The 57,671-nt window shown below is 55.8% G+C and carries 48 protein-coding genes and 1 tRNA gene (2 of these 49 cut by a window edge); 24 read left to right on the top strand and 25 right to left on the bottom strand.

Going from position 1 to position 57,671, the window contains the following annotated elements:
• Positions 1-1,227 carry the end of a DNA topoisomerase (ATP-hydrolyzing) subunit A gene (gyrA, locus tag HMPREF1144_RS22400; RefSeq protein WP_004852752.1) on the top strand. The gene continues 1,407 nt to the left of window position 1, outside the view, so the window shows 1,227 of its 2,634 coding nt (coding positions 1,408-2,634); the start codon falls outside the window, past its left edge; its stop codon occupies positions 1,225-1,227.
• A 130-nt stretch (positions 1,228-1,357) separates the two neighbouring features.
• Positions 1,358-4,204, top strand: coding sequence for a two-component system sensor histidine kinase RcsC (rcsC, locus tag HMPREF1144_RS22395; protein WP_004852751.1), 2,847 nt, complete (start codon positions 1,358-1,360; stop codon positions 4,202-4,204).
• Positions 4,205-4,248: 44 nt separating this feature from the next.
• Here rcsC and rcsB read toward each other — a convergent pair whose 3' ends face one another.
• The gene (rcsB, locus tag HMPREF1144_RS22390; RefSeq protein WP_004103995.1) at positions 4,249-4,899 is read right to left on the bottom strand and encodes a response regulator transcription factor RcsB; all 651 of its coding nucleotides are present in this window, start codon (positions 4,897-4,899) and stop codon (positions 4,249-4,251) included.
• A gap of 16 nt (positions 4,900-4,915) precedes the next feature.
• Positions 4,916-7,576: a phosphotransferase RcsD gene (gene rcsD, locus HMPREF1144_RS22385; RefSeq protein WP_009653999.1), complete on the bottom strand. Its 2,661-nt coding sequence runs from the start codon at positions 7,574-7,576 to the stop codon at positions 4,916-4,918.
• Between the two features lie 773 nt (positions 7,577-8,349).
• Between rcsD and HMPREF1144_RS22380 the strand changes: the two genes are divergently transcribed.
• The 6 genes from HMPREF1144_RS22380 to mgtE all read left to right on the top strand — a co-directional run bounded on the left by HMPREF1144_RS22380 (position 8,350) and on the right by mgtE (position 15,717).
• Positions 8,350-9,450 (top strand): porin OmpC, encoded by a 1,101-nt coding sequence (locus tag HMPREF1144_RS22380; RefSeq protein ID WP_009653961.1) that lies wholly within the window; start codon positions 8,350-8,352, stop codon positions 9,448-9,450.
• Between the two features lie 102 nt (positions 9,451-9,552).
• Positions 9,553-10,605 (top strand): FAD:protein FMN transferase ApbE, encoded by a 1,053-nt coding sequence (gene apbE, locus HMPREF1144_RS22375; protein WP_009653998.1) that lies wholly within the window; start codon positions 9,553-9,555, stop codon positions 10,603-10,605.
• 72 nt (positions 10,606-10,677) lie between these two features.
• Positions 10,678-11,742 carry a bifunctional DNA-binding transcriptional regulator/O6-methylguanine-DNA methyltransferase Ada gene (gene ada, locus HMPREF1144_RS22370; RefSeq protein WP_009653991.1) on the top strand — a complete coding sequence of 355 codons (1,065 nt, stop codon included), beginning with the start codon at positions 10,678-10,680 and terminating at the stop codon, positions 11,740-11,742.
• Positions 11,742-12,392, top strand: coding sequence for a DNA oxidative demethylase AlkB (gene alkB, locus HMPREF1144_RS22365; RefSeq protein WP_004852743.1), 651 nt, complete (start codon positions 11,742-11,744; stop codon positions 12,390-12,392). Before ada ends, alkB begins: the two co-directional genes overlap by 1 nt.
• 76 nt (positions 12,393-12,468) lie before the next feature.
• Entirely contained in the window at positions 12,469-14,112 is a 1,644-nt protein-coding gene (locus HMPREF1144_RS22360) for a multidrug ABC transporter permease/ATP-binding protein (RefSeq protein WP_009654027.1), read from the top strand.
• 168 nt (positions 14,113-14,280) lie between these two features.
• Entirely contained in the window at positions 14,281-15,717 is a 1,437-nt protein-coding gene (gene mgtE / locus HMPREF1144_RS22355; protein ID WP_004852738.1) for a magnesium transporter, read from the top strand.
• Here the strand turns inward: mgtE and HMPREF1144_RS22350 are convergent.
• Positions 15,680-16,927, bottom strand: coding sequence for a SulP family inorganic anion transporter (locus tag HMPREF1144_RS22350; RefSeq protein WP_009653943.1), 1,248 nt, complete (start codon positions 16,925-16,927; stop codon positions 15,680-15,682). The two genes, mgtE and HMPREF1144_RS22350, sit on opposite strands and share 38 nt — an antisense overlap.
• Positions 16,928-17,206: 279 nt before the next feature.
• Here HMPREF1144_RS22350 and mqo point away from each other — a divergent pair, with 279 nt between their 5' ends.
• Positions 17,207-18,841 carry a malate dehydrogenase (quinone) gene (gene mqo, locus HMPREF1144_RS22345; RefSeq protein ID WP_004852735.1) on the top strand — a complete coding sequence of 545 codons (1,635 nt, stop codon included), beginning with the start codon at positions 17,207-17,209 and terminating at the stop codon, positions 18,839-18,841.
• Positions 18,842-18,884: 43 nt separating this feature from the next.
• Here the strand turns inward: mqo and eco are convergent, their stop codons facing one another.
• Positions 18,885-19,376 carry a serine protease inhibitor ecotin gene (eco, locus tag HMPREF1144_RS22340; RefSeq protein ID WP_004852733.1) on the bottom strand — a complete coding sequence of 164 codons (492 nt, stop codon included), beginning with the start codon at positions 19,374-19,376 and terminating at the stop codon, positions 18,885-18,887.
• Positions 19,377-19,714: 338 nt separating this feature from the next.
• Here eco and HMPREF1144_RS22335 point away from each other — a divergent pair, with 338 nt between their 5' ends.
• On the top strand, positions 19,715-20,137 hold the full coding sequence (locus HMPREF1144_RS22335) for a hypothetical protein (protein ID WP_004852731.1): 423 nt from the start codon (positions 19,715-19,717) through the stop codon (positions 20,135-20,137).
• Between the two features lie 65 nt (positions 20,138-20,202).
• On the opposite strand, the gene HMPREF1144_RS22330 is transcribed toward HMPREF1144_RS22335, so the two are convergent.
• The 4 genes from HMPREF1144_RS22330 to HMPREF1144_RS22315 all read right to left on the bottom strand — a co-directional run bounded on the left by HMPREF1144_RS22330 (position 20,203) and on the right by HMPREF1144_RS22315 (position 23,649).
• Positions 20,203-21,309: an AI-2E family transporter gene (locus HMPREF1144_RS22330; RefSeq protein ID WP_009653963.1), complete on the bottom strand. Its 1,107-nt coding sequence runs from the start codon at positions 21,307-21,309 to the stop codon at positions 20,203-20,205.
• Positions 21,310-21,487: 178 nt separating this feature from the next.
• Positions 21,488-21,564: transfer RNA gene (locus HMPREF1144_RS22325), tRNA-Pro, on the bottom strand.
• A gap of 77 nt (positions 21,565-21,641) precedes the next feature.
• Positions 21,642-23,402 carry an LPS biosynthesis-modulating metalloenzyme YejM gene (gene yejM / locus HMPREF1144_RS22320; protein WP_042928251.1) on the bottom strand — a complete coding sequence of 587 codons (1,761 nt, stop codon included), beginning with the start codon at positions 23,400-23,402 and terminating at the stop codon, positions 21,642-21,644.
• 19 nt (positions 23,403-23,421) lie between these two features.
• A complete protein-coding gene (locus tag HMPREF1144_RS22315) occupies positions 23,422-23,649 on the bottom strand; it encodes a YejL family protein (RefSeq protein ID WP_004133900.1) in 228 nt (75 codons plus the stop codon).
• Positions 23,650-23,827: 178 nt separating this feature from the next.
• Here HMPREF1144_RS22315 and yejK point away from each other — a divergent pair, with 178 nt between their 5' ends.
• Entirely contained in the window at positions 23,828-24,835 is a 1,008-nt protein-coding gene (yejK, locus tag HMPREF1144_RS22310; RefSeq protein ID WP_009653953.1) for a nucleoid-associated protein YejK, read from the top strand.
• 48 nt (positions 24,836-24,883) lie between these two features.
• Here the strand turns inward: yejK and HMPREF1144_RS22305 are convergent, their stop codons facing one another.
• Positions 24,884-25,642 carry a DeoR/GlpR family DNA-binding transcription regulator gene (locus HMPREF1144_RS22305; protein WP_009653992.1) on the bottom strand — a complete coding sequence of 253 codons (759 nt, stop codon included), beginning with the start codon at positions 25,640-25,642 and terminating at the stop codon, positions 24,884-24,886.
• 80 nt (positions 25,643-25,722) lie between these two features.
• Between HMPREF1144_RS22305 and HMPREF1144_RS22300 the strand changes: the two genes are divergently transcribed.
• Positions 25,723-26,316 carry an NUDIX domain-containing protein gene (locus HMPREF1144_RS22300; protein WP_009654037.1) on the top strand — a complete coding sequence of 198 codons (594 nt, stop codon included), beginning with the start codon at positions 25,723-25,725 and terminating at the stop codon, positions 26,314-26,316.
• A 61-nt stretch (positions 26,317-26,377) separates the two neighbouring features.
• Here HMPREF1144_RS22300 and rplY read toward each other — a convergent pair whose 3' ends face one another.
• On the bottom strand, positions 26,378-26,662 hold the full coding sequence (gene rplY / locus HMPREF1144_RS22295; protein ID WP_004103955.1) for a 50S ribosomal protein L25: 285 nt from the start codon (positions 26,660-26,662) through the stop codon (positions 26,378-26,380).
• A gap of 137 nt (positions 26,663-26,799) precedes the next feature.
• A complete protein-coding gene (locus tag HMPREF1144_RS22290; RefSeq protein WP_009654039.1) occupies positions 26,800-28,557 on the bottom strand; it encodes a DEAD/DEAH box helicase in 1,758 nt (585 codons plus the stop codon).
• Between the two features lie 148 nt (positions 28,558-28,705).
• Between HMPREF1144_RS22290 and rsuA the strand changes: the two genes are divergently transcribed.
• The 3 genes from rsuA to HMPREF1144_RS22275 all read left to right on the top strand — a co-directional run bounded on the left by rsuA (position 28,706) and on the right by HMPREF1144_RS22275 (position 31,292).
• The gene (gene rsuA / locus HMPREF1144_RS22285) at positions 28,706-29,425 is read left to right on the top strand and encodes a 16S rRNA pseudouridine(516) synthase RsuA (RefSeq protein ID WP_004852719.1); all 720 of its coding nucleotides are present in this window, start codon (positions 28,706-28,708) and stop codon (positions 29,423-29,425) included.
• Positions 29,422-30,618 carry a Bcr/CflA family multidrug efflux MFS transporter gene (locus HMPREF1144_RS22280; RefSeq protein WP_004852717.1) on the top strand — a complete coding sequence of 399 codons (1,197 nt, stop codon included), beginning with the start codon at positions 29,422-29,424 and terminating at the stop codon, positions 30,616-30,618. The genes rsuA and HMPREF1144_RS22280 overlap by 4 nt, the downstream gene beginning before the upstream one ends.
• A 329-nt stretch (positions 30,619-30,947) precedes the next feature.
• Positions 30,948-31,292: a YejG family protein gene (locus tag HMPREF1144_RS22275; protein ID WP_004122937.1), complete on the top strand. Its 345-nt coding sequence runs from the start codon at positions 30,948-30,950 to the stop codon at positions 31,290-31,292.
• Between the two features lie 3 nt (positions 31,293-31,295).
• Here the strand turns inward: HMPREF1144_RS22275 and yejF are convergent, their stop codons facing one another.
• From yejF to yeiP, 10 genes are all read right to left on the bottom strand, one after another.
• Positions 31,296-32,885, bottom strand: a complete 1,590-nt coding sequence (yejF, locus tag HMPREF1144_RS22270) for a microcin C ABC transporter ATP-binding protein YejF (RefSeq protein ID WP_009654021.1) — start codon at positions 32,883-32,885, stop codon at positions 31,296-31,298.
• Position 32,886: 1 nt separating this feature from the next.
• Entirely contained in the window at positions 32,887-33,912 is a 1,026-nt protein-coding gene (locus HMPREF1144_RS22265) for an ABC transporter permease (protein ID WP_009653993.1), read from the bottom strand.
• Positions 33,912-35,006, bottom strand: a complete 1,095-nt coding sequence (locus HMPREF1144_RS22260; RefSeq protein WP_004122930.1) for a microcin C ABC transporter permease YejB — start codon at positions 35,004-35,006, stop codon at positions 33,912-33,914. The genes HMPREF1144_RS22265 and HMPREF1144_RS22260 overlap by 1 nt, the downstream gene beginning before the upstream one ends.
• A 9-nt stretch (positions 35,007-35,015) precedes the next feature.
• Entirely contained in the window at positions 35,016-36,821 is a 1,806-nt protein-coding gene (locus HMPREF1144_RS22255; RefSeq protein WP_042928260.1) for an extracellular solute-binding protein, read from the bottom strand.
• A gap of 70 nt (positions 36,822-36,891) precedes the next feature.
• Positions 36,892-38,454 (bottom strand): cyclic di-GMP phosphodiesterase, encoded by a 1,563-nt coding sequence (locus tag HMPREF1144_RS22250; protein WP_009654023.1) that lies wholly within the window; start codon positions 38,452-38,454, stop codon positions 36,892-36,894.
• A gap of 188 nt (positions 38,455-38,642) precedes the next feature.
• Positions 38,643-39,212: a bifunctional murein DD-endopeptidase/murein LD-carboxypeptidase gene (gene mepS, locus HMPREF1144_RS22245; RefSeq protein ID WP_004122922.1), complete on the bottom strand. Its 570-nt coding sequence runs from the start codon at positions 39,210-39,212 to the stop codon at positions 38,643-38,645.
• Positions 39,213-39,638: 426 nt separating this feature from the next.
• Positions 39,639-40,352: a phosphatase PAP2 family protein gene (locus HMPREF1144_RS22240; protein WP_162933708.1), complete on the bottom strand. Its 714-nt coding sequence runs from the start codon at positions 40,350-40,352 to the stop codon at positions 39,639-39,641.
• A gap of 35 nt (positions 40,353-40,387) precedes the next feature.
• Positions 40,388-41,365: a CobW family GTP-binding protein gene (locus tag HMPREF1144_RS22235; protein WP_009653970.1), complete on the bottom strand. Its 978-nt coding sequence runs from the start codon at positions 41,363-41,365 to the stop codon at positions 40,388-40,390.
• A 118-nt stretch (positions 41,366-41,483) separates the two neighbouring features.
• The gene (locus HMPREF1144_RS22230; RefSeq protein ID WP_009653940.1) at positions 41,484-42,950 is read right to left on the bottom strand and encodes a mannitol dehydrogenase family protein; all 1,467 of its coding nucleotides are present in this window, start codon (positions 42,948-42,950) and stop codon (positions 41,484-41,486) included.
• A 278-nt stretch (positions 42,951-43,228) separates the two neighbouring features.
• A complete protein-coding gene (gene yeiP, locus HMPREF1144_RS22225; protein ID WP_004122911.1) occupies positions 43,229-43,801 on the bottom strand; it encodes an elongation factor P-like protein YeiP in 573 nt (190 codons plus the stop codon).
• A gap of 148 nt (positions 43,802-43,949) precedes the next feature.
• Between yeiP and HMPREF1144_RS22220 the strand changes: the two genes are divergently transcribed.
• A complete protein-coding gene (locus HMPREF1144_RS22220) occupies positions 43,950-44,201 on the top strand; it encodes a YkgJ family cysteine cluster protein (RefSeq protein WP_004852701.1) in 252 nt (83 codons plus the stop codon).
• A 24-nt stretch (positions 44,202-44,225) separates the two neighbouring features.
• Here the strand turns inward: HMPREF1144_RS22220 and setB are convergent, their stop codons facing one another.
• Positions 44,226-45,407, bottom strand: a complete 1,182-nt coding sequence (gene setB / locus HMPREF1144_RS22215) for a sugar efflux transporter SetB (RefSeq protein WP_032721873.1) — start codon at positions 45,405-45,407, stop codon at positions 44,226-44,228.
• A gap of 331 nt (positions 45,408-45,738) precedes the next feature.
• On the opposite strand from setB, the gene fruB reads away from it, so the two are divergent.
• From fruB to HMPREF1144_RS22185, 6 genes are all read left to right on the top strand, one after another.
• Positions 45,739-46,869 carry a fused PTS fructose transporter subunit IIA/HPr protein gene (fruB, locus tag HMPREF1144_RS22210; RefSeq protein ID WP_004852698.1) on the top strand — a complete coding sequence of 377 codons (1,131 nt, stop codon included), beginning with the start codon at positions 45,739-45,741 and terminating at the stop codon, positions 46,867-46,869.
• Positions 46,870-47,808, top strand: coding sequence for a 1-phosphofructokinase (gene fruK, locus HMPREF1144_RS22205; protein WP_004103928.1), 939 nt, complete (start codon positions 46,870-46,872; stop codon positions 47,806-47,808).
• Positions 47,809-47,824: 16 nt separating this feature from the next.
• Entirely contained in the window at positions 47,825-49,513 is a 1,689-nt protein-coding gene (gene fruA / locus HMPREF1144_RS22200) for a PTS fructose transporter subunit IIBC (protein WP_004852694.1), read from the top strand.
• A 323-nt stretch (positions 49,514-49,836) separates the two neighbouring features.
• Positions 49,837-50,772, top strand: coding sequence for a pseudouridine kinase (locus HMPREF1144_RS22195; protein WP_042928247.1), 936 nt, complete (start codon positions 49,837-49,839; stop codon positions 50,770-50,772).
• Complete coding sequence (locus HMPREF1144_RS22190; protein WP_009653983.1) at positions 50,765-51,700, top strand: pseudouridine-5'-phosphate glycosidase; 936 nt, start codon at positions 50,765-50,767, stop codon at positions 51,698-51,700. The genes HMPREF1144_RS22195 and HMPREF1144_RS22190 overlap by 8 nt, the downstream gene beginning before the upstream one ends.
• A 95-nt stretch (positions 51,701-51,795) precedes the next feature.
• Positions 51,796-53,046 (top strand): NupC/NupG family nucleoside CNT transporter, encoded by a 1,251-nt coding sequence (locus tag HMPREF1144_RS22185; protein WP_009654022.1) that lies wholly within the window; start codon positions 51,796-51,798, stop codon positions 53,044-53,046.
• 31 nt (positions 53,047-53,077) lie between these two features.
• On the opposite strand, the gene HMPREF1144_RS22180 is transcribed toward HMPREF1144_RS22185, so the two are convergent.
• The 3 genes from HMPREF1144_RS22180 to HMPREF1144_RS22170 form a co-directional block, all read right to left on the bottom strand.
• Entirely contained in the window at positions 53,078-54,169 is a 1,092-nt protein-coding gene (locus tag HMPREF1144_RS22180; RefSeq protein ID WP_004852688.1) for a sugar kinase, read from the bottom strand.
• A gap of 1 nt (position 54,170) precedes the next feature.
• Positions 54,171-55,028, bottom strand: coding sequence for a deoxyribonuclease IV (gene nfo / locus HMPREF1144_RS22175; protein ID WP_004852686.1), 858 nt, complete (start codon positions 55,026-55,028; stop codon positions 54,171-54,173).
• 96 nt (positions 55,029-55,124) lie between these two features.
• Positions 55,125-56,174 carry a YeiH family protein gene (locus HMPREF1144_RS22170; protein ID WP_009654038.1) on the bottom strand — a complete coding sequence of 350 codons (1,050 nt, stop codon included), beginning with the start codon at positions 56,172-56,174 and terminating at the stop codon, positions 55,125-55,127.
• Positions 56,175-56,347: 173 nt separating this feature from the next.
• On the opposite strand from HMPREF1144_RS22170, the gene yieE reads away from it, so the two are divergent.
• Entirely contained in the window at positions 56,348-57,214 is an 867-nt protein-coding gene (yieE, locus tag HMPREF1144_RS22165; protein WP_009653952.1) for a DNA-binding transcriptional regulator YeiE, read from the top strand.
• 159 nt (positions 57,215-57,373) lie between these two features.
• Positions 57,374-57,671: the beginning of an amino acid permease gene (locus HMPREF1144_RS22160; protein ID WP_004852681.1), read on the top strand. Its footprint extends 1,172 nt past the window's final position; the window shows 298 of its 1,470 coding nt (coding positions 1-298); the start codon lies at positions 57,374-57,376; the stop codon falls past the right edge of the window.

Here is a 57,671-nt window from a genome sequence, read left to right as displayed (position 1 = left end):
GAGCATGAAAAACTGCTCGACGAATACAAAGAGCTGCTGGAACAGATTGCGGAACTGCTGCACATTCTGGGCAGCGCCGATCGCCTGATGGAAGTTATCCGCGAAGAGCTGGAGCTGGTCCGTGAACAGTTCGGCGACGCGCGCCGTACCGAGATCACCGCGAACAGCGCGGATATCAACATTGAAGACCTGATCAACCAGGAAGATGTTGTCGTGACCCTTTCGCATCAGGGCTACGTGAAGTATCAGCCGCTGACCGACTACGAAGCCCAGCGTCGTGGCGGTAAAGGTAAATCTGCGGCGCGTATCAAAGAAGAAGACTTTATCGACCGCCTGCTGGTGGCCAACACCCACGACACGATCCTCTGCTTTTCCAGCCGCGGTCGTCTCTACTGGATGAAGGTTTATCAGCTGCCGGAAGCCAGCCGCGGCGCGCGCGGTCGTCCGATCGTCAACCTGCTGCCGCTGGAAGCCAACGAGCGCATCACCGCGATCCTGCCGGTCCGCGAGTATGAAGAGGGCGTGAACGTCTTTATGGCGACCGCCAGCGGTACCGTGAAGAAAACGGCGCTGACTGAATTCAGCCGTCCGCGTTCCGCCGGTATTATCGCGGTTAACCTCAACGAAGGCGACGAGCTGATTGGCGTCGATCTGACCTCCGGTCAGGACGAAGTCATGCTGTTCTCCGCCGCCGGTAAAGTGGTGCGCTTTAAAGAGGACGCCGTCCGCGCGATGGGCCGTACCGCCACAGGCGTGCGCGGCATCAAGCTGGCCGGCGAGGACAAAGTGGTTTCTCTGATCGTTCCGCGCGGTGAAGGTGCCATCCTGACCGTCACGCAGAATGGCTACGGTAAACGCACCGCAGCTGAAGAGTATCCCACTAAGTCGCGTGCGACCCAGGGCGTTATCTCAATCAAAGTGACCGAACGCAACGGTTCCGTTGTGGGCGCGGTGCAGGTTGATGACTGCGACCAGATTATGATGATCACCGACGCGGGCACGCTGGTACGAACCCGCGTATCTGAAGTGAGCATTGTCGGTCGTAACACTCAGGGCGTGATCCTGATTCGTACTGCGGAAGATGAAAACGTGGTCGGCCTGCAGCGCGTGGCTGAGCCGGTTGATGACGAAGAGCTGGATGCCATCGACGGCAGCGCGGCGGAAGGCGACGAAGATATCGCGCCGGAAGCGGATACTGACGATGACATCGCCGAAGACGAAGAGTAATTCTCTGCGGTAATTGTCTGAAAGGGTCGGGGCTCTCCCCGGCCCTTTTTGTTTTCCCGTTGCGGGACCGTTGTTTTATCGTTACCTTAACGCCATTCTGTTGAGCCCCTGACGGCCGAGCATCGCCACATTGAAATATCTAGCTTCTTTCCATAACACGTTAAAGGTTTCACGCTATCTGTTCAGAGCGCTGGCGATACTGCTGTGGGTGCTGGTCGCTTTTGTTTCGGTGTTTTACATCGTCAATGCGTTGCACGATCGCGAATCGGAAATTCGCCAGGAATTTAACCTCAATGCCGATCAGGCGCAGCGCTACATACAGCGTACGGCCGATGTGATCAAAGAGCTGAAATACGTTGCCGGCAACCGGCCAATGGACGGCAGCGAAGGCGGCGATACGCCGGTGCAGCGCGGCGATATTACGATCCCTAATTTTGAACCGCTCTACCCGGATTCCGACTGCGCGCTGATGAGTACGACCTGGCGTAACTCGCTGCAGTCACTGGCGTGGTTTATGCGCTACTGGCGCGACAATTTCTCAACGGCCTACGACCTCAATCGTATTTTTATGATTGGCAGCGACAATCTGTGTATGGCCAACTTCGGCCTGCGCGATATTCCGCTGGAGCGGGACCAGGCGTTAAAAGTGCTGCATCAGCGTATTGAGCAGTATCGCGACGCGCCGCAAAACGAGCGCGGTAACAATCTGTTCTGGATAAGCCAGGGCGTGCGTCCGGGCGTTGGCTATTTCTATGCGCTGACCCCAATCTATGTGGCGAATCGCCTGCAGGCCATGCTCGGCGTAGAGCAAACCATCCGCATGGAAAGTTTCTTTACCCCAGGTAGTCTGCCGATGAACGTGACGATTCTCGACGATAACGGACAGACGCTAATCTCGCTTGCCGGGTCGGACAGCAATATTAAACCGGATGCGAAGTGGATGCAGGAGCGTCTGTGGTTTGGCTATACCGCCGGTTTTCGCGAGCTGGCGATGAAAAAAAGCCTGCCGCCGTCATCGTTGAGCATTGTCTATTCGGTGCCGGTGGATCAGGTGCTGGAACGCATCCGGATGCTGATACTGAACGCCGTGGTGCTCAATCTGCTTACCGGCGGGCTCCTTTTTGCGCTTGCCCGCATGTATGAACGGCGGATTTTTATTCCGGCTGAAAACGACGCCCAGCGCCTCGAAGAGCACGAGCAGTTCAACCGAAAAATCGTTGCCTCCGCGCCGGTGGGGATCTGTATTTTACGTACGATCGACGGCACCAATATCCTGAGTAACGAGCTGGCGCATAACTATCTCAATATGCTAACCCATGAGGATCGGCAGCGGCTGACGCAAATTATCTGCGGCCAGCAGGTGAACTTTGTCGATGTGCTGACCAGCAACAATACCAATCTGCAAATCAGCTTTGTCCACTCGCGTTACCGTAACGAGAACGTAGCGATTTGCGTGCTGGTGGATGTCTCGGCGCGCGTCAAAATGGAGGAGTCGCTGCAGGAGATGGCCCAGGCCGCCGAGCAGGCCAGCCAGTCGAAATCGATGTTCCTTGCCACCGTCAGCCACGAACTGCGAACGCCGCTGTACGGGATTATCGGTAACCTCGATTTATTGCAGACCAAAGAGCTACCGAAGGGCGTCGATCGTCTGGTGACGGCGATGAACAACTCTTCCAGCCTGCTGCTGAAAATTATTAGCGACATCCTCGATTTCTCGAAAATTGAGTCCGAACAGCTCAAAATTGAGCCGCGGGAGTTTTCACCGCGCGAGGTCATGAACCATATTTCCGCCAACTATCTGCCGCTGGTGGTGCGGAAACATCTCGGGCTGTACTGCTTTATTGAACCTGACGTACCGCAGCTGATGTCCGGCGATCCGATGCGCCTGCAGCAGGTTATTTCAAACCTGCTGAGTAACGCGATTAAGTTTACCGATACCGGCTGCATTATCCTGCACGTAGAGCGGGCGGAGGATTATCTGCGCATCAGCGTGCGCGATACCGGGGAAGGGATCCCGGCGAAAGAGGTCGTACGCCTGTTTGACCCGTTCTTCCAGGTGGGGACCGGCGTGCAGCGCAATTTCCAGGGGACCGGACTCGGTCTGGCGATTTGTGAAAAGCTTATCAGCATGATGGACGGCGATATTGCCGTTGAAACCGAGCCAGGTATGGGCAGCCGCTTCACTATTCGTATCCCGCTTTATGGCGTACAAAATACGCCGTCACCGAATATTGATGGCCTGGCGGAAAAATGCTGTTGGCTGGCGATTGATAACAGCTCGCTGGCGCTGTTCGTCGAGCAGTTGCTGAAATACCACGGTATTCCGGTCCGTCATTTTGAGGGACAAGCGCCGGACGCGGAGGATATTCTGCTGACCGATAGCGAGACGCATGATGCCTGGGACGGCGGCGCGATGGTGATCTTCTCTCGTCGGCATATCGGTATTCCACAGGAGCGGGCGCCCGGCGAGTGGCTGCATAGCGTGGCCACGCCGCACGAGCTGCTGCCGCTGCTGGCCCGCATCTTCCATATTGCCATGGCCAGTACGGAAAACGGCCCTGCACTATCCGCGGCGGATGCGCAAACCGCCAGCAATGATGACATGATGATTCTGGTGGTGGACGATCATCCGATTAACCGACGTCTGCTGGCCGATCAGCTGGGATCGCTGGGCTATCAGTGCGTGACGGCAAATGACGGGGTCGATGCGCTGAATGTCCTGAGCAAGCAGCATATTGATATCGTGCTCAGCGACGTCAACATGCCGAATATGGATGGTTATCGCCTGACCCAGCGCATTCGCCAGCTAGGGCTTACGCTGCCGGTTATTGGGGTGACCGCCAACGCGCTGGCGGAGGAGAAGCAGCGCTGCCTGGAGTCCGGTATGGACAGCTGCCTTTCAAAACCGGTCACTCTGGATATTATCAAGCAGACGCTGACGGTCTACGCCGCGCGGGTACGTAAGGGCAGGGAATAAAAGACGTTTCCCGGATAGCGCCGCGCTATCCGGGAAGAGAGACGTTAGTCTTTGTCCGTTGAGCTCAGGGAAACGGAAGAGAGGTAGTTGAGCAGGGCGATATCGTTTTCCACGCCGAGCTTCATCATCGCCGATTTTTTCTGGCTGCTGATGGTTTTAATACTGCGGTTGAGCTTTTTGGCTATCTCGGTGACCAGGAAGCCTTCGGCGAACAGACGCAGCACTTCACTCTCTTTGGGCGACAAACGTTTGTCACCGTAACCGCCGGCGCTGATTTTTTCCAGCAGGCGCGAAACGCTTTCCGGGGTGAATTTTTTGCCTTTTTGCAGCGCGGCGAGCGCCTTAGGCAGGTCGGTCGGCGCACCCTGTTTCAGGACGATCCCTTCGATGTCCAGATCCAGAACCGCGCTCAGGATCGCCGGGTTGTTGTTCATTGTCAGTACAATGATTGACAGGTCCGGGAAATGACGCTTGATGTATTTAATAAGCGTAATGCCATCGCCGTATTTATCACCGGGCATCGATAAATCGGTAATCAGGACGTGTGCGTCCAGTTTAGGCAGATTGTTGATTAATGCGGTGGAGTCTTCAAACTCGCCAACAACGTTCACCCACTCAATTTGTTCAAGTGACTTACGAATACCGAACAGTACGATCGGATGGTCATCGGCAATAATTACGTTCATATTGTTCATGTATTAGGCTACCTTGCTACAGCAAGCTCTTGACGTAAACGTCAATGTCGCTGATATATTTTTCTATGCCTTGCGCATCTTTTTCACGAATCAGATGCTCAAGCGTTTCACATAACTGCTTGCCGGGTACCAGATTTAGCATAGCAAATGCCCCTTTGAGGCGGTGGGCGGTTTGCGCCAGCGCGGCGAAATCGCCCGTCGCCAGTTCATTATACAGCCTCTTAACATCATCTGGTACCGTGTCAGCAAACAGCGTGTAATAGCCGCTGGCATGCAGTTCGGCGTTACTTTCTTTCCCGGGAGAGGATGGCTGCTCCTCTTCCTCAGCAAGCTGCTGCTCAATCAATTGCAGGATAGCTTCCTGCAGCGCAGCGCTGATATTAAAGTTTACGCGGAGCTGACCAGGACCAATCTTATGAACCCGGGCTTCATCATCGCTTAAAAGTAAGCCCGAAGCAGTAAGATTAGACGGATTATCCGTTAAAAAGAGATCATATTGTTGACTTGTGATTCTGTCATCCGGGGTGATGCAGGTCGCTCCCCAGCTCTCCAGCTGACGGGTCACGATACGGCGGACTTCATTGGCGGTCACATCAAGCATGATCACCACTTCATCCAGCAGATGTTCACCCGAATCACTCTCCTCCGCGCTGGCGGCCATTTTTAAATGCAGGGAGTAGCGGGTACCCAGCGACTCGCGTGCTTTGATATTGAGCTGCCCGCCGAGCTTGCGCGTCAGGCGATCGCAGAGCCAGAAGGTGAGGGCGTTGGCTTTGCCGTAAAGGTCTGCCTGCGTCTCGTTGAGGAACGGAAAGTGCATATTGTCGATTTCGTTCGCCGAAACGCCGTTGCCGGTATCCAGAATACGGAAGGTCAGACGATCGTCCGCGGACTCATCTTTACTGACTTCCAGGGTTATTTTGCCAATAGGCGTGGTGGTCACCGAGTACTGAATCAGCAGTAAAAGGGTGCGGCGCAGGGCGTCGCGATCGCCGTAGCGCTGCTCATTGGCCGGTAGCGAGTTGTTAATCAGCAGCTGCAGACCTTTGCGTTTGATGATGGGCAGGACATCAGGTACCACTTCATCGATCAATTCCTGAATTGAGAACAGGTCCTGAACGCTCTTCCAGCTATCGCTCTCCAGCAGATTTGCCAGCTCTATCTCATCAACCAGTTGTACCAGTTCATCGGCATGCTGGGCCAGCCTGCGGCTTTCGGCCATACCGAGCGCTGCGGCTTCTTCCGCCAGCGTTTGCGCCGGCTGTTTCAGCGCCGTGCCGATATGCTGCATAAACGCCGTACGGCCCTGCTGGTTTTTCTCATACAGGCGCTGGGCCTGCTTGAGTTTCTTATTCACCAGCACCTCGCGGTCCTGATCGCGAATAATAAAGATTTGCGTGCGCGGCGACACCTGGCTGCGGAACTGACGGATTTCATACAGTTCATTGTTCACCGTCGCCTGAATCACGCCCTGGTGCTGATCGGCCATGTTGATGATGTTTTGCAGATTCAGATGCGGCAGCAGATGATCGGCAATCGGATTGCTGATCACCGTCCGGTTAGCTTCTTGATCGTGCACCAGCAGCCCCAGCGGCAGCAGAGAAACAATCTCTTCGTGAATGGCGCGCTGGGCGCGTAATTCACTATTGGCGGCCGAGGAAACGGCCGTTCCCACGATGCTTTTGCGGCCGCTGTAGTGGCGGAAGGTGGTAAATCCGAACAGCGCCAGCGCCAGCAGACCAATATTCAGCAACAGCGGCAGTAAGATACTCTGCAAGGACTCCAGAATCAGCTCGCTAAAGGGCACCATCCAGACCAGACGCATACCGGTGGTATTAATGGTGGTGAGAATTTCAATCTGCGGGCCGTTAAAGTTAATGCTGACGATGTCGGCGGCTTCTTTATCCGGATTGCTGTTGACGCTTTGCGACGGATCGGGCTCCAGGCGGAAACTCTCCAGCGACATGCTGGGAGGGATGAGATCGTTAATGGGCAGATCGAAGGCCACAACGGTCGCCAGGTGGCCCGGCTGGTTAAAGGTGGTGCGTAACGTAAAGTAGAAGCCGTTTTGCCAGGCGAGGTGGCGCAGCGACGAAAACGTCTCGCGTTCATCTAGCGTGTTGGCCTGCAGCAGCATTTCTGCCCGTCGTGATTCAACGACGCTGCTGATGGTCGACTCTTTGAAGCTGGAGGAGAGATCTTTTAACGGCAGCGTTGAAACCAGAATCAGGCTGTTATCCAGGCCGTTAAGGTAATACATCGACCAGGGAATGGTCTCGGCTCCCCACAGGATATCGAGATAGTTGGAGATTTTTTGCGTCATTTCCAGCGTTGAGCCGTCATGCGAGCCAAAAATCAGCGCTTCAGTTTTGCGCCGGGGTTTCTCCAGGTAGTAAACATCCTGTTTTAAACGCGTTTCCTGGAGCCCTGTCTCTGAGGCTGAACTGGACGAGGTCGCGGCAATGTTGTCATAGATTTGCCAGGTGGCGTAGCGCCAGGTATCAATGCGTTTATGTAAGTCGTAGCTGACATCGACCACCTGGTAGCTTTTATCTTTTAGCCAGGTGTTAACGGCGCTTTGGATCATGACCCCCATCGTCGCCAGCAGGACGATGACCATAAGAATAAAGAAGCGGGTAATGTTGCCGGGTATCAGGGAAAATTTTTTCGGGGTCATCGTGTGAGAGTACGACTCATCAGTATGTGTAAACGGACTGTTGCACCAAGTTAACCGGGGGCAGCGCAGATGCGATGAACAGTATAAAGGTTAACGCCCAAAATCCATACATCTGAATACCATACAACGACTTTTTTACCTTGAGTTTCATCTCAGACCCGCGCGGCGAGTAAAGATGTACTGTCCGAATAGTTTTGTACAATTATTGACGGATTGACTAACGTAAATAGCACTAAATAACAAGAAATTATATAAACAGCCTTAAGTTTATTCGCAAGTTGTTTGATTAATAACCGTTATTTTTTTTCACCGGTAGCATGGAATAATTAAAGATGTGTAAAGAAGAGTAAAAAAAAACCGGATGCGAGGCATCCGGTTGAAATAGGGGTAAACAGACATTCAGAACTGAATGACGGTAATAAATAAAGTTAATGATGATAGCGGGATTAATTTTAGTCTCAGATGAGGATTTTGTTTTACCATTCAGTGCTATAGGTGTGTAACTGTGTAACTCATTGACATTGATTGATAATTTTTATTTTTTGATTATTAGTGCTTATTTTTATGAGCTTTTTGTGCGGTAAAAAAGTTCCCTTGCATTTACAAATTGAAACATCTTGTGGGTATTTTGAAACATCTTAGAAGTTTTAGTATCATATTCTTGTTGGATTATTCTGCATTTTGCAGCACAATGAAATAGCCGACTGATTAGAAGGGTAATCAGTAAGCAGTGGCAATAATAAAAGGCATATAACAAACAGAGGGTTAATAACATGAAAGTTAAAGTACTGTCCCTCCTGGTACCGGCTCTGCTGGTAGCAGGCGCAGCGAATGCGGCTGAAGTCTATAACAAAGATGGCAACAAATTAGACCTGTACGGTAAAATCGACGGTCTGCACTATTTCTCTGACGACAAATCTTCCGATGGCGACCAGACCTACATGCGTCTGGGCATCAAAGGCGAAACTCAGATTAACGACCAGCTGACCGGTTACGGCCAGTGGGAATACAACGTTCAGGCTAACAACACCGAAAGCTCCAGCGATCAGGCGTGGACTCGTCTGGCGTTTGCAGGTCTGAAATTCGGCGACGCGGGTTCTTTCGACTACGGTCGTAACTACGGCGTTGTTTACGACGTAACTTCCTGGACCGACGTTCTGCCGGAATTCGGCGGCGACACTTACGGTTCTGACAACTTCCTGCAGTCTCGCGCTAACGGCGTGGCAACCTACCGTAACTCTGACTTCTTCGGTCTGGTTGACGGCCTGAACTTTGCTCTGCAGTATCAGGGTAAAAACGGCAGCGTAAGCGGTGAAGGTACTTCCCCGACCAACAACGGTCGTGGCGCTCTGAAACAGAACGGCGACGGTTACGGCACCTCCCTGACCTATGATATCTACGACGGTATCAGCGCTGGTTTCGCGTACTCTCACTCCAAACGTAATGGCGATCAGAACAGCCAGCTGGCTCTGGGCCGCGGCGACAACGCTGAAACCTATACCGGTGGTCTGAAATATGACGCCAACAACATCTACCTGGCGACTCAGTACACCCAGACCTACAACGCAACTCGCGCCGGTTCCCTGGGCTTTGCTAACAAAGCGCAGAACTTCGAAGTGGTTGCACAGTACCAGTTCGACTTCGGTCTGCGTCCGTCCGTGGCTTACCTGCAGTCCAAAGGTAAGGATCTGGAAGGCTACGGCGATCAGGATCTGCTGAAATATGTTGACGTAGGCGCTACCTACTACTTCAACAAAAACATGTCCACCTACGTTGACTACAAAATCAACCTGCTGGACGACAACAGCTTCACTCGTAACGCCGGTGTTTCTACCGACGACATCGTTGCTCTGGGCCTGGTTTACCAGTTCTAAGCACGCTGAAGTTTGAAAAAAGGCGCCGATGGCGCCTTTTTTTATGCCCGGTTTAACCTTGCTGGTGTACTCTTTGCGCCTTAGCCAGAGGAAGCCAATTTTATGGATATCACTTTTTTCCGCGCCGCCCTGTTCGGCGCCTGCGTATTACTTTCAGGCTGTGATTCAGCCACCACTCCCCAGATGCCAAAATCCGCCGCCACCGTGCTGGAGGGTAAAACCATGGGCACATTCTGGCGGGTTAGCGTCATCAACGTTGATGAGGCGAAGGCCGAGGCGCTGCGCCAGAAAGTTCAGGCTCAGCTGGATGCCGACGATCGTCTGCTTTCCACCTGGAAGAACGATTCAGCGTTGATGCGCTTTAACCATTCGCCGGGTACCTCGCCGTGGCCGGTCAACGAGGCGATGGCAGATATCGTCACAATGTCGCTGCGCATTGGCGCAAAAACCCATGGCGCCATGGATATTACCGTCGGGCCGCTGGTCAATTTATGGGGCTTTGGCCCGGATAAACAGCCGGTCAAAACGCCGGATGCGCAGCAGATTGCCGCGGCAAAAGCGCGCAGCGGATTACAGCATCTGACGGTGATCAACCAGGCCGGCAAGCAGTTTCTGCAAAAAGATATTCCGGATCTGTTTGTCGATCTCTCTACCGTAGGTGAAGGCTACGCCGCCGATCATCTGGCGCGCCTGATGGAGCAGGAGGGGATCTCGCGCTACCTGGTCTCGGTGGGCGGCGCGCTGGCGAGCCGGGGAATGAATGCGGAAGGACAGCCATGGCGGGTGGCTATCCAGAAGCCGACCGATCGCGAAAACGCGGTGCAGGCGATCGTTGATATTAACGGCCACGGCATCAGCACCTCCGGCAGCTATCGCAACTACTATGAGCTGGACGGTAAGCGCATCTCGCACGTTATCGATCCGCAGACCGGGCGGCCTATCGATCATAAACTGGTTTCGGTGACCGTTATCGCCCCGACGGCGCTGGAAGCCGACGGCTGGGACACCGGGCTGATGGTGCTGGGGCCGGAAAAAGCGCGGGACGTGGTACGCGAACAGGGGCTGGCGGTCTATATGATTATCAAAGAGGGGGACGGGTTTAAAACCTGGATGTCGCCGCAGTTCCGCACTTTCCTCGTTGGCGAGAAAAATTAAAGCGCAAGATTTCGGGTTTTTGTTAACGGACTTCGGCCCACACTGAAGATACACTTACAGCAGGAGTCCGTGATGAAACCGATAATGCTTGATACCGATGAGCGCCGCTGGCAGGCGGTATGCGAACGTGATGCCCGCGCCGATGGTCAGTTTGTTTTTGCCGTGCTGACCACCGGCGTTTGCTGCCGCCCCTCCTGTCGTTCGCGTCGCGCGCTGCGGGAAAATGTTCGCTTTTACCCTGACGTTGCAACCGCGCAGGCGGAAGGCTTTCGCCCCTGCAAACGCTGCCAGCCGGAAAAAACCGACCCGCAGCAGCAGAAGGTAGAGAAAGTGGCCGCCGCGTGCCGTCTGCTGGAGCAGGAGACGCCGTTAACGCTGGAAGCGCTGGCACGCCAGCTTGCGGTCAGCCCCTTTCATTTTCACCGCCTCTTTAAATCCGTCACCGGAATGACCCCTAAAGCCTGGCAACAGGCGTGGCGCGCTCGCCGTTTACGCGAAGCGCTGGGGCAGGGGGCGAAAATTACCGATGCGGCGCTCTCTGCCGGTTTTCCGGATAGTAGCAGCTACTACCAGCAGGCTGACGCCGCGCTGGGAATGACCGGCCGCCAGTTTCGCCGCGGCGGGGGGGATATCGATATTACCTGGGTATGCGGCGACGGTCCGCTAGGGCGCTGTCTGGTGGCTGAGAGTGAGCGGGGGGTGTGCGCCGTGCTGCCCGGAGAGGACGACGCCTTGCTCTACGCTGAATTAGCCAGCCTGTTCCCCAATGCGCGGCTGCATCCGGGCGACGAGATTTTTCGTCAGCGGGTGGCGCAGGTATTTTCCCATCTTGATGACCACCGGCAGCCGTTTTCCCTGCCGTTGGATCTGCGCGGCACGGCGTTTCAGCTTCAGGTCTGGCAGGCGCTGCGTCAGATCCCGGCGGGGGAGACCCGCAGCTATCGCCAGGTCGCGCAAAGTATTGGCCGCCCCCGCGCGGTGAGGGCGGTGGCAAGCGCCTGCGCTGCGAATAAACTGGCGCTGGTTATTCCCTGTCATCGGGTCGTTCGCGAGGATGGGGCGCTATCCGGCTATCGTTGGGGTACGGCGCGCAAGGCGCTGCTGCTGGCGCGAGAAGCGTCATCCGAGGAGAAATAATGCTCGATCTTTTTGCCGATACGCCGCCCTGGCAGGAACCGCTGGCTCCGGGGGCGATAATTTTGCGCCGCTACGCCCGAGCGCGCGCGCCGGTGCTTTTGCAGGCAATCAGCGAGATTGCCAGCCGTTCGCCTTTTCGCCAGATGGTCACCCCCGGCGGCTATACGATGTCGGTGGCGATGACCAACTGCGGCGAGCTGGGCTGGACCACCAACCAGCACGGCTATCTTTATGCTGCCGACGATCCGCTGACGGGCAAGCGCTGGCCGCAGATGCCGCCGCTTTTCCGTGAACTGGCCGCAGAAGCGGCGGCGGCGAGCGGCTATGCGCGCTTTACCCCGGATGCGTGTCTTATCAACCGCTATCAGCCGGGAACGAAGCTGTCGCTGCATCAGGATAAAGACGAGCAAAACCTGCGAGCGCCGATTGTCTCCGTCTCACTGGGGCTGCCGGCAATATTTCAGTTCGGCGGGCTGCGGCGTAACGATCCGCTACAGCGGGTGCTGCTGGAGCACGGCGACGTAGTTGTGTGGGGCGGCGAATCGCGGCTGTTTTACCACGGTATTCAGCCGCTCAAAGAGGGCATCCATCCTGCAACCGGCGCCTGTCGTTACAATCTCACTTTCCGCCTGGCGGGTAATAAAGAATAAAAATAAGAATTATTCTTGCTGTCATCGTCGAGCAGTTTAAACTGCTGGCTGTTTTTGCTTGCCCGGATTATGCGTTATGGAACTTCTTCTTCTTGTCTGGCGTCAGTATCGCTGGCCCTTTATCTCCGTCATTGCCCTGAGCCTGCTGAGCGCGGTGCTGGGTATTGGGCTTATCGCCTTCATTAACCTGCGCCTGATAACCCTTGTCGATACCTCCCTGACGGTCCTGCCGGAGTTTCTCGGTCTGTTATTGCTGTTGATGGCGGTCACCCTCGGCTCGCAGCTGGCTCTGACCACGCTTGGCCACCATTTCGTTTACCGCCTGCGCGGCGAATTTATTAAGCGCATTCTGGATACGCAAATCGAGAAGATCGAGAAAATCGGCAGCGCGTCGCTGCTGGCCGGGTTAACCAGCGATATCCGTAATATCACCATTGCCTTCGTGCGCCTGCCGGAGCTGGTGCAGGGAATTATTCTGACCTTTGGCTCCGCCGCTTATCTGGCCTGGCTGTCAGGAAAAATGATGCTGGTTACCGCCCTGTGGCTGGCGTTGACAATCTGGGGCGGATTTATACTGGTATCGCGGGTTTATAAGCATATGGCGTCGCTGCGCGAAAGCGAAGATAAGCTGTATCACGACTACCAGACGGTGCTCGAAGGTCGCAAAGAGCTTACTCTCAATCGCGAGCGCGCCGAATATGTGTTTAATCAGCTTTATCTGCCGGATGCGCGAGAATACCGGCACCATATTGTGCGCGCCGATACCTTCCATCTGAGCGCGGTCAACTGGTCGAATATTATGATGCTGGGCGCGATTGGCCTGGTTTTCTGGATGGCCAACAGCCTGGGCTGGGCCGATACGGCGGTGGCGGCGACCTACTCGTTGACCCTATTATTCCTGCGCACGCCGCTGCTCTCGGCGGTAGGCGCGCTGCCCACTCTGCTCAGCGCGCAGGTGGCATTCAACAAGCTGAATAAGTTTTCGCTCGCGCCGTACCGCGCTGAGTTCCCGCAGCCGCAGGTGCATCCCCACTGGCAGACGCTCGAGCTGCGCGACATCACCTTCCATTATCCTGACAACAGTTTTGCGGTCGGGCCGATCAACATGACCCTCAAGCGTGGCGAACTGGTCTTTCTGATCGGCGGTAACGGTAGCGGGAAATCGACGCTGGCTATGCTGTTGACCGGTTTGTATCAGCCCCTTTCCGGGCAGATCCTGGTCGACGGGCAGCCGATGGCGGCGGATAAGCCGGAAGATTACCGCAAGCTGTTCTCGGCGGTGTTTACCGACGTCTGGCTGTTTGACAGACTGCTGGGGCCGGAAGGGAAGGCGGCTGACCCGGCGCTGGTGGAGAAGTGGCTGGGTTATCTGCAGATGAACCATAAGCTACGGCTCGACGATGGCAAAATCCTCGACCTGAAGCTGTCAAAAGGGCAGAAGAAGCGCGTGGCGCTGCTGCTGGCGTTAGCGGAAGACAGAGATATCATCATGCTTGATGAATGGGCGGCGGATCAGGACCCCCATTTCCGCCGTGAGTTCTATCAGGTGCTGCTGCCGCTGATGAAGGAGATGGGTAAAACCCTCTTTGCTATTAGCCATGACGATCACTACTTTCAGCACGCCGACAGGCTGCTGGAAATGCGCGGCGGCCAGCTGTCTGAGCTGACCGGAAATGAGCGTGAGCTGGCGACCCGCGACGCGGTCGCCCGTACCGCCTGATCGCTTTACGCCGTCCCGGAGGCGCCAGCCGACCTCCGGGCTTCCCGCAGGCTGCTGTTTTTTCCGTCGACTGAATTCATAGCGGTTATTATTTCCGCCTCCTCGCGCTATGCTTAAGGCTTCCGGCCTGCTGGTCTGACAGATATTTTTACAAGGATTGCCTGACCGATGTCCGTTTTGCATAAAAAAAGCGCCAGATTGCGTGACGAAGAGCGCGCCCGCCTCATTTGGCTCCTGAGCACCGATAAAGCCGTCACATCCTCGCTGCTGGGTAAATTAACCCTCGCTGAACGTTACGATGACAGCACGCTTGCCGACGATCTGGTGGAAGTGGAGATGCTGGTTTCCCACCTGCCGCCTCCGGACCTTGCCGATGCGCTCGAAGCGCTGCCTTACGATGCGCGCAACGCGCTCTGGCGGCTGGTCGCTGACGATAAGCGCGGTGAAGTGCTGCTGGAGGCATCGGAAAGCGTCTGGGGCGACCTCATTGAGGAGATGAGCGATCACGACCTGCTGTTCGCGCTGCAAAATCTCGATATTGATGAACAGGTCTACCTGCTGCAGCACCTGCCGCGCGATCTGACCGGACGTTTGCTGGCCACGCTGCCCGCGGATAAACGCGCGCGTATTCGCCAGATGATGCGCTACGCCGACAATACCGTCGGTGCGATCATGGAGTTTGAGGTCATTACCGTTCGTCCGGAAGCCACTCTCGCGGCGGTACAGCGCTATCTGCGGCGACTAGGGAAAATGCCGGAGAACACCGACAAACTGTTTGTGACCACCCGCAATAAGCTGCTGCTCGGCGAACTCGAGCTGCAAACCATTCTGCTCAACGATGCGCAGAAGCGGGTGGGGGAAGTGATGGAAGGCGATCCGGTGACCTTCCAGCCGCACGAGGACGCGGAAAAAGTCGCGCGTACCTTCGAACGTGATGACTTACTCAGCGCGGCGGTGATTGATGCCGACGGCAAGCTGATGGGGCGTTTAACCATCGATGAGATCGTTGACGTGGTCTACGAGGAGACGGATAACGATCTACGCCGGATGGGCGGCCTGAGCAACGATGACGATGTGTTTGCCCCGGTGAGCAAAGCGGTGAAGACCCGCTGGGCCTGGCTGGCGGTCAATCTGTGCACCGCCTTTATCGCCTCCCGCGTTATCGATGGTTTCGAGCACACCATTTCGCAACTGGTGGCGCTGGCCTCGCTGATGCCGATTGTCGCCGGAATCGGCGGTAACACCGGCAACCAGACGATCACCATGATCGTGCGAGCGATGGCGTTACAGCATATTCAGCCGGGAAGCTTTTCGTTCCTGATCCTGCGCGAGATGGGCGTTGCGTTGATCAATGGGATCGTCTGGGGCGGGATTATGGGGGCGATCACCTGGTGGCTGTACGACGATCCGCAGCTGGGCGGCGTAATGACGCTGGCGATGATGCTCAACCTGCTGATGGCGGCGATGATGGGGGTGATTATCCCGATGGTGATGGTCAAGCTGGGACGCGATCCGGCGGTCGGCTCCAGCGTGATGATTACCGCTATTACCGACACCGGGGGATTCTTTATTTTTCTTGGGCTGGCGACGCTTTTTCTGATGTAGCCTGCGCTTGAGTGCGCAGACGGCGAGGGATCAGGGCCATTGAGAGCAGGCCTGCCAGAACGCCGATTGCCAGATTGCTGGTGCCGACGGTCGCGCCGACGGTCACCAGCATCACCAGCGTTTCCGGCCACGGATTGCGCGCCAGCTCCGCCGGACGAATGCTGTGCCAGCTAAAGGTTTTTACCGCCACTATCACCATCACGCCGGCGAGCACGGCCATCGGGATTCTCGCCATCACTTCGCTTAACGCGGTTACCAGCAATAGCAGTACCAGGCCTGCGGCAACGGTCGAGATGCGGCTGCGCGCTTTGCCCATTTCAACGTTAACGATGGTCTGACCGATCATCGCACACCCGGCGATGCCGCCATAAAACCCGGCGAGAATGTTGGCGACGCCCAGACCGGCACTCTCGCGCGCCTTACTGGAAGGAGTGTGGGTCAAATCATCGACCAGCTTCGCCGTCAGAAGCGACTCCATCAGGCCGACAAAAGCGATGCTCAGCGCGCAGGGCCAGATGATGCGCAGCGTGGTTAAGTCGAGGGGCACCATCAGGCTGGTTAACCCCGGCAGTCCGCCGCTCATGGAGCCTTCGTCGCCGACGGTCGGCAGCAGCTGGCCGCTGAAAACGGTAAACAGCGTCAGCAGAACGATAGCAATCAGCGGAGAAGGGATCGCTTTAATGAAGCGCGGCGCCCACAGGACAATCAGCAGCGTCAATACGAACAGGCCGATAATCAGCGGCTGCTTGCTCCAGAAATGCGGTACCTGAGCAAAAAAGATGAGAATACCCAGCGCGTTAACAAAACCGGTCATCACCGGCTGCGGAATAAAGCGCATCAGGCGCGCCATGCCGCATAGGCCAAACAAAATTTGAATAACGCCTGCCAGCACGACCGCCGGCAGAAGGTAGCCGACGCCGTATTGATGGACCATCGGACCAATCACCAGCGCTACCGAACCGGCGGCGGCGGTGACCATCGCCGGTCTGCCGCCTAGAACCGACATCGCCAGGCACAGCACTACGGAGGCAATCAGGCTGACTTTCGGATCAACGCCAGCGATAACCGAGAAGGAGATGACTTCGGGGATTAGCGCCAGTGCGGTGAGTACGCCCGCCAGCGTTTCACGCGTCAGCAGCGCGGGCGAGCGCAGTATCTGGCCTGATGCGCCAGCGTTGCTGGAGGTAGCGGAATCGGAAACTGGGGGCATAAAAAAAGTTCGCAGAATTTAAAAAGTTTTGGCCGGGATCGGTCGCTGCTTACGTGCGGTCGGTCACAAAACCGAGGATAATAGCGCGGATACATCGCTGACACCAGTACAAAATGTGATTTGTGATACACATTTATTAAACATTTTTATAACAGATCTCAAAACTCAACTTAAAATTTAAACAATATTTAAATTTTTTTTCTTCAGTGTTACCTTTGAAGCCGAGAATCGTTTCACCTGCGCTAAATAAAAAAGCGAGTAAAGTAAGGCTCAAATCCGATGAAGAAAAAGATGGCCGTACCCAGCTCACAGGCGGTTGGTTCCAATAACACTCGGACCAACACCCGCCATGAGCAAGAGACGGATGTATTGTTGATTGGCGGCGGCATCATGAGCGCCACGTTGGGAACCTGGCTGCAGGAACTGGAGCCGGACTGGTCTATTACCATGGTCGAGCAGATGTCCAGCGTCGCGGAAGAGAGCTCGAACGGATGGAACAACGCGGGCACCGGCCACGCGGCGCTGATGGAATTGAACTATACGCCGCAAACCGCTAATGGTATCAATATCGATAAAGCGGTTGATATCAACGAATCTTTCCAGATTTCTCGTCAGTTTTGGGCCCACCAGGTGACCCGGGGCATTCTGAAAAAGCCTAAATCATTTATTAACAGCGTGCCGCACATGAGCTTCGTGTGGGGCGAAGACAACGTGAACTTCCTGCGCGCCCGCTATGCGGCGTTACAACAAAGCGAGCTGTTTCGCGGTATCCGCTACTCTGAAGATCATCAACAAATTAAAGAGTGGGCTCCGCTGGTGATGGAAGGGCGCGATCCGCAGCAGAAGGTGGCCGCGACCCGCTCGGAAGTCGGTACCGACGTGAACTACGGTGAAATTACCCGTCAGCTGATCGCCGGACTGCAAACCCATGATAATTTCTCGCTTCAGCTGGGTACCGTGGTTCGTCGCTTTAAGCGCAACGCCGACAAGAGCTGGAGCGTAACGCTGGCGGATGCGAACAATCGCCACCAGAAACGGGTTATCAGGGCTAAATTTATCTTTATTGGCGCCGGCGGCGCCGCGCTGACCCTGCTGCAGGAAACCGGTATTCCGCAGGCGAAGGAGTACGCGGGCTTTCCGGTCGGCGGCCAGTTCCTGGTCTGCGAGAACCCGGAAGTGGTGACTCACCATCTGGCTAAAGTCTACGGCCAGGCGGAAGTGGGCGCGCCGCCGATGTCGGTTCCGCACATCGACACCCGTATTATCGACGGCAAACGCGTGGTGCTGTTTGGGCCGTTCGCGACCTTCTCAACCCGCTTCCTGAAAAATGGTTCGCTTTGGGATCTGCTGGCCTCCACCAACACGTCGAATATCATGCCGATGCTCAACGTCGGGCTGGATAACTTCGATCTGGTAAAATACCTGATTAGCCAGGTGCTGCAAAAGGACAAAGATCGTCACGCGGCGCTGTGTGAGTACTATCCGGAAGCGCGCAAAGAAGACTGGCGCTTATGGCAGGCCGGCCAGCGCGTGCAGATTATCAAGCGCGACGCGAAGAAGGGCGGCGTTCTGCGCCTGGGAACCGAAGTTGTCAGCGATGATGAAGGCACGGTAGCCGCGCTGTTGGGCGCCTCGCCGGGTGCTTCCACCGCGGCGCCAATCATGCTGCAGCTGATGGAGAAAGTGTTCAAAGAGAAGATCAACTCAGCGGAGTGGCAGGCGAAACTGAAAGCGATTATCCCGAGCTACGGTACGCGTCTGGATGGCAACGCGGCGGAAATTGAAAGGGCGCTGGCGTGGACCAGCGAAGTGCTGGAACTGCGCTATGAACCGCTTACCGCTGCTGATGATGTGCCACAGGCGACGCTGAAGCCGCTGCCTGAAGGCAAACCTATCGCGGATATCGCACTGTAAATGCTTTCCGGCGGCACAGGCCGCCGGATTCACTCTTCAGGCATTAACGCTCAACGGCTACGCCGATGGTTTCGTCCGCTCTCCAGATACGATATTTCACGTCGATATTCGCCGGGGTATAAACTACGATGGGCAGCTTGCTGTTATAGCGCAGCATGCCCGCATCGCCCAGGCCAGCCATCACAAACTGCTTCTCTTTTTTACCATCCGGGCAGGCCATCATGGTTGAGACGGGTGACGTCACTTTATCAAATACGTAATAGTCGTAGCCCCAGCCTTCCAGGGTTTTGCTTTTCAGCTGGCCGCCAAGGCGGTGGCGATTGCAGTCGACTTCCAGCGTCTGGCCAATCATCAGCTCGACTTTCAATGCGGATTCATCCTGCTGCTGCGGCAGCTGAATCACCTGACGCTTCATCCCTTGTTCCGCCTTTGGAAACGGGGCGATCTTCTCCAGCGGCTGCTCAGCTGCAGCGGCGCTGGTGGACATGCAGGCAACGGCCAGCAGGGAGGCGGCAAACGTAGTGATTTTTTTCACGTGGGTAATCCTTTGTTATCAATCATAAACAGCATAATGTTAGCATTTGTTACTTTGATGGGTAGTGGCGTTTACCAAAATTTTCATAGTTTATAGTTATAAGTTCTGTTTTTGCGGTAGGGGCAGTTATTCATCACCTGCGGCAGCCCGCCTTTTTTCCGCTGCAACCTATTATTGGGGAGGTGAATTTTTAAAATGATTATGATCAATAAAAGAATTAATTTACATATGAGATTATTTCATTCGTTATATTTGTCTTCCGTCATTTAGAATGATCTATAAGGGAAATTAATTGAAAGGGAATTGTTCATTTAAATAATTGATATGAGTGATGGTAGATGAAAGTGAAAAAGGTTTTACTGGTTGTGTCGCTGGCGGTTTCTTCGCTATTGGCAGGTTGCACTTCTGAGTCACAGCGTTTGGCGAACTGCGAAGCCAGGGGGATTTCCCGCGATACCTGCTACTTAGCGGAGCAAAATCGTCAGGCCTCAATGAATGCAGCTTATGAGAAGCAGGCGTTAGAAAACGCCGCCGCTGCCGTTCAGCATAGTCAGAGCGCGAAGGTGAACACCCGGCACTTTAACGGCATGGAGATTAAAGGCACCAGTACCGGCTTAAGCATTGATGGTAAAGCGGCGGCGGTGATTGAGAAAAATAAAGATGCGACCGTTTACCAGCAGGGGCTTTACAACTTTATTGTTTACGCCAACGGTAAAATTGCCGTCACTCAGGACGGCGTGTTTAAAGGCTACGCCAAATAAAAGCGCCGATCGGGGGGATATGCTCCCCCTGTATGCCTGCGCTGCCGCGGTTCAAAAGGATTGCGTTACTCCTCGTGATTTTTACCCTCTTCTAAGAAATCCTCATCAAGCTCATCGATGTTTCCGGCGTGATCGCGTCCGGACAGCAGGTTCCAGCAGGCGATAAACAGGGCCGCAATCAGCGGGCCGATAACAAAGCCGTTGATGCCGTAGATTTCCATTCCGCCGATCGTGGTGATCAGGATCAGGTAGTCCGGCATTTTGGTATCTTTACCAACCAGTAAAGGTCGCAGAATGTTATCAACCAGGCCTACGATGATCACAAAGAAACCGACGATAAACGCGCCCTGCCAGAGCTGACCGGTCGCGAAGAGATAGATCGCCGCGGGAACCCAGATAATCGCCGAGCCCACCGCCGGGATCAGCGACAGAAAAGCCATCAGTGCGCCCCACAGGATGCTGCCATCAATGCCCACGATCCAGAATGCCAGTCCCCCAAGCGCGCCCTGGGCGAGCGCGACCGCCACGGTGCCTTTGACCGTCGCCCTGGCGACGGCGGCAAATTTGGCGAAAAGATGCTGCTTCACGTGATTTGATAGCGGCAGGGATTCCAGGATCAGCCTGACCAGGTACGGACCATCTTTTAGCAGGAAAAACAGCAGATAAAGCATGATGCCGAAGCTGATGGTAAAACCGAACGTGCCTTTACCAATCAGGAATGCGCTACCGGCCAGGTACTGGCCTCCTTTAAGCGCAACGTCCGAAAGCTGCCGCTGAATCTGTTCCGCGCTATCAAGATTATGCTCTGAGAGGAAGCTCCTTGCCCATTCTGGCAGGTGAGCAAACAGGCTGGCTACTACGGTTGGGAACTGGGTATCGTTATGCTGCAGTTTGGTGTAAACCACGTTGAGCTCGAAGGCCAGCGACGAGAGGATGATCGCCAGCGGGGTAAACACGATCAGACAGATAATCACTATCGTCAGAAACGCCGCCAGGCCGTTTCGCTCGCCGAGCCGATCGCGCAGTTTGTTTTTCACCGGGTGGAAGATCACCGCCAGAATGGCCGCCCATAAAATGGCTGAATAATAGGGGGAGAGAACGTCGAAAAAAGCAAGGGTGACGATCAGCACGATCAGGATGAAAAATCCTTTCGTAAGTCCATTAACTCTCATGTAAATCCTTCATAAAAATGACGTGTACCATCAAATAATAGAAGCTTTTCCATGATTTACAATCAAAGTGGCTGGTGCGTTTTGCTGAGAACAGGGAGGAAATATGACATTAAAAAACCCGCAGTCTTTGTAAGAGTGCGGGTTCTTAAGGGGTTACCGTTTTAATCGGTGAATAATTTGGTCGGCACGAGAGGATTTGAACCTCCGACCCCCGACACCCCATGACGGTGCGCTACCAGGCTGCGCTACGTGCCGATTCGTGGGGAACAATATTACCCGTTCCCCAAGCGAATGCAAGCCGGGAAATGACTGATTGATTTATAAATAATCAATCAGTTAGCGATAAAGCGTTTTTCATCGGTCAGCACCTGCAGCAGCAAGCTGAGCTGCGGTTTTTGATCGTTAATTTTCTCGCCGTCGCTGTTCCATGTTCGGTAAGTGCCGTTGTGATTAAGCACGACGGTGACTTTCGGCGTGGTAATGGCCAGCGTATCGCTATTGGCCGCGGTGACCCAGGCACGGCGACGGGCGGCGCTAAACAGATCTTCGCCTTGCGAATACTCGTTTGCCGGGGTCGAAACGTGGAGCAAACGCTGCATCAGCGTCGTCATCACGTCTTTGTTATCCGTCAGCGTCGCGATTTCCTGAGCCGGCGTACCTGGCCAATGGATCACTAAGGGAACCTGCAGCTGCTCGCGCGACCAGCCAAACTGCTCATGCTGCGGGTTCAGCGGCATTCCGCGGCCCGCCGTCACGATCACCACCGTGTTGTCGAGCTTGCCCGCTTCGCGCAGCGCGTTCAGCACGCGACCAATTTGCGTATCGACCGCACCGGCAGCGCTGCTGTAGCGACGGACAAAGTTTTGCTGCTGACCTTCGTCAAGGGTGGTGCCGTTGAGCGAAACCCATGAGAACCAGCGGTTTTCATCCTGGGCGTAGCGGTCCAGCCAGTTAATCCACTGGTTAGCCGTCTGCTCATCGCTTTGCGCTTTCGCGGCTGGCAGTGAAAAATCGGACAGCAGCGCCTGGCGGTAGAGCGGGCTGCTAAAACCGTCGGACGAGAACAGGCCCAGCTGGTAGCCCTGTTGGTTCAGCGAAGTAATCAGCGCTGCGGGAATACGCGCTGAGAGGACGCCGTCCATATAGCTCGGCGAAATACCGTAGAACAGGCCAAACATGCCGCTGTCAGCGGTGTTGCCGGAGCTCATATGCTGGGTAAAGTTAACGTTCTCTTTCGCGAACCCGGCCAACGCCGGCATGTTTTTCTCAAAGCGCGAATAATTAAGGTTATCAACGGTAATCAGCAGCACGTTATAACCGGTACCGAGATCGCGATAACGCAGTTCGCTAAGCGGGTACTGCACCGAAACGGCTTCCGGCGCGCCTTGTTCTACCAGACGGCGCTGATAGTCCTGTGCGTCGAGCAGGCCGTGTTTTTCCAGAAAACGGCGCGCCGTCATTGGATAGGAAAGCGGCAGGTTGGCCCGCTGCATGGTGATCGGACGATAGAAGTTGGCATCCGCCCAGATATAGACCAGATGGCTACTGATAAAGGAGATAAAGAAGAACCAGGCAACGGGGCGGGCGTAGTGGCGGCGACGCGTCAGGCTGCGCAGCTTCTGCCAGCTCCAGGTCGCGAAGAGCATCTCCAGGAGGAAAATGATCGGTACGCTGATAAACATCAGCTGCCAGTCGCGCGCCATCTCGTTCTGGTCGGGGTTGATAACCAGTTCCCAGACAAAGGGATTAAGATGCAGGTGGAAACGGGTGAAAACTTCGCTGTCGATTAGCAGCAGCGTCATGCCCACGGTCGCCAGAACAACCGAGATAAAGCGCATTAAGCGCTGAGAGACGACGATAAAAGTCAGCGGGAAAAGAATCAGCACGTAGCTGGTAAAGACCAGGAAGCTGAAGTGACCAACGAGGCTGACGTACGAAAAGAGGCGTCCGGCAAGCGTCGTTGGCCAGTCGGCGACAAACAGATAGCGACTGCCGAGCACCATAGCCAACAACATGTTGAAAAGGGCGAACCAGTGCCCCCAGCTGACCATCTGGGAGACTTTTTCTCGGTAGGGCTGACGAAGAGTCACCATATACTGTTGTTCGTTATCCTTAGTGCGCTGGATCGTCGTTGATAGATGACTGCAGCGCCTGGGCAAAAGAACGGGCGATGGCCTGACGCTGCGCCGGCGCGACGCTACTGTTGATCAGGTTAGTCACCATATTGCCCAGAACCATCAGTGAAAGGTCAACGGGCGCTTTATGTGTTTCCAGAACGCTCGTCAGCTCGCTGAGCAGCTGTTCGACGTGTTCATCGCTATAGCGGGATAATTGCGGCATAAACTCAAAATCTGTTTGTTCGTGAAAGGGCAACATATTACCGTAGCAGCAGCTTTTTTTCCGCATTTTTTCGCCACGACGCAAAAGCGCGCGGCTTCGCTCGCAAAGAGTCACGCGGCGGTTGCGTCGTTGCCCCCGCGGTGGTTGAATACCGCCCGGTCTAAAAGGAGAGTTTAACATGAGTCTGGATATCGACCAGATTGCCCTGCATCAGTTAATCAAACGTGATGAACAAAATCTGGAGCTGGTGCTGCGCGAATCGTTGCTGGAGCCGACGGCGACGGTTGTCGAGATGATGGCCGAACTGCATCGTGTCTACAGCGCAAAAAATAAAGCCTACGGCCTGTTTAATGAAGAGAGCGAGCTGGCGCAGACGCTGCGCGGGCAGCGTAAGGGCGAAGAAGCGTTCCTGCCGTTTAGCCGCGCCGCTACCGGGCGCCTGCGCGACGAACTGGCAAAATATCCCTTTGCAGAAGGTGGTATTGTGCTGTTTTGCCAGTATCGTTATCTGGCGGTGGAATATCTGATGGTGGCGGTGCTGAACAACCTAAGCAGCATGCGCGTCAACGAAGAGCTGGATATCAGCTCCACCCATTATCTGGACATCAATCACGCGGATATCGTCGCGCGTATTGATTTAACCGAGTGGGAAACCAACCCGGAGTCAACGCGCTATCTGACCTTCCTGAAGGGGCGGGTAGGGCGCAAGGTGGCGGATTTCTTTATGGACTTCCTCGGCGCCAGCGAAGGGCTGAACGCGAAAGCGCAGAACCGCGGCCTGCTGCAGGCGCTGGATGATTTCGCCGCCGATGCGCAGCTGGATAAATCTGAGCGTCAAAACGTGCGCCAGCAGGTATACAGCTACTGCAACGAACAGCTGCAGGCCGGTGAGGAAATCGAGCTGGAGTCGCTATCAAAAGAGCTGGCGGGCGTCAGCGAGAAGACCTTTCAGGAATTTACTGCCGAACAAGGCTACGAGCTGGAAGAGAGCTTCCCGGCGGATCGCAGCACGCTGCGTCAGTTAACCAAGTTTGCCGGCAGCGGCGGCGGGTTAACCATTAATTTTGACGCTATGCTGCTGGGCGAGCGGGTGTTCTGGGATCCGGCTACGGATACCTTAACCATTAAGGGCACGCCGCCGAACCTGCGCGATCAGCTACAGCGCCGTACTTCTGGCGGAAATTAATGCGCAAAATCCCGACGCCGGGTCGGGATTTTTTTGCCTGAACCCGCATTACAGGGCGTAGAGGATTTCTACACCCGCCAGGGTTAGCTGCTGTCGCAGCGCCTCGTCCAGGGTCGTATCCACGATCAGTGTACTGGCTGCCCCCAGCTCGCCGATGGCAAAGGCCGACGCGGAGTTAAGCTTTTCTTGTGACGCCATCACCACCGTTTCGGCGGCCCGCGCCGCCAGCGCGCGTTTAATGCCCGCTTCTTCATAGTCACCGGTGGTGAAACCCGCCCGGGGGTGAACGCCGGTGACCCCCATAAAAAACAGATCGGCGTTGATACGGGAAATACTCTCGAGGGCCGCAGACCCGACGCTGACGACGGAATGTTTAAACAACCGGCCGCCGATCAAAATGACCTCGATGAGCGGTTTTTCCACCAGCGCGACGGCAATTCCCGGACTATGGGTGACCACGGTACACGCGAGGTTATCCGGCAGCAGGCGCATCATCTCCCCGGTGGTGGTGCCGCCGTCGACAATCACCACCTGACCGGGCTGAATAAGCTCAACAGCGCGCTGGGCAATGCTCTGCTTTGAGGCGATTTGCACGTTCTTTCTTGTTTCAATAGGCGCGATGGCTTCGGAAACCGGCAGCGCGCCGCCGTGGACGCGCTGCAGCTTGCCTTCCGCGGCCAGCTCCCGCAGATCCCGGCGAATAGAGTCTTCTGAGACGCTAAAGCGCTGGCTGAGATCCCCGGACATCACCTGTTTTTCCTCAGCGAGGATCTGCAAAATCTGCTGTTTTCTCTGGCTGGCGAGCATCAAAATACCTTCATGAGCGATCTTGTTTGTGCACGATTATGCATGTTATGTTGCTCGCTGTCACCTAAAAGGGGAAAAACATGCACGCTGACGCACCGCGCGTTCGCCATATCCGCGAAACGCTGTTATCGGATAACTGGTACACGCTCAAGAAATATACTTTCGAACTATTGCGCCGGGACGGACGCTGGCAGGAGCAGAGCCGGGAAGCTTACGACCGCGGCAACGGCGCGGTGATCCTGCTCTACAATCGTGAAAAGCAAACGGTAGTGCTGGTTCGCCAGTTTCGCTTTCCAGTGTGGATTAACGGTCATGATGGATTTTTGATCGAAGCCGCCGCCGGACTGCTGGATAACGCTTCCCCGGAGGCGCGCATCGTTGCCGAAGCCGAAGAGGAGACCGGTTTTCGCGTCACGCGCATTGAGCCGGTATTCACCGCTTACATGAGCCCCGGTTCGGTGACGGAGAAGCTTTACTTTTTCATTGCCGAATACTCTGCCGACGATCGGCGCGGCGACGGTGGCGGCCTGGCGACGGAAGGGGAAGATATCGAGGTGCTGGAGTGGCCGCTGGAAAAAGCGCTGCAGGCTATTCGCGAAGGGGAAATCGTCGATGCGAAAACGATTATGCTGTTGCAGCATCTGGCGCTGAACAGGTCAACGCTACTCGGCTGATAAACAAAACGCCCCGAACCTTGCGGAGCGGGGCGCTTGCCATACAACTTTCAGCGAGCGATTAAGCGCGAACGAAGTCGATGTGGGACAGCTTCGGCTTGAACGGGTGACGCTGAACAGCCTGAGCTTTAACTTTCTCTTCTTTGCCATCAACAACGATGGTCAGAACTTCGTTGTAGAACTCTGCATTGGTCTGCATGTTCCACACTTTGTCGTGATCCAGTTCGATTGCTACTGGCGCAGCTTCGCCGCCATAGATGATGGCCGGGAATTTGTTAGCTGCACGCAGGCGGCGGCTCGCACCCTTACCCTGCTCTTTACGTACTTCTGCGTTGATAGTAAACATTGATGTCTCTCTATGTATAAATCCTGCTACAGGCGACCCAGCAGCAGGCAGATTATCTGCTTTGCGAATGCAAAAGCGGGCGGCATTATAGCCGCCATACGTGTTCGCAGCAACCAAAACCTCAGACGTGAGGACGATTAGCGCAGTTCGTTGGCCCGGCGGAATCGGCCCTGATAATCAAATACTTTCTCCCGCACCTGCCAGTATTGCCCCTTCATGCGCGCCACGACAAAGTCCGGATGGCGCAGAAGCGCCTGCTGGGCGAGGATATCGGCGGGCGTTATCCAGCGCAGCGGTACGCCCGGCGTTCGGGTATGCGGGCGGATAAAGAGCTGCTCAAAGGCGGTGCGCTGGGCGGGCGTATGCAGGCGGAAGCGCTCACTAACATCCGCGCCATCTTCATCGTAATAGGTGATTTTCAGCCAGTTGCCTTTATCATCCGCGCCGTGCTGCAGATCCATTCCGCTACAGCGCAGCACCAGCGCATCTTTAAGCTTCAGCGCGGCTTTCAGCATGTCGTCGGGGTCGACCAGGATGGTATCGCACTCGCGGCAGCGGCGGGCGGCGATATCGTTTTCCGCGTTACACTGCGGGCAGTTTTTAAAGCGAAAACGAAAATCACACTGCTCGCGATGGCCTTCGTCATCCTCAAACCAGCCCTGGCAGCGGCGGCCAAAGTGTTCAATCAGCGTGCCGTCGGCGGTGGTTTTCCCCCAAAACGTATTGGCGAAACCGCATGCCGGGCAAAAAACCTGGACCGGCACGTTATCGCTTTTCCCCTTCGGCGTTCCTACTTCAGGCGCGTAAAGGTCGTGCGGATTACCGGCGTAATCGAGAATCAGGCAGTCCGTTTTACCCGGCGCCAGGCGCAGGCCGCGGCCGACGATCTGTTGGTAAAGGCTCACCGACTCGGTCGGGCGCAGGATGGCGATCAGATCGACATGCGGCGCATCAAAGCCGGTCGTCAAAACCGCGACGTTAACCAGATAGCGGTACTGCTGAGCTTTAAACGCGTCGATGATGCGATCGCGCTCCGGCCCCGGCGTTTCACCGGTGATTAAGGCCGCTTCGCCCTGCGGAAGCAACCCGGTCACTTCGCGGGCGTGTTCAACGGTGGCGGCGAAAATCATCACCCCTTTGCGCGTTTGGGCGAATTCAACGATTTGGCTGACGATATGCGGCGTGACGCGCTGCTGTTTTTTCAGTTCGTGATTCAGATCGACCTCGCTGAACAGGCCGTTACTTTGCGCCTGCAGGCGGCTGAAGTCATATTGAACCACCGGCATATCCAGCCGCTCCGGTGGGGTCAGGTAGCCGTTCTTAATCATATAGCGCAGCGGCAACTCGTAGATGCAGTCGCGAAATAGTGCGTTTTCATCACCGCGCACCATGCCGTGGTAGTGGAACTGGTAAATCCACCCCTTACCGAGGCGAAAAGGCGTCGCGGTCAGCCCCAGCAGGCGCAGGTGCGGATTGACCTGCTGAAGGTGGCTGATAATCTGCTGATACTGGCTGTCATCATCGTCGCTGATGCGGTGGCACTCGTCGACGATCAGCAGCGAAAACTCTCCCTGAAACTGGTCGAGGTTGCGGGCGACCGACTGCACGCTGCCAAAGACCACTTTACCGTGGCTCTCTTTACGCTTGAGGCCCGCGGCAAAAATATCCGCTTTCAGGCCGAGCGCGCAATACTTGGCGTGGTTCTGCGCCACCAGTTCTTTAACGTGAGCCAGCACCAGCACGCGACCGCGCGCCAGACGCGCAAGTTCGGCGATAACCAGGCTTTTACCTGCGCCTGTCGGCAGCACAATCGCGGCAGGTTCATGATGGCGGCGAAACCAGGCGAGCGTCGCGTCGACCGCCTCTTTTTGGTAGGGACGTAATGTAAATGTCATGAATTTATGGCGGTTAATTAACTCGCGAATAGTATGCCACGAATCTTTTCCCTTGAGTGGTGTTAATAGCCCGTTATACTACCCCATGAAATTCTTCTTTTTCGGGCGCGTTGCCCGCTCCAGCACTTGTACAGGCTAAAAAAATCTCATGCGACTTGATAAGTTTATCGCTCAGCAACTTGGCGTTAGCCGGGCTATTGCCGGGCGTGAAATCCGCGGCAGCCGCGTTACCGTGGACGGCGACATTGTAAAAGACTCCTCCTTCAAGCTTCTGCCGGAGCATGACGTCGAGTATGACGGCAATACGTTGGTTCAGCAGACCGGCCCGCGCTACTTTATGCTCAACAAGCCGCAGGGTTACGTTTGTTCCACCGACGATCCGGATCATCCGACGGTCCTTTATTTCCTCGACGAGCCGGTGGCGCACAAGCTGCATGCCGCGGGGCGTCTGGATATCGACACCACCGGACTGGTATTGATGACCGACGATGGCCAGTGGTCGCACCGCATTACTTCCCCGCGCCACCATTGCGAAAAAACCTATCTGGTGACGCTGGAAAATCCGGTGGATGACTCCACCGCCGAGCAGTTTGCCAAAGGCGTTCAGCTGCATAATGAGAAAGACCTGACCAAACCGGCGGTGCTGGAAGTGGTGACGCCGACCGAAGTCCGCCTGACCATTAGCGAAGGACGCTACCATCAGGTGAAGCGGATGTTTGCCGCGGTGGGGAATCATGTGGTTGGCCTGCATCGCGAACGTATTGGCGATATCGCGCTTGATGCGTCGCTGGCGCCGGGTGAATATCGTCCGCTGACGGCAGAAGAAATTGCCAGCGTTGGCGGCCAACATGCGCGGAGTAAAACGTGACGGCAAAGCAGAATTCTTCATTAGGGATTGTGTTTATTCTTGGCCTGCTGGCCATGTTAATGCCGCTGTCGATTGATATGTATCTTCCGGCGCTGCCGGTGATTGCGGCGCAGTTTAATGTGCCGGACGGCAGCGCGCAGATGACGCTCAGTACCTATATTCTGGGCTTTGCCCTGGGCCAGCTTTTATATGGCCCAATGGCGGACAGCATGGGGCGTAAACCGGTGATACTGGGCGGTACGCTGGTCTTTGCCGCGGCGGCGGTGGCCTGCGCGCTGTCGCAGACTATCGATATGCTGATCACCATGCGCTTTTTCCACGGCCTGGCGGCCGCGGCGGCAAGCGTGGTCATTAACGCCCTGATGCGCGATATCTATCCCAAGGAAGAATTCTCGCGGATGATGTCGTTCGTCATGCTGGTGACCACCGTCGCGCCGCTGGTGGCGCCGATGGTCGGCGGAGCGGTGCTGGTGTGGTTTAGCTGGCATGCGATCTTTTGGATCCTCGCGGTGGCGGCGCTATTAGCCTCGGCGATGATCGCCTTCTTTATTAGCGAGACCCTGCCGCCGGAACGCCGGCAGAAATTTCATATTCGCACTACGCTCGGCAACTTCGCGACGCTGTTTCGCCACAAGCGGGTGCTGAGCTATATGCTGGCAAGCGGTTTCAGCTTTGCCGGGATGTTCTCGTTTCTGAGCGCTGGTCCGTTTGTCTATATCAATATCAACCACGTTTCACCGCAGCACTTTGGCTACTATTTTGCGCTGAACGTCGTCTTCCTGTTTGTCATGACCATGATCAACAGCCGTTTTGTGCGGCGGATTGGGGCGCTGAACATGTTCCGCGCCGGGCTATGGATCCAGTTTGCTATGGCGGCGTGGATGGTCGTGTGCGCGCTGTTTGGCGTGGGGTTCTGGGCGCTGGTGTTTGGCGTGGCGGCGTTCATCGGCTGCGTTTCGATGGTCTCCTCTAACGCGATGGCGGTGATTCTCGATGAGTTTCCGCATATGGCCGGGACCGCTTCCTCGCTGGCAGGGACGTTCCGTTTCGGAATTGGCGCCATTGTCGGCGCGCTGCTGTCGATGGCGACGTTTACCACCGCCTGGCCAATGCTGATTTCTATCGCCTTCTGCGCCAGCAGCTCCATCCTCTTTTACCTCTACGCCAGCCGACGGCGCAAAGCCGCGCGCTAAGCGACTTTCAGGGGCGATATCGCCCCTTTTTTTGATGCATATCAACCAAATCTGGCTTCTCTGTTCAGCGATTTGTTTATTTTATGTAAAATCAAATCGTTCAAAAAGTCGCATGATTGCGATAAAAAAGTTGTTTTAGATCACAGAAACGGGTACATATAGCCCGAAGATGTTCCATCTGCACAATTATAAACTTTTACATTACAAACCAATAACACGGCTATGCCACTGGTGTAAGCGTTTTCTGTGCAGGAAGAGGACTGGTTGTCAATAATGTGTTAGTATTGATGTAAAATTATTGTGAAGTATTTTGCTTCCGGGGTAAACACGTGAATACACTGCAACTCTCTATCGTACACCGTCTGCCGCAGAGCTATCGCTGGCTGGCCGGTTTTGCAGGTTCAAGAGTTGAACCGATTCCGCAAAACGGCGCCCAGAGCGAAAACAGCCTCGTGGCGTTGAAATTACTCAGCCCCGATGGCGAAAGCGCGTGGCCGGTCATGCATAAGCTCAGCCAGGCGCTTAGCGACATCGAGGTCGACAGCTCTGTCGTTGAATGCGAAGGGGAACCGTGCCTGTTTGTTAACCGTCAGGACGAATTCGCTGCAACCTGCCGCCTGAAAAATTTCGGCGTGGCGATTGCGGAACCTTTCTCCGGCAACAATCCCTTCTGACCGTCAGCTTAACGCCAGCAGCTGACGGGTATACTCCTGCTGCGGAGCGGTAAATACGCGCTCGCACTCACCTTGCTCGACGACTTCTCCCTGCCGCAGCACCATCACCTGATGACACAACGCCCGCACGACGCGTAAATCATGGCTGATAAAAATATAGGCCAGCTGATGCTTTTGCTGTAGCGCCTTCAGCAACGCGAGGATTTGCGCCTGTACGGTTTTATCCAGCGATGAGGTGGGCTCATCCAGCACGATAAGCTGCGGTTTGACGACCAGCGCCCTGGCGATCGCGATGCGCTGACGCTGGCCGCCGGAGAAGGCGGCAGGGTAGCGATGCCGTGAGTGTGGATCGAGGCCGACCTCCTGCATCACCTGAATCACCGCCTGCTCCCGTTCGGCCGGCGCGAGCGTCGGTTGATGGACGCGCAATCCCTCTTCGATAATTTGCAGCACGTTGAGCCGCGGGTTTAGCGATGCGTTAGGATCCTGAAAGACCACCTGCATGCGGCGACGCAGCGGCAGCATCTGCCGGCGATTACGTCCCTGAAGCGCCTCACCGTCAAAGGCGATCGCGCCATCGGAATGAATCAGACGCAGAAGCGCCAGCCCGGTGGTGCTTTTGCCCGATCCGGACTCGCCGACCAGCCCCAGCGTTTCTCCCGAGCGCAAATGAAAGCTGAGGGCATTAACGACCCGGTTATGATCGACAACTCGCCGCAGCAGACCTTTACGTATCGGGAAGGCGATACTCAAATTTTCCGCCCGCAGCAACACCGGGGCATCGGGTGCGAGCGGGACGGGATCGCCCGACGGCTCGCTATCCAGCAGGCGGCGGGTATAAGGGTGTTCGGGGGCGGAAAACAGCGCCCGGCAGCCGTTTTGTTCCACGCAGCGGCCGTTCTGCATCACCGCGACGCGGTCGGCGAGCTGACGAACGATGCTCAGATTATGGGTGATAAACAGCAGCCCCATATTCAACTCTTGCTTCAGTTCCCGCAGCAGCGTGAGGATTTGCGCCTGCACCGACACGTCCAGCGCGGTGGTGGGTTCGTCGGCAATAAGCAGCTCCGGGCGGGTTAACAGCGCCATGGCGATCATCACCCGCTGGCGCTCGCCGCCGGAAAGCTGATGGGGATAGTCGGCCAGCCGCCTGGGCGCGTTGCGGATACCGACGCGATCCAGGCAGTCGAGGATTTCCCCGCGCGCCGCTTCTTTGCGCATCCCGCGATGCAAAGAGAGCACTTCGTACAGCTGTTTTTCCAGGGTATGCAGTGGATTAAGCGAAACCATCGGCTCCTGAAAGATCATCGCGATGCGGTTACCGCGCACGCCGCGCAGGGTGGGTTCATCCGCGTGCAGCAGCGACTGGCCGTGAAAACGGATGTCGCCGGCAGGATAGCTGACCGGCGGCGACGGGAGTAGCCGCAGCACCGATAGCGCGGTCACGCTCTTCCCTGAGCCGGACTCGCCGACCAGCGCCAGGGTCTCGCCGACGGCAATCTGCAGCGACAGTTCGCTGACGACCGGGATAGTCTCACCCTGCTGGCGAAAGGCGATGGAGAGGTTATCGATATCTAACAAAGGTTGCGTCATGCTACACCGCCTTGCTTGGGTCAAAAGCGTCGCGAACCGCTTCACCAATAAAAATCAATAACGTCAGCAGGACCGCCACCGACAGAAAGGCGGCGATGCCCAGCCAGGGCGCCTGCAGGTTGTTTTTACCCTGCAACAGCAGTTCGCCCAGCGAAGGGGAGCCCAGCGGCAGGCCAAAGCCGAGGAAATCGAGCGAGGTCAGGGTGGTTATCGAACTGCACAGAATGAACGGCAGGAAGGTCAGGGTGGCGACCATGGCGTTAGGCAGCATATGGCGCAGAATAATGGCGCGATCGCTGACGCCGAGCGCCTGCGCGGCGCGGATATAATCATAGTTACGGGTGCGCAGGAACTCAGCCCGGACCACGCCGACCAGCGTCATCCAGCCGAACAGCACGGTAATGGCCAGCAGCCACCAGAAGTTGGCCTGCACAACGCTTGAGAGCAGGATAATCAGAAACAGCGTCGGCATTCCCGACCAGACTTCGATAAACCGCTGCCCCCAGAGGTCAATCTTTCCGCCGTAATACCCCTGAACGGCGCCGGCCATCACCCCCAGTACGCTGGAGAAGAAGGTCAGCAGCAGTCCAAAGAGAATGGAAATGCGCGTGCCGTACAGAATACGCGCCAGCGCGTCTCCGCCGTTGGCATCGGTGCCCAGCCAGTTCTGTCCCGACGGCGGCGAAGGGAAGGGCGCGTCGGTGGCGAAATTAATGGTCGTCGCGCCGAAACGAACCGGCGCCCACAGGGCCCAGCCGTTATCCGCCAGCCGTTTTTGCAGCCACGGGTCCTGATAGTCGGCGGCGGTGGCAAAGCTGCCGCCGAAGGTGGTCTCACTGTAGTTTTTCAGGAGCGGAACGTAGAAGCTTCCGCGGTACTGGACCAGCAGCGGCTTATCGTTCGCAATAAGCTCTGCGCACAGGCTACAGGCGAAAAGCGCTAAAAAGAGCCATAGCGACCAGTAGCCGCGGCGGTTGTGGCGAAAACGCGCCCAGCGGGCCTGATTGACGGGACTAAAAAATGACATTAGCGGCCCTCAAAATCGATTCGCGGATCGACCAGCGTATAGCTGATATCGCTGATGATATTCAGCAGCAGGCCAATCAGGGTAAAAATATACAGCGTGCCGAACATGACCGGGTAATCGCGAGATACGGTGGCCTCATAGCCCAGCAGCCCCAGTCCGTTTAGCGAGAACATCACCTCAATCAGCAGCGAGCCGGTAAAAAACATGCTGATAAAGGTGGCCGGGAAACCGGCAATCACCAGCAGCATCGCGTTGCGAAACACGTGGCCCCAAAGGATCTGCTTTTCGCTGACGCCCTTGGCGCGAGCGGTAACCACGTACTGCTTGCGGATTTCATCAAGAAAGCTGTTTTTAGTCAGCATCGTGAGGGCGGCAAAACCGCCAATCACCGTTGCCAGCACCGGTAGGGTGATATGCCAGAGATAGTCGAGGATTTTTTGGTACCAGGGCAGGCTGTCGAAATTAGCTGACACCAGCCCGCGCAGCGGAAAGAGATCGAAATAGCTGCCGCCGGCAAAGATAACGATCAGCAAAATGGCAAACAGGAACGCCGGGATGGCATAGCCGATAATAATCAGCGTACTGCTCCAGACGTCAAAATGGCTGCCGTTGCTGACCGCTTTACGGATCCCCAACGGAATCGACACCAGGTAGATGATGAGCGTACTCCACAGGCCCAGGGTGATTGAGACCGGCAGGCTGTCTTTAATCAGCTGCAGTACCGATGAGCTGCGAAACAGGCTATCGCCAAAATCAAAGCGCAGATAATCACCGAGCATTTTAAAATAACGCTCGTGCAGCGGCTTATCAAAGCCGTAGCGGTGAGTTATCTCGGCAATCACCTCCGGGTCCAGCCCGCGCCCGCCGCGATAGTGCCCATCGCTGATGTTGCTGACCCCGGTACGCGCATGGCTGGCGGCCATGCCGCCATCTCCGGCGCCGGGCAAGCCTCCGCGGTCGCCGAACTCAATCGCCGCAATCGCCTGATCGACCGGACCGCCGGGCGCGATCTGCACAATAAAAAAGTTAATAGTGATAATCGCCCACAGGGTGGGGATGATGAGCAGTAGTCGGCGGAGCAGATATGCACCCATCTTAATTCCTTAGCGTCTGTCCGCGGGGAGTCTGGCCGCTTTGCCTGCGTCGTACCACCAGTTTTCGAAACCGGAGGAGTAGACCGCGCGGGTCTGCGGGAAGGAGAATTTGTCCCAGTATGCGGTTCGGTCCTGCGCCATATACCACATCGGCAGCATGTAATAGTTCCAGGTCAGCACGCGGTCGAGAGCCCGGCCCAGCGGCAGCAGCTTTTCTTTATTACCCTGCCAGCGAATAATCTGCGCGATGAGCCGGTCGACGGCCGGGCTTTGTACTCCTGAGGCGTTATAGCTGGAATTAATATATTCGGAGTCCCAGGAGACTTGCAGGTCGGTGCCGGGCCAGGGCGTGGCGCGCCAGACGCTGGGCATCATGTCGTAATCCCGGCTGCGCTTGCGGTTACTGTACTGGGAGTTGTCGACCTGGCGAATATCCATGACGATGCCGAGCCGCTGGAGGTTGTGCTGGAAGGGCAGGACCCAGCGATCGCTGCTGCCGGAAGGAAGCAGCAGCTCAAAGCGTAACGGTTTGCCGCTCTTCGCATTAACCCGCCGCTGGTTTTTCACTATCCATCCTGCCTGGTTAAGGATGGCATCCGCCTTCAGCAAGTTTGCGCGTTCGAAACCATCGCCGCTGGAAACCGGGGGACGGTATATCTGCGTGAAAACTTCGGCCGGGATCTCTTTTTTCAGCGGCGTTAACAGCGCCAGCTCGTCGGCATCCGGATAATCGCGCGCCGCGTATTCGGTATTCTGAAAGAAGCTGTTGGCGCGGCTGTAGGAGTGATAAAACAGCGCCTTATTCATCCATTCAAAATCAAAGGCGAGGGTAATGGCTTCGCGTACCCGGCGGTCGGAAAATACCGGGCGCTGAATGTTAAAGGCCAGCCACTGCGTATTCTGCGCCGAGGTGTTGGTGTATTCATCTTTAACGATATAGCCGTGGGTAAAATTGCGCCCAACGTAGCGGGTAGCCCAGTTTTTGGCAACGTTCTCTTCGCGACGGTCGACGGCGCCGGCCTTAAAGGCTTCGAAAGCGACGTTGTCGTCCAGGTAATAGTCGTAGCGCAGCGTATCGAAATTCCAGCGCCCGCGGTTGACCGGTAGGTCGGCGGCCCAGTAGTCCTTTACCCGCGAGTAGGTAATGTACTGGCCCATGCGCCAGGCGGTGATGCGATACGGGCCGCTGGCCAGCGGTGGGGCGGATAGCGGGTCGCTGAGTTTATGGTTTTTCCAGAATTTTTCCGGCATGACGGGCAGCGTCATCAGGCTAAGCATGTTCTCTTTGCCCGGTTTGGCTAAATCGATGCGTACGGTGAGCGGAGCGATGGCTTTTACGGTGGTGCCTTTATAATAGAGGCGAAACTGCGGCACCCCTTCGGTCATAAACTTCTGGAAGGTAAACGCGACATCGCTGGCGGTGACGGGGCTGCCATCGTGATAGCGGGCGCGGGGATTGAGCGCGATCTCCATCCATGAAAAATCATCGGCATAGCGCGTATGCTCGGCGATCAGCGGATAGTAGCTGCCGGGCTCATCATCAGAGGTGGTGAAAAGCGTGTCGTATAAGCTTTCGGTACGGATACCGGGGTTGCCGCGCATGGCGTAGCGGTTGAAATTATCAAAAGTACCGATGGCGGCGAGGGTAATTGCGCCGCCTTTAGGCGCGGCGGGGTTGGCATAATCGTAATGGGTGAAGCCTGCAATGTATTTCGGTTCGCCAATAATCGCGAACCTGTCACTCTCTTTAATGGTTTGCGCCTGGCTGTGCAGGCTAAATAAGGTCAGCAGTATCAGGCTGATGCGCGCAAAAATAACCAGGATATCGTCCTCCCATGCCGGGCCTGAAACGGCCTGACCTCTGATAGCAAATAATAAAGGACACTTAGCGGGTTGTGAAATATTTCGCCGGTTCATCATGGGCGGCGATCAGCGCTTCCAGCGTCAGCGGCCGGCTTAACCAATAGCCCTGTAAATAGTTTACCCCGTGGTCGCGCAGCCATTCCGCTTGTTCCTGCGTTTCCACCCCTTCAGCGACCGTGGTGAGCTTCAGGCGGCGGCTCAGGGTAATAACGGCATCAAGCACCGGAGAGGTGACGGTCTCAGTGCCGATAGCCTGCACGAAGCCGCGGTCTATCTTCAGGTAATCAAAGTTATAGCGCTCCAGATAGATTAGCGCGCTATGGCCGGTACCAAAATCATCAATCGCAATTTCAAAGCCCTGTTCGTGCAGCCAGTCGAAGTTCCCTAAGGAGCGATTTTTATCGATCATTGCGCGCTCGGTGATCTCCAGCACCACGCTAAAATGGCCGGCCGGCATGGCGGCGGCGAAGTGCTGAAGGTCCTGCTGAAAGCTGCCTGCATGTAGATGAAGGGGGGAGATATTTATCCCCAGTTTGCTCCCTGCGGGCAGGAGCGTTTGCAGAACAGGCGCATCCTGCGCAATCAGTTTTAACAGATGGCGGGTGAGCGGAATAATGATCTGCTGGGTTTCAGCAAGGTTGATAAACACATCGGGAGGGATCTCGCCGGCCACCGGATGCCGCCAGCGCATCAGCACCTCAATGCCGCTAATTTGTAGCGTCTCTGACCTCACCACAGGTTGATAGACCACGTAGAACTGATCGTTTTTGATGGCCAGCAGCAGCTCTTTGCGCGGGTCCGATTTAATCGTCAGGATGTAGTAGCTTAAAAGCCCGGCCAGCAGCCCGCACACGACGCCCAGCAGTAGAGCAAACTGCGTATTCTCCGCCAGCCAGCTGTTCGCGTAGAGATAAACCTTCAGCGGCAGGCCGTCGATTTGCGTCTGGCGAATGGGCGGCGAAAGCAGCGTCTGCGGGTCGATAAGTTGGTTGCTGAAGGTGGAAATGGCGGTGTCGTTAATGGCCAGCGCCAGGCCGCTGAAATCATTCTGTCGAGCTGAGTAGAGAATATAGGGCGTCAGGTTGGCATTAATCGAGACAAAAATACCGTCTTTCCCGCCGTGTGGGCTGCGGACCCACAGCGCCAGCGCGGCGCTTTTCGGCATCATTGGCGTCCCGGGCAGAATCGCCATATCGACCGCTTGAGTAAGATTAAGCTGCGGAATGAGCTGGATTAAGGGCGTGTTCATAGCGCCTGTGGCGGAGGAGCAAAACGCAAGGCCATTTTTGACCAGCAGGATGGCGCGAACGTTCGGGCTGAATGCCGCATGGGCGGTTAAGCCTGAGGCAACGTTTTCACAGGGTTGATCGACCAGCGGCTGCATGCCCTGAATCGTCTGATTCAAATCGTGAAAGTAGTCCTGCAGATACGTATGAACGTTGTGAATAATGGCGTCGAAACGCTCCGCACGGTTGTGATAAATCACCATAAACTGGATGCTACCGGCCAGCAGGGCGACGGCTATTCCAACACATATGCTGGTCAGCCAGATTTTTCGCCGGGGAGCGAGATGACGGGTAGGCATAGGCTATATAGTCAGTCCGTATTGTTGATTTGCGCCAGGGAGCTGATAGAAATCGCTTTTTCTATCCCTGCTTAAAGACATCGCTTATTTTACGAAGTTTCCTGGTTGGCGAGCAAAAAAAAACACCGCCTCGGCAGTGTTTTTTATTTCTTTCGTTGGCCAAGGGATTAACCAACGGCAGAAGACGATTACGAACGGCTCAGAACGCGTCGCGCTTCGTTATAGCGCTTTTTCCAGTACGGCTCATCCATGCTTGAAATCGTCACACCGCTGCTGGTGGAAGCATGAACAAACTGATTGTTGCCGATGTAGATCCCTACATGGCGGCCCGTGGAACCTGCACGGAACAGGACTAAATCACCGGTGCGCAGCTGCGCGCGGCTGATCGATTTTCCGGAATCCTGCTGCTCTGAAGTCGAGCGCGGCAGTTCCAGGCCAAACTGTTCACGGAAAGTCCGTTGCACAAAGGCGGAACAATCGATGCCTTTACGAGTGCTGCCGCCGAGGCGGTAACGCACGCCCTTCCAGCTGGCATATTGATCCATCAAGCGGGACTTAACGTCCAGGTTGCGGACCATCGTTTCAAATTCATCCTGAGAGGCTTGCAGTGATGATAAATCGCCACTACCCACAGCAAGCGTCTCAGAATGCATATTCCTGGCGGTACTATTTGAACTACACGCGGAAAGCAGAACCGCAACTGCAATCGCGGGGGCGACCCGCAAGATATATCTCAAAATCGGCTGAGATTTGACCATGCTGTGTGTTATCCCTTGTTGTCCTTAACGACAATGTCGTTATAAAAAATGCCAAACGTGTTAGAGCCTAATTACCTGGTCGCAATGAGACAATTCCGTAAGCATAAAACTGTGGACTGACGCACAAATTTATTCATTCTCTGAATTGATGTCGCTGACGAGGCAAAACGAGATTGAGGTTACCCGATCAACCGGGGGATGGCGAGCGGTTTTACGCATTTTCTTATAAGTATTTTTGCGACAAAAAGTGAATCATCGGCAAAGGGCAAAATAGCGACAGTAATGGGTAAAAAATACGCAATTTACTCATTTCTAACATGATTACTATGACGGGAAGATGATGCCGGATGAGAAAAAACGCGCGGACAAAAAAAGGGACCCAGAACGATCCCTTATGAATGATATTAATTAATTGTAAAGATGGATTTAAATTTTAGTTTTTCTACCCGGAAGATAACGCTCAAATAACGCAATGACATTATCACTCAGCGGGGTCATCAATACCCAGGGGGCGCCAATGAGTACCGCCGTTAATGAGCCGACGGCAATATCGGTAAACCAGTGAGCGCCGATCATTACGCGTGGAAAAGCGAACACCACGAATATGACCAGCGCGATGGCAAACGCCCGGCGACCAAAATAGCGCCACATAAATGACGCAAAAATCAGCAGCATCATACCGTGATCGCCTGGAAAACTATCTTTAGACGCATCTTTAGTGGGGAAGGAGATCACATCGCTCACTTTGGTGATATCGGTAAAAGAGAGCGAAGGGCTGGCGCGCTTAACCGGCATCAGGTGCTGGGCAAGCTGATTGATGATGACGGCGGCCAGCAGCATCGCCAGGCCGATGATAATCACCCGCCGGCGTCCGGCGCTCTGCTCTTTAAACCAGAAGCTTAGCATCAGGCTGCCCATCGCCAGTAGCGAGCAGGCATCAAATGCGCGGTTGTTGATAATCGCCAGTAGCCAGGTATAAGCGGTGCTCACGCCAACCAGGTGGTTAAAGAAATAGAAGATCGCCGAGTCCAGCGGATTCCAGAAACCATGGTTAACGGGAAGGTACCATGAACAAAAAAGCGCAACACCCGCCGCGTTCAGCAGCAGGATTAGGGGAATTCGATTTTTAATCATAACTATCGTGTGTTGGGTAAACGACGGCAACCATAGCCGTCTTAACTTAAACGAATCCTCAACAAGGAGGCCTGCAGTGCGTTCCAGTCCGTCTCGGTATCGGCAATCAGCTCGATACGGCTATCGGGGGGAGGAACGTTCTGCGTCTCAATATGCAGATCGCGCTGCTGGCGGTTGATGCGTACCACTCCTTCCGCAATGCGCATCACGCCTTTCACGCGCCCGACCGGCGCCAGGCGCGCCCATTCGAGCAGGGCCACGGTGTCGAAAACGGTTTCGGCGTCAAAAATCCAGCCGCAGGCGTGATAGCCCTGGCCGCTATTGAGGCTGCGACGCCAGCGCTGATGGGCAGGGAGGCTCAGTGCCGCAAGGCCCTGTTTCTGCCCGTGGCCGTGCGCGTGTTCGGGGCTGGCGGGAAGCGGCGCAAGATTGCGGCGCGGCAAATCAAGCAGTGCCGGGTCGATATTCCCCCGGGTGGCGCTGACGAACCGCCGATCGCCGGCATAGGTCTGCCACCAGGCGGCGAATGCGCGTTGGCTTTCCTCCGTTGCGCGGTCGGCTTTATTACTGATAATGACGTCAGCGGCGGCCAGCTGGTCGCGAAAGTTGTCGTTGGTCACTATTTTTTCGTCCAGCAGCTGGCGCGGATCCAGCACGCATAAGGTGGCGCGCAGGTCGATCCACGGCTCGTATATTGCGGCGGTCAGCATATCGAGGATCTGTTTAGGATGGCCAAGCCCGGTGGGTTCTATCAGCAGGCGATCGGGTTTGCCCTGGCGCAGCAGGGCGTTGAGCCCGACCTGCATCGGCAGACCGTTCACGCAGCACATGCAGCCGCCGGGGATCTCTTTGAGCAGCGCGCCGCTTTCCGCCAGCAGCGCGCCGTCAATGCCCACTTCACCAAACTCGTTGACCAGCACGGCCCATTTTTCATCCGCGGGCTTATGGGCCAGCAGATGCAGAATCGACGTCGTCTTGCCGCTGCCGAGAAACCCCGTGATCAAATTGGTTTTGGTCACTTTTTCTCCAGGATAAATGTAATGTTGTAACAGTTACGCTATCCTGACGAAAAAAAGGGGAAAAGAGAAGTCTTACCGCGGACAGAAGGGGGATCTGTCCGCTAAAAGGCAGAAATTGTTAAGCGTTCAGCGTGCCGGCAATCGCCTGACGCGCGCCAAAAGCGGCGAGCTGATGCCATGCGGCGGTGATATGAGCGACAAACTGCGGGTTCTGCGGCAGGTCGCGGCCGAAGATCTCTTCAAGCGTAAGCAGGGCCGCCACGCGATGGTGTTCATCGCTGGCAGAAACCCGTTTCTGCATCTTATCGGCCAGCGGATCGCGAATATCAATCGCATTTCCGGCATCGTCAATACCGCTGACGTAGCGCATCCAGCCGGCCACGCCGAGCGCCAGCAGCGGCCAGCGGCTGCCCCGAGCAAGATGGACGCGAATACCCTCAAGCATACGTTGCGGCAGCTTCTGGCTACCGTCCATGGCGATTTGCCAGGTGCGATGCTTCAGCGCCGGGTTGCTGAAGCGCTCGATCAGGCTGTCAGCATACGCCGTCAGGTCAACGCCCTGAATGGATAAGGTTGGCGCCTGTTCGTCAAGCATCAGGCGGTAGGCGGCGCTGCGGAAAATCGGATCCTGCATGCAGTCGCTAATATGCGCATGGCCAGCCAGATAGCCAAGCCAGGCGAGAAACGAGTGGCTACCGTTGAGCATCCGTAGCTTCATTTGTTCCCACGGTAAAACGTCATCGGTCATCTGGACGCCCGCGGTTTCCCAGTCCGGGCGACCGGCAACAAAGTTATCTTCAATGACCCACTGGATAAAGGGTTCGCAGCTGATTGCGCAGGGGTCTTCCACGCCTAACGTCGCGCTAATTTCTGCCAGCGACTCATCGGTGGCGGCGGGCACGATGCGGTCAACCATAGTACCGGGAAAGCTGACGTGTTCGGCGATCCACTGCGCCAGCTCGGGGTCCCGTTTTTCTGCCATTCCCAGCACGGCGTTTTTTACCACATGTCCATTATCGGGAATATTATCGCAGGAGAGGACGGTAAACGGCCTTAGCTTCCGCTGCCGGCGGCGCGCCAGCGCTTCCACCAGAATGCCGGGAACCGATTGCGGCAGCGTCGGATTTTGCAGATCGTGAATAATGCGCGGCTGCGTCATATCCAGCTGGCCGCTGGCCGGATCGATGCAGTAGCCCTTCTCGGTGATGGTCAGAGAGACAATGGCGACCTGCGGTTCGCAAAATTTCTCAATAATAGCGGCCAGCGAATCCAGTTTCGCATTCAGACACTCATGAACGGCGCCGACAACAATCGGCTGATTGCCCTCGGCGCCTTTTTCCAGCACGGTAAACAGGTGGTCCTGCTGGCGCAGCTGGCTCATCAGCCGATCGCCGCTGAACAGGCTAATCTCACAAATCCCCCAGTCTCCGCCTCTGGCGTTGAGCACCCGATCGGTGAGAAGGGCCTGGTGCGCGCGATGAAACGCGCCAAAACCGAAATGCACAATACGCGAACGCAGCTGACTGCGATCGTATCGAGGAAGCTGTACGCCTTCCGCCAGCGTGGCTGTCGCAATGGTTGTCATTCTTAACACACCTGATTAACCAATAATTAACATGGCCAGTGTAAAGATATATGACAACAAATTAAATTGGTGAGCCTTATTTATCCGCTTAATGTGAGCTTGATCATGCAATTCTGTCGCGGTAAACGGTCAGGCCGCAAAGTATGCGGAGAGAGCCGGTGAGATTAGCGGTAACCTTGCTATTATTGGTATAACATCTTTTGGCGGAGGGGAGTGGATATGGGGCTAATAAAAAGGACAGCCGCTGGCTGCCCTCCAGGATGTTGCAAACGCGGAGTTTAGTCCGCGCGGCCCATGTAGCGGCTCTCTTCGATATGGATGCGGATACGCTCTCCCGCGCTCAGGTATTCAGGCACCTGAACAACAAGGCCGGTGCTCAGCGTCGCCGGTTTGTTACGCGCGCTTGCGGATGCGCCTTTGATACCCGGCGCCGTCTCAACGATTTCGAGATCCACGGTCTGCGGCAGTTCCAGCGCCAGCAGCTGGCCGTCCCAGGTCAGAACCTGCATATCCGGCATGCCGCCTTCCGGCATAAACAGCAGCTCTTCTTCGATCTGCTCTTTGGTGAAGATATACGGGGTGTAATCTTCTTTATCCATAAAGACGTATTCGTTGCCATCGATATAGGAGAAGTCAACGAAGCGGCGGGTCAGGGTGACGGTATCGACGATGTCGTCGCCTTTGAAGCGTTCTTCCACTTTCAGGCCGGTGCGTACATCGGAGAAACGCATTTTGTACAGCGTCGCTGCGCCGCGGGCGCTGGGTGACTGAATATCAATATTTTTAACAATCAGCAGTTTGCCGTTGTAATTCAGCACCATACCTTTTTTAATTTCATTCGCTCTTGGCATTGCAGTAATCCTGTCACTTAAAGGGTCGAAAATATCGCGTAAAACTACTCGCGCCGGGCCTTTCAGGCAAGTGGAATTCGTCTGTTTTGCTATCTTCAGGTAAAACGTTTAGGCTGGGCTGCTAAAAGCGTTATCGGAAGAGTCGATTATGGAATGCCGCCCTGAATGCGGAGCTTGCTGTATCGCTCCTTCTATCTCCAGTCCTATCCCGGGCATGCCGCAAGGCAAGCCGGCAAACACCCGCTGCGTGCAGCTATCGCAAAATAATCTCTGCGCTATTTTTGGCTCGCCGTTAAGGCCGAAAGTGTGTGCCAGCCTGAAGCCGGAAGCGGAAATGTGCGCCGCCAATCGCGAAGACGCCATGACCTGGCTGCTTCATCTTGAGCTGAGCACTTCGTGACGGTGCAAGCCCGCGCGTATACCCTTAAACGTCTTTAATACGCCACAGGCAGGCCTGAGTGATGACCCCCATCACCAGCGCAATCCAGAATACGGCGTGATAGCTCCAGACTTCCGCAACGACCCCCGCCAGCGAACCGGCGATAATCCAGCCAACGCGTGTGGTATTAGTATAAAGCGTGGTGGCCGCACCCGCCTGTCCGGGCATCAGGTCCTGGAAATAGAGCATGCCGATACCGGCCAGGATACCGATAAAAATGGCGTTCAGCGCCTGCAGGGCCAGCAGTAGCCCGGGGGTGTGGACGGTTAGCATACCAACGTAAAACAGCACGCCGGCCACCGCTGAGATGCGCATCAGGAAGCGCTTGCCGAAGCGTTTGGCATAGTAGCCCGCAATCAGCATGGTCGGGATTTCCAGCCCGGCGGCGGTGCCCATCATGACCCCGGCCAGCTTCTCCGGTAAATGCAGTTCATTGATGATAAACAGCGGCATATTAATGATGTACAGACTGTTGATTCCCCACATCAGCGTACAGATGATAAACAGCAGCAGCGCGTCGCGGCGGTTAGTGCGCGGGGCTTCAAGATGGCCCGTAGCAATCTTCGGCTCTTTACGCATGCTGGGAAGAAAAAACCAGACCATCGCGCCGCAGACCACAAAGGCAACTGCCGCGCTGAGATACATCACCGTAAAGCCAAAACCCATGGCCAGCGCGTAGGCCAGCGGCGGTCCGATAACCCATGCCAGCGATACCTGAGCGCGCAGAATCGAGCTAAACATGACCGCCTCGCGGCCCGTTTTGTCCGCATGCTCGCGTGCGAGGGCAAACATCTGCGGGTTGGCGGTGGAGCCGAAGCTGCTGAGAAATACCCCGATGAACAGCAAAATAAAGTAGTTACGGTTCCAGGCGAAGAGCACGCAGGCCAGCACGCCCATCAGGCAGCAGAAGACGATCAGCCGCTTGCGGTCGCCTTTGCGATCCGAACGCCCGGCGAGGAACTGGCTCACCAGAATGCCGATCACCGCGCTACCGGTAAAAAAGAAGCCGACCATCGCCGGTCGGACGTGAACCTCGTTCGTCAGAAACAGGCTCAGCGTTGGCGTCTGGAGTGCCCCGGCGATACCCGTGAGGAAGGCGACGATCAGAAAGGCGGAAGAGGTGAAATCAAACCCGCGTCGTGGCAGGGCGGCGCTACTGTTTTGCATGTCGGCGTTCATCGGTTTTCAGGAGTCGCGGAGTTTACGCCGTCACTCAGAAAATGAACAGTACCAGGGCACGAATAAATCAAAAAGATGTTTCAAAATCAAACTTCAGCAGAAAGCTGAAGTTTTTCCGGCCTCGACGCTCCCGCTTCAGCAAAAGTGTGCTGTATCTCTAACTTCTGTTATCAGGAAACGAACTTTTCTTGCCTGGCGGCTAATAAAGGTACAGACTTCTTGAAACGTTTCAGCGTCATCGGGAGATTCTCCGGCAGGTAGATGACGCATTTTTTCTCAAAGTAGCTGAAACGATTCAATTCAGCAGGAGAGGAGAACCATGTTCCAGTTATCTGTGCAGGATATTCATCCCGGTCAGCAGGCCGGTAATAAAGAAGAGGCTATTCGTCAGGTTGCCTCCGCGCTGGTCAGCGCGGGCAACGTGGCAGACGGCTACATCAACGGGATGCTGGCTCGCGAGCAGCAAACCTCCACTTTCCTTGGCAACGGTATTGCGATTCCGCACGGTACCACCGACACCCGCGATCAGGTACTGAAAACCGGCGTTCAGGTGTATCAGTTTCCGCAGGGCGTGACCTGGGGCGAAGGGCAAACCGCCTACGTCGCCATCGGTATTGCCGCCAGCTCGGATGAACACCTGGGGCTGCTGCGTCAGCTGACCCACGTGCTGAGCGACGACTCCGTTGCTGAACAACTTAAGTCCGCGACGACCGCTGAAGAGCTGCGCGCCCTGTTGATGGGTGAAAAGCAGAGCGAAGCGCTGAAGCTCGATAACGAGACGCTGACCCTGGACGTTGTCGCCAGCGACCTGCTGACCCTGCAGGCGCTGAACGCCGCGCGGCTGAAAGAAGCTGGCGCCGTCGATGCTTCCTTTGTTAGCCGTACGATTAATGATAAACCGCTGAACCTCGGTCAGGGCATCTGGCTGAACGACAGCACCGAAGGCAACCTGCGCAGCGCCGTTGCCGTCAGCCGCGCGGCCAGCGCCTTCACCAGCGATGAGCAGCCGGTTTCGCTGCTGATTACCGTCGCGATGGCCGATGACCAGCCGACGGCGGTGCTTAATCGTCTGAGCAATTTGCTGCTTGACAAAAAAGCTGACCGTTTGCTGAAGGCTGATGGCGCCACGCTGCTGGCGCTGCTGACCAGCGACGACGCGATTGCGGAAGATGTTCTCAGCGCGGAATACGTTATCCGCAACGAGCACGGGCTGCACGCGCGTCCCGGCACGATGCTGGTGAATACCATTAAACAATTCTCCAGCGACATTACCGTCACCAACCTTGATGGTTCGGGCAAGCCGGCCAACGGCCGCAGCCTGATGAAAGTCGTGGCGCTGGGCGTGAAAAAAGGTCACCGCTTGCGCTTTACCGCGCAGGGTGAAGATGCGCAGCAGGCGCTGGATGCGATTGGCGAAGCGATCGCCGCAGGCCTTGGGGAGGGCGCATAAATGAGCAGACGTGTCGCAACGATTACTTTAAACCCGGCCTATGACCTGGTGGGTTTTACCCCGGAAATTGAACGCGGTGAGGTTAACCTTGTTCGCACCACCGGTTTGCACGCCGCAGGGAAGGGGATCAACGTTGCAAAAGTGCTGAAAGATCTCGGTATCGACGTCACCGTTGGCGGTTTCCTCGGTAAAGACAATCAGGATGGTTTTCAGCAGCTGTTCAGCGAGCTGGGCATTGCTAACCGTTTTCAGGTTGTTCAGGGCCGTACCCGTATCAACGTTAAGCTGACGGAGAAAGATGGCGAAGTCACCGATTTCAACTTCTCCGGCTTTGAAGTCACGCCGGGCGACTGGGAGCGTTTTGTTAACGATTCCCTGAGCTGGCTGGGCCAGTTCGATATGGTTTGCGTGAGCGGTAGCCTGCCGTCTGGCGTCAGCCCGGAAGCGTTCACTGACTGGATGACCCGTCTGCGTAGCCAGTGCCCGTGCATCATTTTTGACAGCAGCCGCGAAGCGCTGGTTGCCGGTCTGAAAGCGGCGCCGTGGCTGGTTAAACCTAACCGCCGCGAGCTGGAGATCTGGGCGGGCCGCAAGCTGCCTGAAATGAAAGATGTGATTGAAGCCGCTCATGCGCTGCGTGAGCAGGGAATTGCCCACGTAGTTATCTCCCTTGGCGAAGAAGGCGCTCTGTGGGTTAACGCATCCGGAGAGTGGATTGCCAAGCCGCCTTCCGTTGAAGTGGTAAGCACCGTTGGCGCCGGTGACTCCATGGTTGGCGGCCTGATTTATGGCCTGCTGATGCGTGAGTCCAGCGAACATACGCTGCGCCTGGCAACGGCAGTTGCCGCGCTGGCGGTGAGTCAGAGCAATGTCGGTATTACCGATCGTACCCAGTTGGCCGCAATGATGGCGCGCGTCGACTTACAACCCTTTAATTAACAGCAGGAGAGGCATAATGAAAACGCTGCTGATTATTGATGCCGGGCTTGGACAGGCTCGCGCCTATATGGCGAAGACCCTGTTAAGCACTGCGGCGCAAAAAGCGCAACTCGAACTGATTGATAACCCGAACGACGCTGAGCTGGCGATTGTGCTGGGCACGGCGCTGCCGGCCGACAGCGCGCTGAACGGCAAAAAGGTCTATCTCGGCGATATTAACCGCGCCGTAGCGCACCCGGAGCTGTTCCTCGGTGAGGCCAAAAGCCATGCAACGCCTTACAGCGCCCCGGCCGCTGCCGCTGTACCCGCAGCGACCAACGGTCCGAAACGCATCGTGGCGGTTACCGCCTGTCCGACCGGGGTGGCGCACACCTTTATGGCGGCGGAAGCGATTGAAACCGAAGCCAAAAAACGCGGCTGGTGGGTGAAAGTTGAAACGCGCGGGTCCGTGGGCGCGGGTAATGCAATCACGCCGGAAGAAGTTGAACAGGCGGATCTGGTGGTGGTGGCTGCCGATATCGAAGTGGATCTGGCGAAATTCGCCGGTAAGCCGATGTATCGCACCACCACCGGTCTGGCGCTGAAGAAAACCGCTCAGGAGCTGGATAAAGCCGTTGTTGAAGCGAAACCGTATCAGCCTGCGGGTAAATCCCAGGCCGCGGCGGAAGGCAAAAAAGAGTCCGCTGGCGCCTATCGCCACCTGCTGACCGGCGTGTCGTACATGCTGCCGATGGTGGTGGCGGGCGGTCTGTGTATCGCGCTCTCCTTCGCTTTTGGTATTAAAGCCTTTGAAGTGAAAGACACCCTGGCCGCCGCGCTGATGCAAATCGGTGGGGGCTCAGCCTTCGCGCTGATGGTGCCGGTACTGGCGGGCTTTATCGCCTTCTCCATCGCTGACCGTCCGGGCCTGACGCCGGGTCTTATCGGCGGTATGCTGGCGGTAAGCACCGGATCCGGCTTCATCGGCGGTATCATCGCTGGTTTCCTTGCCGGTTACGTGGCGAAAGCGATCAGTACGAAGCTGAAACTGCCGCAAAGTATGGAGGCGCTGAAGCCAATCCTGATCATTCCACTGGTTTCCAGCCTGATCGTAGGTCTGGCGATGATTTACCTGATTGGTAAACCCGTTGCCGGGATCCTCGAAGGCCTGACCCACTGGCTGCAAACCATGGGCACGGCGAACGCGGTTCTGCTCGGTGCGATCCTCGGCGGTATGATGTGTACCGACATGGGTGGCCCGGTGAACAAAGCGGCCTACGCCTTTGGTGTTGGTCTTCTGAGTACCCAAACCTATGCGCCGATGGCGGCCATTATGGCGGCAGGTATGGTTCCACCGCTGGCGCTGGGTCTGGCGACGCTGATTGCGCGTAAAAAGTTCGACAAAGCGCAGCAGGAAGGCGGTAAAGCCGCACTGGTTCTCGGCCTGTGCTTTATCACCGAAGGCGCGATTCCGTTCGCTGCTCGCGACCCGATGCGCGTCCTGCCTTGCTGTATCGTTGGCGGCGCGGTCACCGGCGCGATGTCCATGGCGGTCGGTGCTAAGCTGATGGCGCCGCACGGCGGTCTGTTCGTCCTGCTGATTCCTGGCGCGATTACGCCGGTACTCGGTTATCTGATGGCGATTGTCGTCGGTACGCTGGTCGCAGGGCTCTCCTACGCGGTGCTGAAACGTCCTGAAGCTCAGGTAGCAGAAAAAGCAGCCTGATCGACCCATTAAATCGTTCTCAAGGGCAGAGTCTTCTCTGCCCTTTTTTATGCCTCATCTCCTCCCGCTCATCCTGCCGTATGTGCTCTCCTTCGCATTTTTAAACTGTTTAAAAACCATACGGGTCATTTTTTGTGATTTTGTTCATGTTCATATGAAATCCCTCTTGCTGACCTCTTTACTTTAAAAACATTCCGCTTAACATAAACACATGTTCACATTCAAACATGTGTTTATTTGGAGGTGATGAATGGAAGCATGCTTATTTATTGATATTCAATAATTCCACTGCCATAGCATTTTTTATGCTGGAGGGTATTTTCATGCCTGAAAATGATTACGTTGTAATTATTGGATCGGCAAATATGGATGTTGCTGGTTATTCCAATGTATCGTTGAACTATGCGGATTCTAACCCCGGGAAAATAAAATATACTCCCGGCGGCGTAGGGCGAAACATTGCGCAAAACATTGCCTTGTTAAATAAAAAAGCGTGGCTATTATCGGTTGTCGGTGACGATTTTTATGGCCACTCTCTATTAAAACAAACGGCCCACTCCGGGGTTCACGTCGATAAATGTCAGGTTATCCAGGGGGAAGGTACTTCAAGCTATTTATCGCTGCTTGATAATACCGGTGAAATGCTGGTGGCGATTAATGATATGAGCATCACTGAACATATTACGCCAGCGTTTTTAAGACAGCATCAAGATTTTATCTGCAATGCTGCGGTGATTGTCGTTGATTGCAATATCAGCGAGGCCGCTCTCGCCTGGCTGATGGAAAATAGCGGCGCAACGCCCGTTTTTGTTGATCCGGTTTCAGCCTGGAAGTGCGTGAAAATCAGCCAGCATCTGGGGCGTATTCACACCCTGAAACCGAACCGGCTTGAGGCTGAAACGCTGAGCGGCATCGCGCTGTCCGGCACGGATGATGTCGCGCGCGTTGCCGACTGGTTTCATCAGCGTGGCCTGAAGCGCCTGGTGCTGAGCATGGGCGGCGACGGGGTTTACTACAGTGAGAAAGATGGGGAACGCGGCTGGTCCGCGCCGCTGAAAACTCAGGTCGTTAACGTCACCGGCGCCGGTGATGCCATGATGGCCGGCCTTGCCTGCTGCTGGCTCGACGGCTGTTCATTTTCGCAAGCGGTGAAGTTTGCTCAGGGATGCTCTTCTCTGGCGCTTTCATCGGAATTCACCAATAACCCTGAATTATCTTACGCCAACGTAAAAAAGGTAGTGGAGAAAGAATATGTCTGAATTAAATATTTCCTCTGAATTATTACAGCTTTCTGCGGAAGTTCAGCAGGCGTTGAAAAATAATCAGCCAGTAGTGGCGCTGGAATCAACCATTATTTCTCACGGTATGCCATTTCCGGAAAATGCGCAAACGGCGCTGGAAGTAGAAGAAACCATTCGTCGCCAGGGGGCGGTGCCGGCAACCATTGCGATTATTCATGGCGTCATGAAAGTTGGCTTGAGCCGTGAAGAAATTGAACTGCTGGGCCGGGAAGGGCATAACGTCGCCAAAGTCAGTCGTCGTGATTTACCCTTTGTTGTCGCCGCAGGATTAAATGGCGCGACCACCGTGGCGTCTACCATGATTATTGCCGCAATGGCCGGAATTAAAGTCTTTGCGACCGGCGGTATTGGCGGAGTACATCGTGGCGCCGAGCACACGTTTGATATTTCCGCCGATTTACAGGAGCTCGCTAATACCAACGTCACCGTCGTCTGCGCCGGTGCAAAATCTATTCTCGATCTCGGTTTAACGACCGAATATTTAGAAACGTTTGGCGTTCCGCTTATTGGTTATCAAACCTCTGCGCTGCCGGCATTCTTCTGCCGAACCAGCCCGTTTGACGTCAGCATTCGCCTCAATAGCGCCAAAGAGATCGCCAAAGCGATGGCGGTGAAATGGCAGTCGGGTCTGAATGGCGGCATGGTGGTGGCGAATCCTATTCCTGAAGCGTTCGCGATGCCGGAAGAGAAAATCAATGCCGCCATCAACCGGGCGGTGAAGGAGGCGGAAGAGCAGGGCGTGGTGGGGAAAGCGAGTACGCCGTTCCTGCTGGCCCGCGTTGCGGAGCTGACCGGCGGAGACAGCCTGAAATCCAATATTCAGCTGGTCTTCAACAACGCCATTCTGGCCTGCGAGATTGCCAAAGAGTATCAGCAGGTAGCCTGACGACAGTTGCGGGCCGTTTGCGGTGGCCCGCCCCGATATCAAAGATACCGAAAGCCTGGCCCGCGCCGGGTTTTCCACCAGGTAAGGATATCATTATGGACATCATGAGAAGTCTTCTGGGGATGGTGGTGTTGCTGGCCATTGCCTTTGCGCTGTCAGTCAATAAAAAACGCATCAGCGTCAGAACGGTAGGGGCAGCGCTGCTGCTGCAAATCGTCATTGGCGGGGTGATGCTCTACTTTCCGCCGGGAAAGTGGCTGGTCGAGCAGGCCGCGCTTGGGGTACATAAAGTCATGTCCTATAGCGACGCCGGAAGCGCGTTTATTTTTGGTTCACTGGTCGGCCCGAAGATGGACGTACTGTTTGACGGCGCCGGCTTTATCTTCGCCTTTCGCGTGCTGCCCGCCATCATTTTTGTCACCGCGCTGATAAGCCTGCTTTACTACCTTGGCGTGATGGGGCTGCTGATCCGGATTCTTGGCGGCATCTTCCAGAAGGCGCTGAATATCAGCAAAATTGAGTCTTTTGTCGCCGTGACCACCATTTTTCTTGGGCAAAATGAGATCCCGGCGATCGTCAAACCGTTTATCAACAAGCTCAACCGCAATGAGCTGTTTACCGCGATTTGCAGCGGGATGGCGTCGATCGCCGGGTCAATGATGATCGGCTATGCCGGTATGGGCGTGCCGATTGATTATCTGCTGGCCGCTTCGCTAATGGCCATCCCCGGCGGGATTCTGTTTGCCCGTATGCTGAGTCCGGCAACTGAAGCATCCCAGGTCACTTTCGACAATCTCTCTTTCACCGAGACGCCGCCGAAAAGCGTGATCGAGGCGGCGGCGTCAGGGGCGATGACTGGCCTGAAAATTGCTGCTGGGGTGGCAACGGTAGTGATGGCGTTTGTGGCGATTATCGCGCTGCTGAACGGTATTATCGGCGGCATTGGCGGCTGGTTTGGCTACGGTCACGCCACGCTGGAGGGGATTTTCGGCTTTCTGCTCGCACCGCTGGCGTGGATCATGGGCGTTGACTGGAGCGATGCGACGCTGGCGGGCAGCCTGATTGGCCAAAAGCTGGCGATCAACGAATTCGTCGCCTACCTCAACTTTTCGCCTTATCTGCAAAGCGGCGGAAACCTGGACGTGAAAACCGTTGCGATCATCTCGTTCGCGCTGTGCGGTTTCGCCAACTTTGGCTCGATCGGCGTGGTTGTCGGGGCGTTTTCGGCCATTTCACCGCAGCGCGCGCCGGAAATTGCCCAGCTTGGGCTGCGCGCCCTGGCGGCGGCCACGCTCTCTAACCTGATGAGCGCCACCATCGCCGGGTTCTTTATTGGGCTAGCATAACACGCTGCACGCACCGCGCCTGCGGTGCGTGCTACGCGACGCCGGGAAGTAAATTGAGCGCGTTATCGACGGATAAAGAAGGGTTGTTGATGCTGTCGCTGGCGCGGGTGATGGCGGTGCAGGCCATGGCGAAAGCGGCGCTCTCTTTAAAGTCGCTGCCGTCGAGATAGCTATAAAGTAGCCCGGCCATTAGCGCATCGTCGGCGCCGAAGCTGTCTATCGTTGTATGGTCCGGCAGACTCATCCGGAAGCGTTCACCCCCTGCTTCGCTACAGAAAACAGCGTCGTCTTCCGAGCAAATCACCACCCGCTGAGTACCCCTTTCGTGCAGCCATGCTAGCGCCCGATCGCGATCCGCCTCGTTTTCAATGGGTTCTCCCCAGAGGATCTGCAGTTCGCGCAGCGTGGGTTTGAGGGTGTGGATCTTCCCCAGCCATGGGCGAATGCGGTGCGCTTTAAACTCGGACACGGTATCAACGAATACCGGAATGCCGTTAGCCAGGGTAAATACCCACTCCAGCGACTGCTCCGTCAAATTACAATCGACCAGAACGACGCCGGCATGCGTCAGCAGGTCCCGATACTGATTCAGCAGCTGCGGCGTGAGCGACTGTAAAATATGCGTATCGTTAATCGCCAGCACCGTCTCTTCCCGCGGGTTGGCGATGGAGAGATAGGTGGCGGTATTATGGCCGTGCAGGCGGATACAGCTCTGCACGTTAACGCCCGCCTGGCGGGTTTGCTCCAGCAGCGTTTCGCCGTAAAAGTCGCTGCCGACGGCGGAAATCAAATGCACATCGCGGCCCAGCAGCGCCAGGTTATGCGCGATATTTCGCGCCACGCCGCCAGCGGAGCACTGGATATTACCCGGGTTTGACACCGGTTGAGGATAATGGATATCGGCAATTCCGCGGATATCCATATTCACCGCGCCCAGAGAGACGCAGTACTCCTGCTCGGTAAGGATGTAGCCTTTGCCCTTGATGGCCCCTTTACGCGTGAGGTCCATAATGTGCGCGGCCACGCGGGAGCGGCTAATCTGCAGAATATCGGCAATTTCATGCTGCTGAATCAGCGGATTGCGCCGCAAAATTTTGAGGATCTGCTTTTCCCTGTCGTTCATATCAGACCGTAGCCTCTTCCGTTTGCTGAGCCCGCAGCCAGGCGATCTCTTCCGCCCAGATATCAGGATTGATCGTTTCCAGAATCAGCGGGATACCGTCAAAGCGGCTGTCCTGCATAATCCAGCGGAAAGCATCATGGCCGATATTGCCTTCACCCAGGCTGTGGTGACGGTCAACGCGGCTGGCGAACGCGCTTTTCGCATCGTTCAGGTGCATACCGCGCAGATACTGAAAACCGACAATCCGTTCGAAATCAGCGAAGGTTTTTTCACACTCTTCGGCGCTGCGCAGATCGTAGCCGGCGGCGAAGGCGTGACAGGTATCAATGCACACCCCGACGCGTGATTTATCTTCCACACCGTCGATGATGGCCGCCAGATGCTCAAACTTAAAGCCCAGGTTACTACCCTGGCCAGCGGTGTTTTCAATGACCGCCGTGACGCCTTCGGTTTTTGCCAGCGCGATATTGATCGATTCGGCGATACGCGCCAGACATTCGTCTTCCGGGATTTGCTGCAGATGGCTACCCGGATGGAAATTCAGCAGCGTCAGGCCGAGCTGCTGGCAGCGGGAGAGTTCATCAATAAAGGCATCGCGGGATTTTTCCAGCGCGTCCTCCACCGGATGACCGAGGTTAATCAGATAGCTGTCGTGCGGCAGAATTTGCCCCGGACCGAACTGGTACTTTTCGCAGGCGGCTTTAAATTCAGCAATGGTTTCGTCGCTCAGAGGGGCGGCGCGCCACTGGCGCTGGTTTTTGGTAAAGAGGGCAAATGCGGTCGCGCCGATTTCGGCTGCGCGAATGGCGGCGTTGGCTACACCGCCGGAGGCGCTGACGTGCGCTCCAATATATTTCATAAAAAAACTCCAGTTAAGCCGCTGGGGGGAGGGTAATGATAGCGGCTTAGCCGGAGAGTTACATCATCCTTAATACAACCTGAGTTGCGAGGGGCTTCAGGCCATCAGGCTATGAATGGCCAGGTTAATCGCGCCGCCGCCGACAATCAGCCAGACGAAGAGCATCAGCGCCATCAGCAGCGGTTTGGCGCCGGCTTTTTTCAGCGCGCTGACGTGGGTGGTCAGGCCGAGGGCGGCCATCGCCATCGCCAGCAGTACGGTATCCAGCGTGACCAGCATATCGACAACCGCTTTCGGCAGCAGGTGGAAGGAGTTAAACACCGCCACCAGAATAAACAGGATCGCAAACCACGGAATGGTGATTTTACTTTTCTCACCGCCGTTGGCCGGGGCTAATTGCTTCACGCGCGCGGCGAGGAACAGCAGGAACGGAGCCAGCATCATCACGCGCAGCATTTTTGCAATCACCGCCGCGTTTTCCGCCTCCGGACCCACCGCGTGGCCTGCCGCGACAACCTGAGCAACCTCATGCATCGTCGAACCCATATAAATGCCGTAGGCTTCCGGCGTAAACCAGTGCGCCAGGAAGGGGTAAATCGCCGGGTACAGGAAGATGGCAATGGTGCCGAAAATGACCACCGTGGCGACGGCAACCGTCACTTTGCTGGCTTCCGCTTTGACGACCGGTTCGGTCGCCAGCACCGCTGCGGCGCCGCAGATGCTGCTGCCGGCGCCAATCAGCCAACTGGTATGTTTATCCAGGCCGAAAACCTTTTGCCCAAGAAAGCAGGCGATAAAAAAGGTGCTGGAAAGTGTCAGCGCGTCAATGACGATACCGCCTACGCCGACGTCGGCAATCTGGGCGAACGTCAGGCGAAAGCCGTATAAAATGATGCCGAGACGCAGCAGGTGCTGCTTGGCAAAGATCACGCCGCCGTCGCAGGGCTGCCAGATTTTCGGGTAAACCGTGTTACCGATGACCATGCCGAATAAGATAGCCAGCGTGAGGGCGCTGAAGCCCGCGCCGGCGATAGCCGGATAACTACCGGCCCACAGCGCTGCGCCGGTGAGCAGGGCGGTGAGCGCCAGTCCAGGTGCAAAGTGCCGCAATGGGCGATGTTTAGTCGGTAAAGTGAGTGCTGTCATAACCTTCTCCTTTGTCTGGGAAAAGCATACGACCCGCTGGTTTAAATATAAAATTGATTATATATTTATAATTAATCGAAATAAGTGGTAAACACGCGGTTTCGCGGTTTGAGAACGATGGGCCTCAGCCTCACGCCGCGGATCGCGAGTCGTCTATAAAGGCAGGAAAAAACATGCATATCACGCTAAGGCAGCTGGAAGTTTTTGCTGAAGTATTAAAAAGCGGTTCGACGACGCAGGCATCGCAAATGCTGGCGCTTTCCCAGTCGGCGGTTAGCGCGGCGCTGACCGATCTCGAAGGGCAGCTGGGCGTGCAGCTATTTGATCGCGTAGGGAAAAGGCTGGTGGTCAACGAGCACGGCAGGCTGCTTTATCCGCGGGCGCTGGCGCTGCTGGAGCGGGCGCTGGAGATAGAACAGCTGTTTCGCGGCGACAACGGCGCGATCCGCGTCTACGCCAGCAGCACCATCGGCAACTATATTCTGCCGGAAATTATTGCGCGCTATCGACGCGATCTGCCGGATTTACCGCTGGAGCTGAGCGTAGGCAATAGCCAGGACGTGATCAATGCGGTGGCCGATCTGCGCGTGGATATCGGGCTGATTGAAGGTCCCTGTCACGCCGCGGATATTATTGCCGAACCCTGGCTGGAAGATGAGCTGGTGGTCTTTGCCGCGCCGGATTCGCCGCTCCTCGAAGGGGAGGTGACGCTGCAACGGCTGGCGGAAGCGCCGTGGATTTTACGCGAGCACGGCTCCGGGACCCGGGAAATCGTCGACTATTTATTACTCTCGCATTTACCGGCGTTTCATCTGGGGATGGAACTGGGCAACTCGGAAGCCATCAAGCACGCTGTGCGCCATGGTTTAGGCATTAGCTGCCTGTCGCGACGCGTGGTGGCGGAGCAGCTTGAAGTGGGGTCTTTGGTAGAGCTGGCGATCCCGCTGCCGCGTTTAACCCGTACCTTGTGGCGCATTCATCACCGGCAGAAACATATTTCCAAGGCATTACAGCGATTTCTGCATTATTGCGACGTGTAAAAGCGGACGCCACGCGCGCTGGCGTTTTCGGGATTTCATGCTTTACTAATAATCCATGCTCGATCATGAAGCTCTCTTATAACTTTGCAATTGTATCGGATGGATCACAGACACTCTGCTACAATCTCGCCTCGTTTTTTGGATGGATAGCATTTTCACATGGTTTCGGATACTAAAACCACAGAAGCGCCCGGTTTACGTCGTGAACTGAAGGCGCGCCACTTGACCATGATCGCGATTGGCGGTTCCATAGGTACAGGTCTTTTTGTTGCCTCTGGCGCAACGATTTCTCAGGCGGGCCCTGGCGGGGCGCTGCTCTCTTATATTCTCATCGGCCTGATGGTTTATTTCCTGATGACCAGCCTCGGCGAGCTGGCGGCGTTTATGCCGGTGTCCGGCTCTTTTGCCACCTACGGGCAGAATTACGTTGAGGAAGGCTTTGGCTTCGCGCTGGGCT

The sequence above is a fragment of the Klebsiella sp. OBRC7 genome (assembly GCF_000293135.1).
Taxonomy (GTDB): domain Bacteria; phylum Pseudomonadota; class Gammaproteobacteria; order Enterobacterales; family Enterobacteriaceae; genus Klebsiella; species Klebsiella michiganensis.
Note: the sequence above shows the minus strand (reverse complement) of the source record. Positions and strands in the feature narration are given on the sequence as shown.

What these genes read in the sequence shown, in the direction of transcription:
- yeiP (WP_004122911.1), bottom strand. Translation starts at nt 43,801, where the DNA reads ATGCCAAGAGCGAATGAAATTAAAAAAGGTATGGTGCTGAATTACAAC.
- HMPREF1144_RS22315 (WP_004133900.1), bottom strand. Translation starts at nt 23,649, where the DNA reads ATGCCGCAATTATCCCGCTATAGCGATGAACACGTCGAACAGCTGCTC.
- HMPREF1144_RS22300 (WP_009654037.1), top strand. Translation starts at nt 25,723, where the DNA reads ATGCACGCTGACGCACCGCGCGTTCGCCATATCCGCGAAACGCTGTTA.
- rcsD (WP_009653999.1), bottom strand. Translation starts at nt 7,576, where the DNA reads ATGACCCCGAAAAAATTTTCCCTGATACCCGGCAACATTACCCGCTTC.
- fruB (WP_004852698.1), top strand. Translation starts at nt 45,739, where the DNA reads ATGTTCCAGTTATCTGTGCAGGATATTCATCCCGGTCAGCAGGCCGGT.
- fruA (WP_004852694.1), top strand. Translation starts at nt 47,825, where the DNA reads ATGAAAACGCTGCTGATTATTGATGCCGGGCTTGGACAGGCTCGCGCC.
- HMPREF1144_RS22335 (WP_004852731.1), top strand. Translation starts at nt 19,715, where the DNA reads ATGAAAGTGAAAAAGGTTTTACTGGTTGTGTCGCTGGCGGTTTCTTCG.
- HMPREF1144_RS22350 (WP_009653943.1), bottom strand. Translation starts at nt 16,927, where the DNA reads ATGCCCCCAGTTTCCGATTCCGCTACCTCCAGCAACGCTGGCGCATCA.
- ada (WP_009653991.1), top strand. Translation starts at nt 10,678, where the DNA reads ATGAAACCGATAATGCTTGATACCGATGAGCGCCGCTGGCAGGCGGTA.
- HMPREF1144_RS22185 (WP_009654022.1), top strand. Translation starts at nt 51,796, where the DNA reads ATGGACATCATGAGAAGTCTTCTGGGGATGGTGGTGTTGCTGGCCATT.
- HMPREF1144_RS22360 (WP_009654027.1), top strand. Translation starts at nt 12,469, where the DNA reads ATGGAACTTCTTCTTCTTGTCTGGCGTCAGTATCGCTGGCCCTTTATC.
- setB (WP_032721873.1), bottom strand. Translation starts at nt 45,407, where the DNA reads ATGCAAAACAGTAGCGCCGCCCTGCCACGACGCGGGTTTGATTTCACC.
- HMPREF1144_RS22250 (WP_009654023.1), bottom strand. Translation starts at nt 38,454, where the DNA reads ATGCCTACCCGTCATCTCGCTCCCCGGCGAAAAATCTGGCTGACCAGC.
- HMPREF1144_RS22330 (WP_009653963.1), bottom strand. Translation starts at nt 21,309, where the DNA reads ATGAGAGTTAATGGACTTACGAAAGGATTTTTCATCCTGATCGTGCTG.
- HMPREF1144_RS22180 (WP_004852688.1), bottom strand. Translation starts at nt 54,169, where the DNA reads ATGAACGACAGGGAAAAGCAGATCCTCAAAATTTTGCGGCGCAATCCG.
- HMPREF1144_RS22290 (WP_009654039.1), bottom strand. Translation starts at nt 28,557, where the DNA reads ATGACATTTACATTACGTCCCTACCAAAAAGAGGCGGTCGACGCGACG.
- mgtE (WP_004852738.1), top strand. Translation starts at nt 14,281, where the DNA reads ATGTCCGTTTTGCATAAAAAAAGCGCCAGATTGCGTGACGAAGAGCGC.
- HMPREF1144_RS22260 (WP_004122930.1), bottom strand. Translation starts at nt 35,006, where the DNA reads ATGGGTGCATATCTGCTCCGCCGACTACTGCTCATCATCCCCACCCTG.
- HMPREF1144_RS22380 (WP_009653961.1), top strand. Translation starts at nt 8,350, where the DNA reads ATGAAAGTTAAAGTACTGTCCCTCCTGGTACCGGCTCTGCTGGTAGCA.
- yejF (WP_009654021.1), bottom strand. Translation starts at nt 32,885, where the DNA reads ATGACGCAACCTTTGTTAGATATCGATAACCTCTCCATCGCCTTTCGC.
- HMPREF1144_RS22230 (WP_009653940.1), bottom strand. Translation starts at nt 42,950, where the DNA reads ATGACAACCATTGCGACAGCCACGCTGGCGGAAGGCGTACAGCTTCCT.
- yieE (WP_009653952.1), top strand. Translation starts at nt 56,348, where the DNA reads ATGCATATCACGCTAAGGCAGCTGGAAGTTTTTGCTGAAGTATTAAAA.
- yejK (WP_009653953.1), top strand. Translation starts at nt 23,828, where the DNA reads ATGAGTCTGGATATCGACCAGATTGCCCTGCATCAGTTAATCAAACGT.
- rsuA (WP_004852719.1), top strand. Translation starts at nt 28,706, where the DNA reads ATGCGACTTGATAAGTTTATCGCTCAGCAACTTGGCGTTAGCCGGGCT.
- HMPREF1144_RS22170 (WP_009654038.1), bottom strand. Translation starts at nt 56,174, where the DNA reads ATGACAGCACTCACTTTACCGACTAAACATCGCCCATTGCGGCACTTT.
- HMPREF1144_RS22265 (WP_009653993.1), bottom strand. Translation starts at nt 33,912, where the DNA reads ATGTCATTTTTTAGTCCCGTCAATCAGGCCCGCTGGGCGCGTTTTCGC.
- mqo (WP_004852735.1), top strand. Translation starts at nt 17,207, where the DNA reads ATGAAGAAAAAGATGGCCGTACCCAGCTCACAGGCGGTTGGTTCCAAT.
- rplY (WP_004103955.1), bottom strand. Translation starts at nt 26,662, where the DNA reads ATGTTTACTATCAACGCAGAAGTACGTAAAGAGCAGGGTAAGGGTGCG.
- yejM (WP_042928251.1), bottom strand. Translation starts at nt 23,402, where the DNA reads ATGGTGACTCTTCGTCAGCCCTACCGAGAAAAAGTCTCCCAGATGGTC.
- alkB (WP_004852743.1), top strand. Translation starts at nt 11,742, where the DNA reads ATGCTCGATCTTTTTGCCGATACGCCGCCCTGGCAGGAACCGCTGGCT.
- apbE (WP_009653998.1), top strand. Translation starts at nt 9,553, where the DNA reads ATGGATATCACTTTTTTCCGCGCCGCCCTGTTCGGCGCCTGCGTATTA.
- HMPREF1144_RS22190 (WP_009653983.1), top strand. Translation starts at nt 50,765, where the DNA reads ATGTCTGAATTAAATATTTCCTCTGAATTATTACAGCTTTCTGCGGAA.
- rcsB (WP_004103995.1), bottom strand. Translation starts at nt 4,899, where the DNA reads ATGAACAATATGAACGTAATTATTGCCGATGACCATCCGATCGTACTG.
- fruK (WP_004103928.1), top strand. Translation starts at nt 46,870, where the DNA reads ATGAGCAGACGTGTCGCAACGATTACTTTAAACCCGGCCTATGACCTG.
- HMPREF1144_RS22195 (WP_042928247.1), top strand. Translation starts at nt 49,837, where the DNA reads ATGCCTGAAAATGATTACGTTGTAATTATTGGATCGGCAAATATGGAT.
- nfo (WP_004852686.1), bottom strand. Translation starts at nt 55,028, where the DNA reads ATGAAATATATTGGAGCGCACGTCAGCGCCTCCGGCGGTGTAGCCAAC.
- mepS (WP_004122922.1), bottom strand. Translation starts at nt 39,212, where the DNA reads ATGGTCAAATCTCAGCCGATTTTGAGATATATCTTGCGGGTCGCCCCC.
- HMPREF1144_RS22305 (WP_009653992.1), bottom strand. Translation starts at nt 25,642, where the DNA reads ATGCTCGCCAGCCAGAGAAAACAGCAGATTTTGCAGATCCTCGCTGAG.
- HMPREF1144_RS22220 (WP_004852701.1), top strand. Translation starts at nt 43,950, where the DNA reads ATGGAATGCCGCCCTGAATGCGGAGCTTGCTGTATCGCTCCTTCTATC.